This is a genomic window from Olivibacter sp. CPCC 100613 (assembly GCF_036959255.1).
In the GTDB taxonomy this organism is placed as follows: Bacteria; Bacteroidota; Bacteroidia; order Sphingobacteriales; family Sphingobacteriaceae; genus Olivibacter.
The window spans coordinates 1-43,509 of record NZ_JAWMTI010000015.1 but is presented as its reverse complement, the minus strand read 5'-3'; the positions used below and the strand labels follow the sequence as shown (position 1 = coordinate 43,509).

The window sequence follows — 43,509 nt, the reverse complement described above, 5'->3', positions numbered from 1 at the left end:
CCGTTTGGCACGCGGATGTTCCACCCGTATTAAATGCACCTGTTGCAGAAGACCTTGCATATGTCATATACACCTCGGGTTCAACCGGACGGCCCAAAGGTGTAATGATCGAACATAGAAATGTCGTAAGCTTGGTTAGAAATGTCAGCTATATAACATTAGACGCCGATACCGTGCTATTAGCAACATGTTCTCCGAGCTTTGACGTCAGCACTTTTGAGTATTGGGGAACACTACTAAATGGTGGGCGATTAGTTGTCTGCAGCAAGAAAGACATACTGGATCCTAACCTATTAAAGAAGCAGATAGATGATAACGAAGTCAATACATTGTGGTTAACAACGACCTTAGCAAACTCAGTTATTGACAACGGTATTTTTGTTTTTGAATTCATTTCCAATGTCATAATTGGAGGAGAGAAACTCTCTTTTGAACATACCAGAAGGCTATTCTCGCAATATCCCAGATTAAATATCATCAATGGATATGGTCCAACGGAAAATACAACTTTCTCTTCAACCTATAGAATAAAAGGCGATGAAGTGGGAGATAATATTCCAATAGGAACCCCTTTAGAGAATAGATCTGCATACGTGATGGATTCGAGGCAAAACTTATTACCGGTCGGAATTTTCGGCGAAATATATGTTGGTGGCGATGGTGTTGCCAGGGGATACCTGAATAAACCCGAATTAACTCTGGAACGTTTTCTTCAGGGACTTACAAGTTCAATGGGGAGGTTGTATCGAACTGGGGATTTCGGTCGTTGGTCAGCAGACGGAAACCTTGAGTTTTTAGGTCGTAATGATAACCAGGTTAAGGTAAGTGGATACAGGATTGAACTCGATGAGATAGAAAATACGGCAATGCAATCTGGAATGGTAAAACAGGCGGTTGTAATTTGCCAAAAGCAGGAAACTGGCCATTTTCTAGTAGGTTATTACGTGCCTAAATTAAAATTCGATAGTAATGTTTTTCACTCCAGAATGAACGCAGTTTTACCAAAATACATGCTTCCAGCTGTCTGGAAAGAAATTGACCGCATACCATTTACTGATAACGGAAAAATAGACAGTTCTGCACTTTTCCAAAGCTTCCAAATAGATTTCAGTGATAGACAAACATGTAAACTTCCGGTAAGCACTTTACAAAAGCAAATCCAAATATTATGGAGGCAGCTATTAGGAGTGAAAACTATAGGAATCGAGGATAACTTTTTTTCTTTGGGAGGGCATTCATTACTTCTTATCAAGCTGGGGGCGGAAATAAGAAAATTAGGATTCGAAATTGCATTTCAGGACTTATTTAAATACCAAACTATAGAAAGTTTGGCAGATTTCTTACAGAAAATAGAATCCAGTAGTGCCAAAAGCATATCGGTAGGGGAAAGTCTGACAGAAAAAAATATTTATGTTCTTAATAAGCATGTGGCAAAACAAAATGTGTTTTTGATTCCGGGGAGCCCGGGCTTCTGTCAGCAATATGAAGAGGTAGGTGGCCAAATGGAAATGGAATTTCGGTTATACGGAATTCAGTTTCCGGGATTGATATATGGCGAACCGCTTTACTCTTTGTCCGAAATAGCTAAATACTATATCAGTTTGATTAAAAAAATTCAGCCATTTGGTTCATATAATATCGTAGGACATAGTTTTGGAGCCTACATTGGCTTCGAATTGTTAAAACAACTAATAGCTAGTGGAGACCATGTGCGAACATTTACCATCATTGATGCTTCAAGCAATTTTAAAAATCTATTTGGTCATTCCTCCGAAAAGCAAAAAAAGCTAGCGATAATAAAATTTATTGAATCTCTTATTCTCGAAGATTTGCATCTTACAAAAAATCAATCTACTCACCTTTTAGCGGCAGTTAAGAGTAAAATTCTAACGCTTGACTCAAGATTAACTGCAGAATCCATTGTTGATATATTACGAAGTACACTTTCTGAGGGGGACAAGGCCAAGTATTTAAATGTATTGCAATCGTTGATGATTCAAGCGATGATACAATTTAAACCTCAAGGAAATTTCAATTGTAGGACGATGGTTATAAAAGCAGTTGATGGATCTTGGATTAAGGAAAATGAGGCACTGGGATGGGATCGTTTTTTTTCAAATGTATTAATTGATACTAATTCGGGAGATCACTTCTCGATTGTTAAAGCTCCCAACAGTACTGAGCTTTCAAAAAAAATCCTAAAATTTATTAAAACAGGTGATGAAAAATATGGCACATAATTTCTTGGAAAATAAAAAAAACTCTACACAGCCGTTTAGTAAGATTATTTTTGGAGCGTGGGGAATAAAAAAAGATGCGGATTTTTATAACGTTTCGGAGAAAGATTCGTTAAAGGCCTTAGCTAGAGCTGTTGACCTAGGTTTTACCTCGATCGATACAGCTCCAGGCTACGGGTTTGGTTATAGCGAGCGCGTAGTGGCTAAGGTTGTAGAATCTATCTCTCGGGATAGCATCCAGATAATTACCGAGTGTGGCATAGTTTGGGGGGGTGAGAAAAGAGGGGTTTACACCTCTTCAGCAAAGCTGGATAACGGTAAAACGATTTCAAGCTATCTGTATGCGAATAAGAACAGTATTATTAAAGAATGTGAAAATAGTCTAAAAAGGTTAAAAACTGATTACATAGATTTATACACGCTCATTGAACGTGATAGCACAACTCCAATAGAAGAAACTGCGGAGGCATTTCAATTACTAAAGCAAAGTGGCAAAATTAGGTTTGGCGGAATTGGAAATTTTGCTATTGACGATTACAAAAAGGCTTGCGATTATTTCGATTTTCAATTTGTAAAAGCTAGGTATAATATGCTTAATCGGCGTATTGACGAGCAATTGGTTCCCTTTTGCAAGAAGACCAATAAGAAAATTTTGGCGTACGATTGCCATCAGCGAGGTATTTTAACTGGTAGAAGTTACCCTGAATTTTATTTCCGAGTAGGTGAGTCGGATTTTTTTACTAGATATTATAAACCCGATAATAAAGAAAAAATACGTAAGTTTTTAAATAACCTCACTTATTTGGCAATTGAGAAGGGTATTACGTTAGCGAACTTAACTATTGCTTGGGTGCTAGCTCAAGATGCTGTTTCATCAGTCCTACTAGCGGCTTCTCACATCGATCAAATCGTCGATGATGGTAGGGCAGCGGAGGTCATATTGTCGATGGAGGATGTTGCTTACATAAACTCAAATATTGATTTCCTAATGGAAACCATAGATTAACTTAACTCAATGAGCTTTGGATACCCAAATCGAAAAAAATGAAACTGCTACTCAATTATTTAAAAGCTTATCAAGGCAGGTTTTTATTGATGTTGCTTTTAACCGCAATAAGTCAATCCTGTCTTATGTTGAACCCTTATATAATAGGAAATTGCCTAATCGATCCATTAATAGCAAAATCCGAATTTTTTAGGTCCCGTAATTTAGGCGGCGAATTCTCTATCGGTATTGCAAAAGGTATGGTAGCATTGGTGGGAGTGACTACAGCATTCTGGAGTATCAAGGCTTTCAAAGACTTTATTCTTAGTAAGATAGTGAAGGAAGTAGGGTCAAGAATTTATCTTGACGTGCAAGCATCTTCTTTTACCTTGCCCTACAATGAGTATGAAACCAGCAGTAGCGGACAGATACTTTTCATAATGCAAAGGGTAAAACAAGATGTTGAGACGTTTTTACTAAAGTCGATTAATATTGTTTTTGCTTCATTAGTAAACCTTTGTGTAGTGATCTTTATCACCTATAAATTTTCTCCAGTTATCCCAGTTATCTACGTAATTGCGGTTTTGCTTTTCTGTGTTTTTGTCAATTCTATTACCGGGAAACTCCTCAACATTCAAAACGACATACTAAAAGAAAGCTCTTCCTTATCGGGAAAGGCAACTGAATCGTTGAGAAATATAGAAATTATAAGGTCTTATAATTTGGTTGACAAGGTGTTAGGTAAATTAGGTTTTAAAGTGTTTAAAGTACTTGAAATTGAAAAGGGAAAAGCCAAGCAAATTCAAAAAATTAGCTGTATATATCTATTTGTTTTCCATACTATGCAACAATTGACCTTTTTAATGTTAGTTTATTTTGTTTTCATCGGTACGATGACCTTGGGGCAATTGGTTATGATGCAACTTTATTTTATTTGGATTTTTGGTACGTTAGAAGAGATGGGTGGTGTTGTAATGTCTTTTAGAGAAACGCAGGCTTCTCTTTTGAATGTTCAAAATTTCAAGGAGAAGATTGCTTCTATGAAAGTTAATGTTTCCCTAAACACCCTTGATGCTGGTCGTATTACGAGACTGAGTTTTGATGGCGTAACCTTTAAATATGAATTTTCACGGGATTGGGTACTTCAAGACCTAAGTTTTCAAATTCAAAAAGGTGAAACTGTAGCTATTGTAGGACGTTCCGGATCAGGGAAATCTACATTAACAAAACTTTTGATTGGCTTATATCAGCCAAACCGAGGTAAAATCTATTATAATGGTATTGATCAAAGCGAAGTTGATTATAGTGGTGTTCGAAATCAGTTAGGACTGGTCTCGCAAGATTCCAACTTGTTTTCAGGAACCATTCGTGAAAATTTGTTGTTTGCCAATACTTCAGCAACAGATGAAATGATAGTGGACGCTTTGACTAAGGCATCATGCCTTGAATTATTAGTTAGAAGTGATGAAGGACTAGATACGATTATTGGTGAAAATGGTATAAAACTTTCGGGTGGCGAAAAGCAGAGAATTGCAATAGCCCGCGCCCTACTTCGAAATGTATCTATTTTTATATTTGATGAAGCAACGTCGTCACTTGACTCTATTACCGAGCTTGAAATTTCGGAAAGTATAAAAGTATTGAGCGCATCTAATAATTACATGACGATTGTAATAGCTCACCGGTTATCCACCATTAAGTTTGCAGACAGAATTCTTGTATTGCATGACGGAAAGGTCGCTGAAGAAGGAAACCATTGCAGTTTACTGGCAAAAAAAGGTCTTTATTCTTCACTGTGGGACCTGCAAGTCAATGTTACATATTAAATATATATAAAGTATATCGATCCTCAGATCAAGTACAATTACAAATTTATTTTTCTTGAATACTAATATTTTGATAATTATTTATAAAGTTATATCTTCAAAAAAATATGACCAATTACGAGAATTCTAATATGAATGTACATTATCAAAAATTTCCAGAAAAAAGGTCCTTCCGAACTTTTTCAAGTGTAATAATTTTATTCTTTTTATCCTTGTTAGGGATTAACGTATACGGTCAAGGGTCGGCAACCATTGAAGGATTAATAGTTGACAATGTGGGCAAACCTATTCCATTTGCAAATATAGAAACGGTTAAAGCCCAGACGGCCGAAGTTTTGCAAAAAGGCTCCTCTGACAATAACGGGCAATTCAAATTATTGTTGTACGGGGCTGATTCGGTTTTTGTGAAGGTAAGTAAAATAGGGTATGTCACATATCAAAGTAGGGTTATTTCTCTATCCGCTGGACAACAATTTCGGCTCGATAACATTCGACTAAAGGAGGAAAATATCAATTTGCAGGAAGTTGAAGTAGTTGGGAAGACCCCGCAAGTTGTTCAAAAGGCGGACAGAACAGTGGTTAATCTAGATGGAAACGTCCTGACATCAGGTAGCAACATACTAGAAATAATGAGTCGTCTGCCGGGGGTTTTCGTAGATAAAGATGGAAATATCACGTTCAACAGCAAGACAAACATATTGATAACAATAAATGGAAGGCAAACCTATATGGAGCCAGGTGATCTGGCAACCTATCTTAAAGGGCAATCAGCCGAAAATCTAAAAAATGTTGAACTGTTTAGTAATCCACCGGCAAGCTATGATGCCGCCGGAACGGGAGGTGTTATTAATCTGAATTTAAAAAATGGTGGAGAAGATGGTCTAAACGGATCGGTTACGGCCGGTACAAGATATAACGGTGGATGGAGTTATACGAGCACCGCAAATTTAAATTACAAAACGGGTAAGTGGCAGACCCGTTTAGGGCTTAGCCGAAATGACTATTTCCACACAGAAGATATGGAAATNGGTGGATGGAGTTATACGAGCACCGCAAATTTAAATTACAAAACGGGTAAGTGGCAGACCCGTTTAGGGCTTAGCCGAAATGACTATTTCCACACAGAAGATATGGAAATTTATAAGGAATTTAAAGAAACGACTATATCACCAAGATCGTTATTTTCCCAGGACATCGATTGGGATGTAAGAACAAAAACCTTCCTACTCGATGCCACCATAGATTATGCTATAAAAGACAACCACAGAGTTGGTGTTTCCTACCAGCTATCGGATGAAAATAGGAAGGACTTTAGAAATGCCATAACGGATATTGAAGAAATTGGTGGGTCAACAACACGAGAACATGCTGTTATCGATGATGTATCTCCGGGAACAAGACACTCAGTTGATGTGTTTTATGTAGGTGATCTCGATACCCTAGGATCAAATATCAGCGCGGATTTCGTTTATATCCATTCAGATAAAGATTTTCGATCATTATTAACCGAGCCGCAGACAGCTGGTAGTGCCGTGTTGCCAGACGGATCTATGGAAACGTTAAACCCAGTACTGTATAAAGTATATGGAGGTCAGGTCGACTTTACCAAGGTAGCCAAAACAGGAAGAAGTTTTAAAGCCGGTTTCAAATACAGTACCGTTAAGTCGGATAATAACCTGATTATGAATGTTTGGCAGGATAATAGCTGGAATCTCGACACAGGTAACAGCAACTGGTTCCTATACGACGAAAACATTGCTGCAGCGTACGCAAGTTACCATACACCTTTAGGAAAAAAATTCACGCTGGACGCTGGTTTGCGGTTGGAACATACCGATATGCTGGGAAGGTCGAGAACCACCGGAGAAAGGAACGAAAGGGATTATCTAAATCTTTTTCCGAGCATCTCGCTTGAACAGGGCATTTCTGATAAATATAGAATAGCATATAACTACAACCGAAGGATCACCCGACCAAATTATAGGTTATTAAATCCGTATAGAAGGTACTTGAATGAATATAATGTTCAGATAGGAAACCCAATGATAAGACCAATGTACAGTGATAACTTTGAAATTAATAATATTATTCACGACAAATATCAGGTAGCGCTAACTTATTCGCGAACATCAGATGTGTTTGGTGTCGTCCTGGAACAAAACGACAGTTCAAGGGTAACAACCGTTCAGATGCGAAACCTTGACACACAAAAAAACATTGGTTTAAGGTTCAATGCACCAATAACATTTACCAAATGGTGGACGAGCGAAAACTCAGCGACGGTTAACCGGACTTCGTATAATTCAATCATTGAAGAAACAAGCATTGATCAACATCAGCTCTCCTACAGTATTCAAACGCAACATAACTTTAATCTGCCTGCAGATATTAAGTTTCAGGTAAGCGGAACGTTTTTCGGCCCTCAATTATTTGGGATCTATACCCTTGATCCTTTATACTGGATTGATACGGGCATACAAAAATCTTTTTTCAAGAATAAGTTGACCGCGAATGTCAATTTTAACGATATATTCAGGACACAAATCTATAGTAACCCCCTCCATTTCAGGAATATAAATTCGACTGAAAGCGGTTACTATGCAACCAGAATGGTAATGGTCAGTTTAAAATATTCCTTCAGTAAGGGAAAAGATTTCTCACTCAACAAACCAGATGTAGATCAGGAAGAAACAAACAGGATGGCTCAATAAGCAATAAGTAAGCGAAGCGCTTAATACAGTTAATAATGCGATATGAACAAAATCATTCAGAGTCTCTGGATAGGAGACGCATTGTCAAATAGCGAAATTTTATGTTTGAAGTCTTATCTTGCAAATGGACACGATTTCCATCTATACGTCTATGAGGATATTCCAAATATTCCTCCAGGAGTAATTTTACGTGATGCAAATGAATTAATAAGTAAAAATAGGATATTCAAAGATAGCCATAGGACATATGCTTCATTCGCTGACTGGTTTAGGATAAAACTGCTATTTTCTAAAGGAGGTTGGTGGGTTGATATGGATACGATCTGTCTCCAATACTTTCATTTTCCGGAAAGCTACTGTATTGCCTCTGAGAGGGACTATACTATGGAATTCAACACGGTCAATAATGGGTATATGAAATTTCCCCAGAACGATCCATTTTTGGAGGAACTATTAAAAATAATGGAAACAAAGATAGCGGAAGCGGAAACAATAATTTGGGGAGAACTGGGGGTTTACTTGTTTAGAAAATTACTGAAAGACAATAATAAACTATCTAAATATGCAGTTGAACCTGAGGTTTTCTGTCCCATTGACTTCTTCGATATTTCTTCTTTAATATGCGAAACAGATATTAAAATGGGAAGTGAGACTTTTGCGATACACCTTTGGAATGAAATATGGAGACGTGGCTGTTTATCCAAAAACGCAGTTTATCATCCAAAAAGTATCTATGAAAAACTGAAAGAACGTTATTTATAACAACTTTGTATTTTAAGTGCATTATTCTAACGCAAAAATGATAGATGTGTTGTCTTTCGATTTATCCGATTGCCGATATTACATGCGATCTTTTTATGATCAATGTAAAGCAAAATTGCCTGTTGACATAAAACAACGATACGATTCATTCATCAATCGAAACAGTGCTGATGCGTTTTTAGTTGGGAGATTGTTGTTGAACATGGGGCTTTTAATGAACAACAGTGATATTTTTCAAGCGATCATTCATTACGGTGGCTCAGGCAAACCATATTTGGAACATGGTCCATTTTTCAATATTTCCCACTCTGGTGATATGATCTTATGCGGCATGAGTAACACTTGTGAAATCGGTATTGATATTGAGCGCAAGGAGCAATTTGATTTCAACGATTTTAGGAGCTGCTTTACAGCTAAAGAGTGGGAATGTATAGAAAATTCCACGTCTCCGATGGATAAGTTCTTCTGGATTTGGACTAGAAAAGAAGCTGTAATAAAAGCAGACGGGAGAGGGTTGAACCTAAAGTTGAGTAAATACAATGTTATAGACCATAGAGTGTTTGTTGGAACATGTTTGTGTGAAATCAACGAATTATCGATTGATAACCGTTATTATGCCCACGTAGCTTCCGTGGTTAATAGACTTGGGAAGAAAAATTCTTGTAAAATAAATATGGTCCCCGTTTCGCTTGAAAACTTACTTAAAATGGTTTAAAAATCTATTTCGTAATAGAAATTGTTTTTATGGGAACTAACTAAATCATTATGAACCAATACCAGGCAGAAATTTCTTCGAGAATTAAAAAGATAAGAGTGAGTAAAGGATTTTCACAGGAATATATAAGTTATAATCTTGGTATTTCGCAGGCAACCTATAATAAAATTGAGAATAATAAAATTTCTTTGAAATTAAACACGTTTATCACATTGTGTAAGATTTTGGAAGTTTCCGCTTTTGAACTAATTCCAGAAAATATTAGAGTAGATTTTCTATATATAAAGGCCTCGCATGAGGAATTGAAAAATGAAGTAATATTCTTAAAGCAACTCGTTTCCGATTTAAGCAAACAGAATAAGATGTTAATAAAATCACGTGAAAGCCGGGGCGAAAAAATAAAACAATTGAAGGATGAAATCAGGCGCCTGCAATTAGAAGCACAATCTTAATTGCTATTAAAAATAAGTTTAAAAGTATTTCGTATTGTAAAACAGGAGGCGCCGAAAATTGAGATACGTACTCTATTTATTTTTAGTTATTACTTCCGTTGGCAAGGGTCTTGTGATATAACGATGCAATTATCTTGAAGAAAGCCTGAATCAATACATTACAATGAAGGATTCGGTATTAATATGAAGACTTAAAATAAGGGAAGACATTGATAAAAAGTTGTTTTACATTATAGAATGACCAGAAAGTATAAATTTTTTAAGCAACTTGATCGAATGGATTGCGGTCCAACCTGTTTGAAAATAGTTGCTGCCCAATATGGAAAGACGATCAGCCTTCAAACGTTGAGGGAATATACGCAAATTAACCGGGAAGGGGTCTCGCTGTATGGAGTTGCATCGGCTGCTGAAAAGATCGGATTCCGTACTAGAGGAGCGCAAATTTCACTGGATAATCTCAAAAAAATACAGATGCCATGCGTTCTACATTGGGATCAAAACCATTTTGTAGTTTTATTTGAGTTTACGGGTAAAAGTTTTGTGATTGGTGATCCCGCAAGAGGTGTTATTCGATACAATGAGAAGGAGTTCATAGAACATTGGTCTCAAGACAACGATTCTGGAGTAGCTCTGTTATTAGATCCACTACCCGAATTTTATGATTTGGATGAAGATCCAGAACAGAAGACAAATTTTAGAAGATATTTTTCCTATGTTTTCCGTTATAAAAAATTACTCTTTCAACTGTTACTGGGTTTTCTTATCGGAATGTTTCTTCAGGTTTTATTACCGTTTTTAACCCAGTCCGTTGTTGATGTGGGTATACCGTCTCAGGACCTAGGTCTTATAAACTTAATCCTCGTTGCTCAACTTGCGTTACTGGTTGGTAGAACGAGTGTAGATTTTATTCGGTCTTGGATATTATTACATATAAGCGCTCGATTGAACATATTCGTGTTAACTGATTTTTTAGCAAAGCTGATGCGCCTACCAATTAATTATTTCGATAGCAAAAAAACTGGCGATATATTGCAACGAATAGATGATCAGAAAAGGATAGAAACATTTTTAACAGGACAAACCTTAAGCGTTGGATTTTCAATTATCTCTTTGATATTTTTTTCTCTCGTTCTAGCTTTTTATAATATCCATGTGTTTCTCGCATTCATACTAGGGACATTTTTCTATGGAGCTTGGATTTTTTTGTTTTTGGATAGACGCAAGCAACTAGACCAAAAAAGATTTGACCTTTCGTCACGAACCCAATCTATTACTATTCAGCTAATCCAAGGTATGCAGGAAATTAAATTAAGTGGAATGGAAAGGAAAAAAAGATGGGATTGGGAGGAGTTGCAGGCAAAGCTGTTCCGTTTTAATATAAAGTCTTTGGCGCTTGGACAGTATCAACAGTCTGGGAGCGTTTTCTTCAATGAGGGAAAAAATCTACTTATAATTTTTATAGTTTCGAAGGCCGTTGTCGCTGGGGAAATGACTTTGGGAGCGATGATTGCGGTTCAATACATAATTGGGCAATTAAATAGTCCCGTTGAGCAATTTTTGGGATTTGTGCAGAGCTACCAAGATGCGAAACTGAGTTTATTTCGGTTGAACGAATTGTTCCAGATGGAAGATGAGGAAAATCCCAACGCCGCATATTTATTTACCATGCCCAGCTTTGATAGCATAAAACTTCAAAATGTCTCTTTCAGTTACCCTGGAAATGAACCTGCTCTCAAAAATATCAATCTGACTATACCAAAAGGTAAAACAACCGCAATAGTTGGAATGAGTGGTAGCGGGAAATCAACTTTGATTAAGTTGTTGCTGAATTTCTACAAACCGCAGAAAGGTACTATACGGGTTGGCGATACACCACTGACGAAAATTAGTCCGAAATTTTGGCGAATGAATTGCGGTGTAGTTACTCAGGAGAGTTTTATTTTCTCAGATTCTATTGCAGCAAACATCGCATTGACAGAAGAAGACATAAATCCAATGTTGTTGGAAAAATCGCTAAAGATAGCCTGTTTGAACGAATTTGTAAATGCTTTGCCTCTCGGACTTAATACTAAAATCGGTGCAGAGGGTAATGGAATTAGTCAAGGTCAACGGCAACGTTTATTAATCGCTAGGGCGATTTATAAACAACCAGAAATAATTATGCTGGATGAAGCAACTAATTCTCTCGATGCAAATAATGAAAAAATGATCGTTGAAAATCTGGAAGAGTTCTTTGAGGGCCGAACTGTGATCATAGTTGCACACAGATTAAGTACCGTTAAAAATGCCGATAATATTATTGTAATTGATAATGGAAAAGTTGTAGAGGAAGGTAATCATACGTATTTAACTAGCGTTAGAGGGAAATATTTTGAACTTGTCAAAAATCAGCTTGAATTGGGGAATTAAACGAAATACATTAACATGCCAGAAAACAATCAATTAAACACGGAGGCCTTCAGCAGCCATGTTCAGGAAATAATCACCGACGTTCCGAATTGGTTAGTAAGGTGGGGCATCAGTTTGTTCTTTGCAATTATATTGCTCTTTCTCATTTTTTCTGCTATAATAAGCATGCCAAGTGTTATTAATGGACATGTGGTTATAGATAATGAATCTCCCCCTGAAGAGATTATTGTTGGTTCAAGCGGTAAGTTAACAAAGCTTTTCGTTAATGAGAATTCAAGGGTGGACAGTGGAGCCATACTTGGCTACATCCAAAGTACAGCATATCATCAAGACGTACTAACACTTGCGGAAAATATAGAGTTTATCCGACAATTTGTTACTTCAAACAGATATGATAAATTGTCTACTATTGGATTTAATAACTTTCGACATTTAGGAGAGCTACAAGATAGTTTTCATGAATTTATGCAGGAATTTGTCGAATTCAATGCATATCTAACTGACGGATTATTTGAAAGAAAAAAACAATATGTAAATTTCGAAATTGTTAACATCATTTCTCAAAATAAATATTATAATAACCAATTGAACCTTCAAAAAAACAATTATCAGCTGTCACAAAAAGATTTTGATGCTTATAAGATACTTTATGAAAAAAAAGTTATTTCTGAACAGGAATATAGGGAAGCGGAGAGTAAGCTGATTAACAGCCGAATGCCTTTGCAAAATATCCAAGCATCGATTATAGCCAATAATACACTTTTGTCACAGAAGCAAAGCGAATTAATAGAAATTGAGAATCGAGTACGCGAACGGAAAGCCACTTTTCTCTCCATTGTAAATCGTTTTAAAAGCGAAATTGAAAAATGGAAACGAGAGTTTATATTAATCAGTAATACAAAAGGAAAAGTTGTGTTTAATAGAAGACTGTATATAGGTCAATGGATAGAAGCCAATACACCTATATTCGTCGTGGAATCTACTAATGACAGCAACTTTGTAGGACGGTTACAGATAGGGCAATACGCCTTTGGAAAAATAAAAGAAGGGCAGACCGTTTTATTAAAAGTTGATGCGTACCCTTATCAGGAATTTGGTATATTAAAAGGAAAAATTGTTTATTTACCGGACGTAGCCTATACGGATTCTTTGTATAATATCAAAGTTCAGCTTAACGAGAATGGTAAGACCACTTACAACAGGAACTTACAATTGCGAAGTGGCTTGTCCGCAAGAGCAGAAGTAATAACCGAAAAGCGTAGTTTGCTTAGCAAATTATTAGACAATTTTTATTCAATATTTAGAAATAGGGCGTAGGAGGAGTCCAACCGCGAATATTTTTCAATTTTGATTAGCTCTACGGCTGCCGCTCTAGCTTTTGAAGAAGCTTGATCTAGACAAGTTTGAAATAAATTGTTCCCGTAACACAATGTATCTAGAATATACATCTTCGTATTCTTTTTTCCTATCCTTTAATGATTGAATTTCCTCCTTCAGTAAAATGAAATGTGAGTAAGATGATTTGTACATTTCGAGTTTGGCTACCGTGCATTGCGAGAGTTCTACTTGTTTTTCGGGGCTAGTGCTATTTACGATTGTAGGTGTGATATTTGATATAAAAGGATAAATTAGAATTTTCCGATTCAAGCTTTCAAATATCTTTATATCGAAACTATCATTTTTTTTAAATGTCACATTCATGATTTTTTTGAATGCTGGTTTAAAAAATACCATCATTGAGCTACCGAAAAAGTGATCTATCCAGAATAAAGTGGAGCTTAGTGGAACGGCTTGCCCGAATTCGATGACATTTCCAATTAATAGGTCCACTCCTTTTTTTAGCGAATTTGACAATTGGGACAGCAGAGATTTGAGCGTAAAGAATTCGGAAATTGCCAAAGAACCTATAGAGAAAAGGACAAGGTCGTCTTCTTCAATCATGGCCTTTTCTATGGAAGATCTGAGTGCGAGCCATTTATTCATTTCAATATTGAATGAATGATCTACCTCTACAATTTGAATATCAAATTCAAAGTCCTTCTTTACTGTTTTAGTAATAGTTAGTTTATCGAGACTATCGATATTTAGAAAGTAAAATCGCATAGATGTGAGTTGTTTTATTCAAATAATTACTTTTGTTCATACTTTTTTGTGTGGTGACTCAAAAGTATAAATCTATGAGTATCCTGATTAATTTCTACTGCTCGTTGTTATTACGAACTCGTTTAAACTTTTTTCTTTTTAATAGGTAACTTCTTCAAGGCTAAGATAATTAAAGCCTGTCCAGCTTTGCTACAGTAGTACCAAACCTGTTGAGTAACGAGCGGAAACTGTCCATCCAGGAATTAGTACGCTCGATGGTATAGTTCAGTCATGAAGCTATTTATCAAAGTAGTCTTCTCTGGTCGCCCTCTCCGTTACGTTTGTTGAAACAGATATTGGCATTGATCTGCTCTAGGGCACAGGCCTATCGTAAATTCTTTGAGTCAAAACACCAGCATCGGCATTGAGGAATACCCCCCCACACTCAGCTCGGCATCTTTCAGCGTATTGGTGACGAATTCAAACTGCTCCTCAATGTTATACCGGTCGTTATGGTTGCCTGCCATAGGTTCACAACTTAGCACTTTATCGCAAAAAAGAGCTTTTGTAGGCAATTGATACCATTGAACACCCGTTTTAAACTTGTAAAGGATCACATTAATCAGCTCCACTTAGGCTACGGTCGGGGCAAATCCCCGATTCGTTTTTGGTATGTAAGGAACTGTTTCCATTTCTATTGTATCTTTGTGAAATACTGTGTACATAAAGGGTTTACTTTGATAATTGTATGTTTTGCAATACAAATATCTTCAACCCTTTTTGTTTTTTACAAAAATGTTTAAATCACTTCTATCTATAAAAGTGATTAACTCTATTTAAATTTGATAATTTGTGTTCACTTTTTAAGAATAATTTGTGTACGTCTGTATGGTTCTGCTCCAAAAAGTCAGTCGCATCTGAGTAACCAAAATAAGATTGATGTGAAATAAATGGAAAAGATGTGAAAATATTCGTAGATAGTTTGCTTATAACCAGATCTAATTTATCATCTTCATCATATCGATATTCAAGCAAGGTTGGGACAAATCGCTTGAAAATCAACATAAATTGTGTCCCATTAAACTTATTCAGCCAAAATAGCTCGGGGGTTACTTGTAGAGCGCAATCAAACCAGCTTATTCCACCAAGTAGGACATCTGCTCTTAGTTTATTGGCAGATTCAATTAAAGAAAACAAAAGGTTTGAATTATACCCTGTTGTAAATGTGTGGTCGTCCTCGCAGATTAGCAGGATATCATAAGACAACTCGTCGGCCATTTTTATTATGCTATAAAAACTTTCCAAAAGTCCAAGAGATCCGATAGTGTTGAGACGTGCTTTAAAAATTTGGAAGCAAAACTCGTTCTTATTACTAAACTCTTTTGTGACATGAATTCGCCGTTCAGTTCGCATTTCCAGATTTATGGCAAAGCAAGGGATTTTATTTCTAGTAATTGTCATTTTTGATTATGATTCAACGTTCCTCCAACTGTTGTTATAGGGGTCGTAATTACATTTACTCGGTTTTGAAGCAACTTCTCCATGTTCGGTGAATGCTCTACAATCTGTACAGATATAACGAAATTCACAATCTTTGCAAATATCGATTTCATCTTTGGTTAATCCCCATAGTTGTCTAAATTCTTCGTTTTCGACAACATCTTTGAGTTTGGTGTTAGTAATAGTTCCATGACTATTTTGCATTGAAGGACAGTTCTTAATTTTGCCATCTTCGTCTATTGCAATTTTTTTGTTTAAGCAATTGTTAAAATTTAGCGATTCTGTGAATAAAAGAACATTAACAGCAAAATTTTTTGGGGATATACATCCGCAGAAAGAATTATCGATTATTCTGACCGATGTGTACCTTAAAAAAGCGAAATTTTCTTCGATGTAATACTCGTGGTCGAAAGGAGCTGAATGGACCTGGATATAGCTTAATCTGCGATATTTTGTGACTAGATCGATAAAATACGTATCATTCATATAAGGGCTATGCTTCAGAATCAGATCTATGGACTGCAATCTGGAATCTTCTGCTAGAGAGAGAATATCATTCAGCTCATCTTCGGTCGGACTGTAAAAAAATCTAAGTTCGAGGCCTTTACAGTTTAACTGGTCAAGTTGATTCAGAATATCTGGATAGTCGTGCTGTGAGTCTGAGCCTGAGACCAAGATAGCGTTAGAAATCGTAGACGGATGGTGAAACAAAGTTTCTATATCAGAGAAGCTAACTGGATCTTCAGTTATAAACCCTAAATTGTTATCCAATACGAATGATGTATACTCGTTAAGTACTTGTAAACTATCATCTTCGACAACTTTCTCAATGTCTTTAAGTTTTGTATTAGTTAAAAGTTCTAAAAGATCTATCAGTGAATTTGGAACCAAATGATAGGTCATATTTTCCAGATCGCATATAATTCCTCGTCTATAACCCTTTACTGGTTTACATGATGGAAATAATTTAATATATACATCCGAATAATTGTCCATAATATTTAAAATTTTAGCTGACTTATCGGTTTATAAAATTTATTTAGATAATACTTGCTATCCTTATAATAACTTGAAAAACCGATTCTTTTGTATATTTCCTCGTTACTGTACACATTTTGAGATGCAAAATACCAAGTAGCAGGTATTTTTTTAAGATCCTTATCATCTGAAAGATTTCTCTTAAAAATATGATAGAGATTTTCGTCCATAGTTCGCTCGCATTTAGTTAGTATCAAATTCGATTAGCTTTTTAGCAATTTCTCTTTCTATCCCGTAGTTGCAAGGGATGGAGGTCATTCCAAATTGCCCAATTGGATTGACCTCTAGGAATATGTACTCATTGTCTTTAGAATAAATAAAGTCCAAGGACCCGCTAGTTAATCCCAATTGTTGCATAAGATGTTGGATTTTGGCGGATATCGTTTCTGGCATCTTGTAAGGTGATTTCCTGAGCGTAAAGTCCAAATCAAATTCGACCCTAAAGTCATATTTCGTTAGATCACTTTCTTGAGAAAAAATAGCCATAGAGTAAATTTTTCCAAAAAAATAGACAACTCTTATTTCAAATTTTTTCTCTATGCACTTCTGAAAGCATGAAGGAAAGAAAGAATCGGGTATTATGTTTAACGATTCAATCGTTATTGGTTTTGTATACATATTGTAAATCTTACCTTCCAGCTTAAAACCCGATACCTGGGCAATACTTTTTACAATGGCTTGTCCACTTGTCTTAAGAAATGCTCTAAGCTCTGATTTTTGGTTTGTAATACATGTTTCAGGAATCTTAAGGCCTAGGCCGCTGGCTATTTCCAGAACCTTTAGTTTGTTCACGGAAATATTGGTGTCTAAATCAATCCATTTACCCCTTCTATAATAATGGCAAAACAGGCTTCTTAGAGTTTTATATTCATTCATTACATACTGTCTGCTTTCCATATTCAAACCGATATCGGTAAAAACACTTGCATTTTGGGCTAAATATCCTCGGGATACCCATCTTCTGTTCCATATGACATTTACATCTTTCGGATCTGGAAGAGTATCCATGCAATTTGAATTTAGGGCCCATTGGTTTTCGTACAACTTATAGGAGATATTCTCAAATAATTCATTTCCGTTGATTCTACGATATGTAGCAGAAAAGCGATCCAGCCAATCAATTATTCGATTCGATGAGTCCTCATATTCGTTTTGACTAATGATTAATATCATAGGTGTTACAAATTGGTTAAATAAAAGCCTTTAAGCCAATCAGATGTTCAGGCTTAAAGGCTAAACTTTAAAAAGGAATAACTATGCGTCTTCGTCTGCCCAATCAGTGACTTCTCCTGCTGTAAGATATTCTTTTGTTGATGTTCCGCTCAGAGAATCACCACCTTTGAGACGTTGAAGGTCTTCCTTTTTGATTTCGACAAACAGCGGGTTGTCTTGCATAGATTCCAGTTTCAATTTTCTGAATTTACTGTTCATAATAATTAGTGGCTACCCATTTTTAATTAAGTTAAAAATTTCGTCCACATCAAAACTATTAAAAGCACACTGTAAGGCCAATTCCTTACTTTAAAAAGATATTCTCATTAGATATAAAGTTATTCATAATTTGAATATTCTAAGCGAATATTTTTGCATTTATAACTGTTAGATTCTTATATTTCTTGAAATTAACCGAATGTAATTTATTGATTATTAGTGCTTTGTTTTTTTTATGTTGTTAGGACTGTACTTCCCGCGAAAGAATCAAATTTCATATAAGCACTGCTTCTATGTGGAATCAAACTGGATAGATAATTGACATAAAACTTAGGAAGTTATATTTTTGAAGAGATGTATACAATTTATGCTATGAAATTTGGTAGATTAATTTTTTTTCTGTTTTTTTGTTTTTTACTACAACACAGTAATTTATCTTTTGCACAATCAGACACTTCTTTGACGAACAAACTAATCCGGATGGCTGCAAGTGATCAAAAGGCTATCATGCATCCGCCAACAGGATATGAGCTAGGTACGTCTAATTATGAAAGGTACACGGACAGTGTCTTTGAAAGCCATTACAATATTGTAAAAAAGATATTTACGAAATACGGCTTCCCTGGATATAGGCTGGTTGGTAAAGATGGAGCTAAAAGTTTTTGGCTAATTGTTCAACATTGTGACAAATGGCCGAAGTTTCAAGAAAAGGTCTTACGCAAAATGAGGCATGAGGTATTAAACAATAATGCTTCTGGAGAAAACTATGCTTTTTTAGTGGATCGAGTGAGAAAGAATAAAGGTGAAAAGCAAGTGTTTGGTACGCAGGTGTCTTTTGATATAACTAAAAGTCAGGCCCATGTTAAAGATTTAGAAGACCCCGAACACGTGAATCAGAGACGGACGTCCGTAGGCTTAGAAAGCTTAGAATCGTATCTGAATAGAATGAGTATAAATCATTACAACATGAATAAAAAAGTATATCAAAAAAAGGGTATTAAGGGGCCAACTCTATATCAAGTTAATTAATCGAGGTGTAGTCGTTAAGTGGTTCATTTAGATGGTAGTTAATTATCTTATTCTTGCGCATGATAACTTATCCCAGTTAGATAAGCTTGTTCATACTCTAAATTCTAGCTATTCAAGGTTTTATATTCATATAGATAGAAGAGTTCAATATAAAGAAATTAATCGGCGTGACTTTGTCTCTTTAAAAAATGTAGTCGTATTAAAAAATAGAGTAGCTATTCACTGGGGTGGATTCAATATGATTAAAGCGACACTAAGTTTGATGTGGAAAGCTTTAAACGGTAAGGATATTGGATATTATGTTTTACTTAGTGGACAGGACTTCCCTATTAAATCCAACGAGATAATTTACGATATCCTTTCAAAAAATTATGGAGCTGAATTTTTACAGTACTGGTCAATTCCGTATAAAAACTGGATTTATAACGGAGGAATTGGACGATTCAGATACTATTGGTTTATTGACAAGATAGGGTTCAAAGACAGTAGTACATTGTACCAACTACAGGTTAAATCTGGTTTTGAAAGGCGGTATTTTGAAGATTTTCCACCATTTGGTGGATCTCAATGGTGGTGTCTCACCCATGAAGCGGTTACTTATGTTGTGAAGTTTATTAATTATAATAAAATTATTTTAAATTACTTTGAACATACCTTAATACCAGACGAAATTTTTTTTCACACTATTTTGTTGAACTCGCCTTTTAAAGATAAGGTTTTTAATAATAATCTTAGGTACCTGCAATTAGAGGAGGATAAGGCGAGTCCTAATGTGCTTACTTCCTCAGACTATCAGATACTAAAGGAGTCGAATAGTTTGTGGGCAAGGAAGTTTGATGAACGAGCGGATCCCCACATTTTAAATCAAATTATCGTCAATCTTCTGTAGTTTAGTTAACAATGGATACAGCGACGGTAGAGAGATTTCCAATTGACCGTCGTTTCCAAACATGTAGTTCATACCATAAGGAAACAGCATATCTTTGTTGTTTCCTCTTTTTATACCCGTAAATAACTATTTAACAATTAGTTTAGTTGTCCCTCTACTAATACCAGTTCGACATTTTCCAACCGGTTAACCTATACCACAACAAATTTGGGTCTAAAAAAATCTATCAAGCCTACGTTGGGCAATTATTTGACTTGTTCGACTTTTCCTTACGGATCTCAACATCCTTCAGGACCATTTTTCTGTTATGGACCTTAGCAATGAGGTATAAAAAGCTCAGTATTATCACAACCTCTTCATCATCAACCTCTATTCCATTTTTGGCAAGCAAAGCTATCGCCTTACTACCGAAACCTTTCTGTCTATAAAATCCATCTAATTTTCCCATTATGCTATTTATAAACCAGTACTTTCGAAAGCGCAACATTACGGCCTAAAGATACCTCACTTTTATTCAAGTCTATACCCACTGGAGGGAAAAAGCTGACCAATTGCTTTTTATCGGCTGTATCGAGACTATCAAAGCCCCTAAATACATCTATCGAAGTCCGGAACTCAAGCCTCCTCTGTTCTTCGATTGTCTTTAGTTTTACGGCAACGTCACAAAGCTCCTTCCTTATAACCCCAGTAATCCTCCGAAATTCATTTTTCATTTCGCTATAGTCGTCATATTTCAATATGTTCTCCACAAACAGTTTCCTCGCTCTGGATAGTATTGTCTTCTGCTCGCCTAACTGGCGCCGAAGTGCTTGTCTTTCGTAAAGAAATCCCGTCTTCTGTGTATCCACATTCCAGTCTGCAAGAATGGCAACGAACAGATCACCTAACATTTCCGATAGTTGCAATTTCTGGAGCTGATCCCTATAGCTGTCATTTAGCTTATCCGCCCTGACCCTTGCCCTACACCCCTTCCGACAATGATAATAGGCATACTTTCGTGTATTGCCCTGCGAAAAACTACCAGTAAGCCTCTTACCGCATAGCGGACAGATCAGAAAACCAGTAAGAAAAAAAGTGGACCTGAAATCGGCCCTTATGGTACTGACTTTTCTTTTGGTATTAATGACATCCTGCACTTCGTAAAAAAGGGCTTCAGGTATCAGTGGCTCGTGTATTCCTTTTATCATAACAGTCTCCCCATTTCCTAGCTTCAGCGGTATCAGACCACAGTAAACTGGGTTACGGATAAGTTTGGAAAAATTCGACCGTGTACTTCTCAGGCCTTTGTTCACCGCCATTTCGCTTAAGTGCCCGATCTTATATATATTCTTCGCAAGCTGACGGAACACCCATCTTATAATCCCGCTTTCAGGTTGTTTGGGCACTATGATCTTACGACCATCCAATGATGCCATGTTCACATATCCCACAGGAGCCCTGTTGGGATACCTACCCATCTCCTTAGCCTTTCTGATTCCATTTAAGGTATTCATGGCACGCCTCGTGTTCTCCGCCTCTGGGACTGAGAGGTAGATGGCCAACATTACAGAGCTCTCGGGAACGGAAAGGTCTATCTGCTGATCGATGGCCATTGCCGACACATTGAGCTTTCTGAGAACGCCCAGCATTTCGTAGGCATACTGGATATTACGGCTGAACCTGTCCCACTTGATGAAAAGGATATTGTTTTCTTCCTTTCCCCTGCACTTTCTCAGTTCGGAAACTAGTTTCTTCCATTCCGGTCGGTTGAAGTCTTTTGCTGAGAAGTCCTCCCGGTAGATCCCTTTTACGTAGATGTTGTTCGATTCACAGTATTTGATCAATCGATCTTCCTGTTCGGGCAGAGAATAACCCCTTCTTTTTTGTTCATCTGTGCTTACACGCACATATAGATAAGCTGATTTCATAATGTTGGAACATTTGTTTTTAGACTTATAAACAAACCAGAATAGACTTTAGTGTATTTCGGCCAAAAGCAACCACCTATTGCGATCCAAACTGTACAAAGCTCATAGTTATTTTACTTTTTAGCCATTTTTTATATTTTTCGGATCAGATACTTCAACTGGATCGGCAAGAGACACTGCTGGCGTGTTTTTATTTTACTTTGTTTCTCTCAAGGGATAATGCGTAATATTTTTTTGAACAAGGAAAGGGTCGGATGGATATCCACCCTTTTTTTATGCGCTTATTTCTTCAATGTGATTTTGGGGATACCACTACTATCAATAATAGAGGTCGTTTTTATCTATATGTTAAAATGGGAATACCACCATTTCTAGAAGTATGATCAAATTATTTTTCCGGGCGATTTTAGGACTGTGCTACGCTTGATTGCGCCGGCCAGTTTGCCCGTCCTTTGGGCATCCTCTAGCTGACGTTAAGTTTATCTCAAGATTTGATGAAATCTGAAAATTTTATCCTTGTAGTAGCGGTTCTTTTAAGCCTGTCCTTTTCTGGGCAGTGCCTACTGGCCATGTTGGATAATATTTTTTACGATAATCGAAAATTTTATCTATTGATATATAGGGTGTAAATGAACGATTGTGCTAGAAAATGGCTTGTCGTTTACCGTTTGAAAGTGTGTTCGGACCTTAGTGAAACTTTCGGATGAAGTTGGGTATAACATAATATAAATACTGAAGGGTACCAGGAAAAATAATTGAAGAATAAAAGCTAAAAGAAGTTTCTACATAGTATTTATTAACAAGAGAATACAAATAAAGATGTCTAAGTTTTCAACCATAAGGATAAAAGAGCTGTTGGAGAAATCCGATGTAGCCAAGCTTCCAGACTATAAGGGCGCAGCCCTTGAGGAGCTGGGGTGCTATCTTTTTGGCAAAATGAAAGGCTTGGAACTCTATGCGAAAAATAAATTCAACACTAGTGGTTCTAGGGAACTTGATATCATTTTCACAAATGACAGGCGTACTTCTGAACTACATTTTCTCGACGGTTTTATTCCAATCGAGTGCAAAAACACGACTAAGAAGACCACGAGCGAGCAGGTCAACTGGTTTGTCAACAAGGTGAGCGACACTAGCGTTAGGTATGGAATACTGTTGACTCTTTCAGGCGTAACGGGCAAAGATGAAACGGAAGCTGCCAAATCTGAAATCATGCGAGCGGTCAGTAAATTTAGAATAGGGATCTTGGTACTCACTAGAGCTGAAATTTTGCAGCTGAGGTTGACCCGCGATCTGGCAAATCTGTTAGAGCAAAAATTTCTTGCACTTTGCCTGGAAGAAAAAGTGAAATTCAAGTTTGATTGATTACTCCCCTCCTTACAATTTAGCGTTAAGAAGAAATTAACGCCTGATGGGTGAAATTAACAAGGAAAGGTTTTCCCCATAATACTAGCTAGTTACTTTTTGACTGGTTGAAGAAAAAATCATAGCCTAAGGATCTGTCGAGGTTTGAAGGAAAAGTAATTCGGATGGTGGGGGATTTTGTCTGCGAAAAATTTGTCAGGACAAAACGCGGGGATCTGATGAAATTCGGTACGTTTATCGACGTGAGCGGTGCATTTTTCGATACTGCCCATTTCCCCCAGACATTAGCGCAATTTCCATTAAGAGGTGCCGGACTTTACCTGATCGAAGGTAAGGTTGTCGTGGAATTTGGCTGTCCGTCTATCGAAGTGATCCGCTGCGGTAAGATGCCCCTTAAGCCTGATCCGAGAAGTGAATAGGGTGATAAGCCAAATTGTTTGTTTTTGCGTATTATTGTAGTTTAAAATTTATGGTTTATGTTATTAAGGAGAGAAGAACTTCTTAGTTTATCTGATAAAATTTCGGATATACTGTAGCGGAGAATTTTAAATTTTCGGATGTAAAGGACATAACCCACGAGAAGCTAATATCATATTCCGATAAATTGGCTTTCCTTTTTGATGTTGATAGATCTATCTATGACGCATTCCACGAGGAAGATACATTAGACTATTTCAAATCACTTCTAGCATTTGACGTAGCGTATTAAACAAGGATAAAGAACGTCTGATAAAACAAATGGAAACTACCTAACACGCAATCTCGTTAACTTATTGATGTATCCTACGTATAAGTTTTCCAATTCTTCATATGTTACCACTTCAATACCTGGGTAATGGTCTCCCAACTTTTCGTTAAATATATCCTGGGCTTCCAGTTTTTCGTCCAATCTTCCGACGAGAAGTTGGAATGAATTGCGTTCTGGCAGATATCCCATTTTCAATGAGATTTCTTTGGTATTCTCTGCTTTAGTCGTATATCTTCTGTAATCGAAAATTTGATCAAGGTGATCATACATTTCTGAACTAAATCTCGGGCGCTTCTTATTCTTTTTTACCATCATTTGAACATTTTCCTTTTTTACTTCAAAGAAGGTAGTGTTCTGATGGGTCGGTAAGTCAGGGATAAGAATAAAATCACAATTCTGGCTGAAATTATCTTGTTTCTCTTTTAGACTGAGTTCATATTTATGGTTAGCATAGCTATCTCGGTACAAAAGGCTAGGATTTTGCAAAAATAATTGATGAATCACTGTCCGTTCATTCTGCTTCCTATCATATTTGATATTAGCGCGGAATGTTGTACCAAACGTTGTCAGGATACCTTCCAGCATTTCGTCAGAAATCTTAATCCAATCATAGTTAAAGGCTTTTGGACAACGTATGAATTGCATGGAAAGAATATTTGTCTTAGCAAATGAATCCAGATAGTTTTTTCCAAACCGCTGGATATACCTCCGTTTTTCGCCATCATTCTTGAAAAAGCCTTCAACCGAGAGATCGAGTTCAAGATTATCCAAGTCTTCTATAAAAGACTTTCGCCATTTTTTTATCTGATCTTCAACTACTCCGACAAGATACCTGTGAGAATACAAACCATTTGATTTGACAATAGCGCTGAAGCCAAGGTTTTGTAGATCAGATTTTTCTTCGGCCTTGGAATGTAAGATTACTGGAATACTATTGACCCTGAAATTTTGCTTCGAGTATGATTCAATAGAATGATTTAGAAAGCGTACGATATGGTGAGCATTTGCTAACTCTGAGTGACCCTCAATATTATTTGTAATTATGGCGTCTATATGAGCCCCATCTCGGATTAATTGATTTTCTATGAAGATCTTGGCATCCTCTACAGAATTGACAGAAAGGAGATTGTTGTTTTCATAGGCTTCGTTGAGAAAAATTTTCTTGACGCGCTCTTCATTCTCTTTCGTATCGACTATCAGCAATTTCATATCTTTCACATTTGATTACAAAGATACCAAATATGCTGCTTAGATTCAGATGGTGGGCAACGACCTCAAAAACAAGTTAAGGGCATGAGAAAGATATACAGGTATTGTTAAAAACACCGTTCACGGGACGGAGTGTTAGATTAAGAGTGACAGCATGAAGAGGAATATATGAAAACACATTACTAATCATATCCTCCCATTTATTCCTATCATTTAGATTGTCAGACAGGTAACAGCTAGCTGGCCTGCCTCTTTAGGGAAACCAGTTATAATTTTACTTGACATCGTTTCGTTTTTTTTTAACTTATCTTTACCTTTCCATTTATATGAGTGGATGTACAACCCCACCACCAACAAGCTTCTATTACTGCTTATAGAACAAAAGGTCATTTGAATATAAATATGCAAAGACAGCAGCCAAGCTGAAAGCTACAAATGAAGGCATGTTAGCAGATGTATTGAGTTATTCTGACCATCCTGTTTATAAATATTCTACGTTTTATTTGTAGGCTAACCGCGCTCTATCATCTCATATTTATCCTCTAGAATACTTGACTTGAAAATATTAACTTTACGTACACTTAAATTATCATGAGCCAAATATCTTTATTATTGGGGGCCGGTTTTTCTGTCAACAAAGGTTATCCGACTGCTAATAGGTTGAATGAAAATATTATCAACCTAAAGACGACAGACTTTACAGTTGCTCCGCAAGGCTCGGTTTGTTGGCTGGAAAACGGCCAGGAAGATATTTTCGCTTACTCCGCAAACAGTACTTTTAAGCTTTTTACACTTGAATTGATTGCTTTTTATGCATCGACACATAACTTCAACTATGAAGAGTTTTTTGATTATTACACCAATATCGACAGACCTGAAAATAGGGACGAGGCATTTGAACAGTTTTGTGATGCTTTCCGTGAAAAACAACACATTAAGGATGATAACCTTAACCTCATAAGCAGACACAATAGTATTTTTAATCAAATAATTTCTGGTTTACTTATTGATCGCGAAGGCAATCATTTTTACGAACGCATTCATCACATAGGATACTACGACGGCTATAATGGTTTCCTGGGCTGCATTCAAAGTTGGGGAAAGGAGAATGTACTTCACATCCATACGCTTAATCATGATCTTTTTCTTGAAGCATTGAATCATACTGACGCAATAAATGGCGAATTATCAGATGGCTTTACTGAATTGGGCTCGCCGTACTATGGCGAATTGGAAAGTGGAGACAAAATAAGGCTGTCATACTTCTCCGGCATTTATGATACTAATTACAGGCTTTATAAGTTGCATGGTAGTCTGGATCAGTATCCATTCCACTCCATGAATGATGGCCAAATAGGTGCCTACATAAAAACCAAACCTGGCATTGGGGTCACTGACTTTTACAAAGAAGAACAGAACGATGAAGGGAAACTTGAATATGTCAATGACTTCATAAATTATTTTCCTGATTTTTTATCGGGAACAACTTCGAAGATACTCCGCTACAGAGACCCCATTTACTATGAAGAGATTTTCAAGGCTTTTGAGGCCAATTTGCAGGCATCACAAATTTTAGTTCTGATAGGTTATGGTTGCGGCGACAGTGAGGTCAATAATATTATCTTAAATAATTTTAAAGGCCTGATATACTTGGTTGATCCATTTCCCTCAGCAAAGACTTATGAGTTCTGCGATAAAACTGGTGCTAAACTCATTGAGAAAACACCCGAAAACATAGGATTACCAGATTTTGGATAACATTCTTAATTCATCATATATGAAAAACAAAGCTTTGACCGAGTCTGGCGCGAAAATTCTGTTTAGCCTGATCCCTTATGGTGGACAGCTCTTAAGCGAAATTTTCTTTGATTATCGGAGTAGGGTTAAACAAGACAGGCTAAATAATTTTATCGAATCCTGGGAGCAATACCTGAAAAATTCTTGCGGCAGCGGAATTCCTCTTGAAATTCAACAGTCGGAAGACTTTGGGGATTTATTCGAATCTATAGTTAAGCGGGTTATACAGACAAATTCTACAGAAAAGGTAACACGATTTAGAAATGTGGTTGGTAATTATATTGCTGAGCCGATAAAGCTAGATTATCGCGATAGTTTCCTTGATATGATCGAGCGGCTCAATGAGCCTCAAATCAAAATTCTAAAATGTCATGCCCAAATCACAGAAAATATCCGATCGTTACTTAAACGGAGAGAAGGAATGCAAGAGGAAATGTTCAGGCTTAATGACAAGCTTGCGCACGAAGCCGAATTACTTAATGATAGAAAACCAAACAAATATCACGAGCATACCCGCAATATATTAAACATTGATGGCCATCTCAAAGAAGTAGATAAAGCTATAAAAAAAGACGGTGATATTCGAAAAGCCGATTACTACGGTTTAGAAAGCGGCGATTACCTATTTCTAGTTCAGGATCTTTATTCAAAAGGCCTGTTGGTAGATCTGGGAGTGGGAACGTTTGACACAAAGCCTTTTGACACAATGGGGGTCACGGCCTTTGGGTTGAAATTTCTTAAATTTATCAATGAAGAAAAGGAAAATGCCATTGAATCCTAATATCTTAAGGAAAATATTGGATATTTGACCCAACTTTATTTATTATGAGCGACACTCCAACCTATTTACCTCAATCAAGAGATTATTTCAGAAAATTCAAGTCTTCCCATATGGAGGAATATAAGCATATAGAGAAAGAATTCGGCAGTCCTTCTAGGTCTGGTTACTCCCGTTACAAATACGACCTTCAGGTAGCGGAATACCTGATTTCTATTATCAACAACCTTGACGAAACCTTTGGAAATGTTAGTATTCCGGAGGATTTCTCCTCGCCCGAGGCACTGATTACTAGTTGGCAGGATATGTACAACTATATGCTTGGCAAAGAAGAGCTTTTAAACAAGACTTTTGCTGTTCTTCTGGAGGCCAAAGAGCAATCTGAACCTTTTGGCATCATCAACGATGTCCACAAAGAGGTATCTGGCTGTTTGAAACATATCCTCAATATGCCCGAAGTCAAAAATTACGGCCTACACACCCCGGAGACTGTTAATGTAACACAAGGTGAGAATTTTGATGTCGTAGTCGTTACCGCACTCTATGATACGGAATTTGTCGCCTTTAAAAAGCAGTCCCTTTAGTCACTGATACTTTATCTTCCTGATAACCATGCATGTCCAAGCGTATATATTCATTTGTAAGTTCGTTGTACCATTTTGGTGCGTTTTTATCGGATTCAGTAATCTCAGGAATGTTTATGCCGTGCTTTCCGTATGCCTTTGCTATCATTTGATAGGGTTCTTTCGAGTCAAAAATCCTATTCCTGTTGATTTCAATACCCTGTTGTAGCGTTTCCCTCAGCTGTTTATAATCATCGTTGTCATTTAGTCTCGTAAACATATTAAGGAAAGCATTGAAAAGCCCCTCTGGGCTATAGTTATTCTCTAGATCTGGTAGAAACTGCCGCATCTGAGCGCCCGTCTGGGGATTCTTGAATGCATCCTTAAACACATCGTCAATGGGAAGGCTTTTCAATGTATTTATAGCAGGACGGATCGGCGAGGCTATTTTAGGATCGAACTCATCAAGCGTTTCAGGTTCGAATACCTTACGTATTTCACTAAATTCTGTTCGCTCATCGTAAACCTCAAACGCATTTCCTTGTTCGATTACCACCTCTTTTCCTGTGTTGTAAACGCAATACCCATCCGTTAATTTTTCGATAAAATCCAGATCGGACTCAATGTTCATACGGTTGGATTCACTTTGATCGCTTGCTGCTATATCGCCGATATGGGAAGTAGAAAATACCTTGAAGAATTTTTCTCCATCGGCGACTATCTCAAAAAATTCCGCGTGCTGGCCAGCTTTCATCTGGCTCATTACATTCCAATCTATATACAGTCTTATCATATGATCACCGAACCTGACTAACTTTCATATGTATACGGATATGCATCATGTAATATAGCAAAAAAGACCCAAATTGATGTAATGTGGAAAAAATGGGCATAGAACATTGAGGGTTGTTTCGTAAATTTATTGTTTAAGAAAAAAATATGTTGAGACCTTTTGGATTAGATTTCGGACTTCGCCCGACAATGGCTCTGCTTTTCGACACCGCATTTGTCGAAAATTACCGAAAGGCGGAGTGTGGCGGTCTGGCCTATTTTAACTTAATGGATAGTGAGGGAAATGAGGAGCCTTTTGAGTTTGGTTTTATGATGAAGAACGAAAAATATGCGGACCTTTTTCTGGATTCACTTATCGCCTGGCAGGAAAAATCGGGTGGAGACAGTAATGCAATTGATATGGAATTCCTGGAACAGAAAAATGGGGAGTACCTGCTATCATTCGGCCCGGACCTTAGGTTGACCATAGATCGGATGCTGCCTGCACACCTAAAAGAATATGTTAATCCTATGGCTATACAGCCTTTCCAATCCAAGGCCGGAATGCGCATCAGTCCATCTTTCCGTTTATTTAGGGATAAGTATGTAAAGGGAAGGAAAGTGGCGGTTAGATACTATATCGTTGATGAAAATTACAGGGTAAGAAAAAAAAGCGAACGATATTTCGTGAAAACAGAATTCAAGTTTTCTAAGGAAGGCGAGCTTACTGGAGATTCGCTATATAATCCTTTAATCAATCGTGCAATAAAAAAGGAAAAGCCCCCTAAAAAATTGATGACGGACGATGATGTAAAAAGTGAACGGATGAAAAAGCTATCGTATTTCTTTCCTTTAGCTCATATGCGTTTTTTTGAAGAAAATTGGCTGGCAGAGATTACAAAATCCGTTAATACAAGATATAGTAGCGAGCAGATCTTTCAGGCCGTCTGCAACATCCTGCTTCTTGAAAGGCTTAAAAAAAGCAATGCATCCAACATCAGCACCAGTTCGGCCGGTTATGATCTTTGCCTTTTGGAACATTTGATAGGGACGCACGAGTCCTTTGATAGCTATTTTCCAGATATTACATTTTTCACCAAACAGTCTTTAGAAAAACAGATCAGACTGGATGAAAAATATTTTAAAACCCATTCAGATAAATAATATGGAAATTTTAACCTCTCTTTTGAAGTTTTGGGACAGCGAACATGCGGGGATCATAAGTAAGATCATAGCAAGTGCTTCTTACGACACCCTAAAAAAACACGTAGATTTTAAGCCGCTTTTTAGCAAAATAGGAAAAATGTTCAGCAGCCCTGAAAAGGCAGAGACCTTTGTTAAGGAAGTATGCGAGAGGAAGGGCACGGGCTCATTGGGGCATGACATCAATAAGTTATATACAGAGATTAGCGGCGAACAAACGCCCTCAGACCTTTTTCCAATCCTTAGCGACTGGGCAAAAGAAAATCTACAGAACATCAAGAACATCAATGAGTTCTCAGCCAGCCAGACTTCAGGGTTTGTTATCGGTAGCCAAACGGCGGGAAGGGACATCAATATGATACAGGGCAACTTTTACGCAAATCCGCAGAAGGATGAAGATTGAAAAGCAGCAAGCGTCTGGCTCTATCTATAATATCAATGGGGACTTTATAAACCAAGGTTCTTTCACTGCAGAAAACGTTTATCTCAACAATGATGGTGTGCTGCAGGAGTTCGTACGGCCGAATCAGGAAACGTTGCGCATACAGTTCGGAATAAATTATCTCGATGATCTAGCCAATGAGCAATCTGGTAAGAGGTTAATTGAAAGGGATTACATTACGCAGGTATGTCAAGTTTTGGACGATTATAAGGAGATAGCCATAGTTGGTAATCCTGGGGTTGGAAAAACCTGTATACTGTATCATCTTTCTCTTAAAATGAAAGATGTTATCTACATAAACTTAAAGAATAAGTCTCTCCAGACGGTATTGTTGCATTTCATAAACAAATACAATATCATCGCTGGAACGGAGTTGATCGATAAAATCGACACGGAAAATGGGTTGGAGCTGTTACAGGGGTTACTTATGGGAAGTTCGTTTACATTCCTTATTGATGAATGCGAGAATGCTAGTGGAATAATCGAACGCCTGCTTCCGGTTAAAAAGCATCAAAATATATTTGTTTATGCTTCGCAGTCGAGAGTAGACTTTGATGCCGAGAGTATAGAGGTAGTTTCAGTGGGTAATTTTAACGAGAACGAGGCTAAAAAATTTTTAGGGGAATATGATATCAGCCTTGACGTACTTGACCTGAATAATCTACTTGACGCCTCTCAGGGAAATGCACTTTACCTCTATTATTTTAGCCAATATAGTGTGTCGCCTTTTCCAAAAGGAATAGAACAGTACCATCGTGCAATTTGGAAACAACTACAGGTAGCTCAGAAAGAATGTATAATCTATGCATCAATTGCCCACTTCCCTGTAACTATAATAGACATTTCACAACTGCTTTTCAATGGAGAGCTACAGCTCAGCATTGGCCTTATCGATAACCTGAGGTTAATCAATAGGCTAAATGAAGGAAAAATCGAGGTTTTCCATCCTGCTTTCAAAAGATTTGTCGTCGACCAGGCCAAAGCCGATGGAGCATTGGATGTCTATAGGTCTAGGCTCGGTAACTATTTTAAGAATACAAAAGACTTCAAGCAGGCTGCCTATCTCTTGATTGATTCGGAACCAGAGGCCATTGAGGATTTCGGATTTGAAGTACTACCGGAAATCTACAATAGTGGTGAGTTTGAATTTTCCAACAGGATTGCATATACACTTTTAAAAAAGGAACGAGATCAGCTTACCGAGGGTTACTTAAAATTTTGCATCTATCAGAACCAAAGATTTCTACAGCTGGATAAAGACGCTGAAGAAATAATCGAGGATGCAATTCGGCTTTTTGCAGCATCAGGCAACCGCAGGCTACATTTGGTTGCTCAAATGAATAAGGCCATGGATCTTATAGAGTCGGGTAAAATAACCCAGGGAAGGGAACTTGTCGATTCTATCCTAGAGCAGGATGATGGGGCTGATCCTGAACAAACAGGCCCCCTGCTGGTTTCACTGTCTAAAATCTATATTGACCTTCATCAGTATAGACAGGCAGCGGACGCTTGTAAAAGAGCATATGATCTTTTTGCCGGCCAGAAAAATCTCTACGGCATGGTATCTAGTATGGCCAATCTTGCCTCTAGCTTAAATCATTTTGACGGCTATAGAGACCTTTCCAGAAAATATGCCCATAAGCTGCTCGATCTAGAGCTATCGGACTATTATTTCGGGCTGGAATTGATTGCACTGAATGCATTGACATCCATTTACCGTCAGATGAACAGGTACGAGGAGGCAAAAAAATATGGCGCTTTGGCCGTACAGCAATGCCAGAAATTTAAGTTGTTCAAAAAGGCAATATTGAACCTGATTAATTATGGAAATATATTCCGAGATACCGGAGAGATTGAAGAAGCACTAAAAATCTACCAAGAGGCTCTTTTTCATGCAGTAGAGATGAATATTCACAGAGAACAGTGCCGTATCCATTGGATAATGAGTGATATCTTCGTTGAAAAAAACGATTTGGATGAAGGTTTGCGCCTTATCGATCGATCCATTGAATCCGCCAAGTTGGTAAACTACAGTTACGGCATTGCCCACGGGCTTAAAGAGCGTGCCACGATTTTAGAATTAAAAGGCGAGCATATAGCTGCCGGAATCAATTTCGAAGAAGCTTTTGACCTCTTCGTAGAGATTGGCGGAATGGTCAAAGAAACCAACAGATGTCTGACATCAGCGATCCTTTTGTACATGAAAACCGGTGAAAAAAAAAGACTCGAACGTTTGGTAAGAATTTCAGTTGCTTCGTTCGGAGGCGAAAGTTTTATTGACTTACTGGGTATCGCAGATTATGAGGAGAACACTGTTGACATCCATGACTATTTTAGCAGGCTGAATGAGAAATATATAAAAACCATAGCGCCAGGTAACCAGACCCCTGAATATCTGGATTACCTTAGATATTGTAAGGATAATCTGGCGCAGTCCAAAACACCATTTAAAAAGGTACTCTTGGAATTGTGCGCAAGACATGGTGGCAATCCAAATAAGCTTTCACTCCTTGCGATACTTATCGAGCAGTCGGGAAATCTGCTCGGACTGATAGAGCTGGATGAGATAATCACAGAAATTCAAAAGAGCATAAGAACCTTGCGAATTCGCAAGACGGTTGGTGATATTGTGTTTCTTTCCATCGATCCGGGAGGGTTTAATCTGGAGGTCAATGTCCATCAGGAGGATCCATTGGGTATTAAGCTCTGCCTGTCTTTCTTAATCTTTAGAAATGCAATACCCGAAATATTTGTGGTCGAAGGGATGGATATCAAACATAATTACTTTAAAATATATTTTCACGAATATGAAGTTTTATATGAAGTAATGGCAACTCAAGGGGAACTGAGCATCGAATTTGGTGATGATCAGCAATCGCACATCATTAGGTGGCGCCAACCGGAATTTCCGACTGCAGCGGTAATAAATAAGGATTATGAGCAGAAGGCGGACCTGCTGAAGTTTCCTGAAAATAAGTGTTTTATGTTTCTGCTAAGATCTCTTGGATGCGAGATAAGTTCCTATTTCTATGACATGGAAATTGCTAACGTCTACAAGATTACGAGAAGCATTACCGCACGAATTGCCCTTATGTATGGATATACAAATGTGGAGGACGAGGCTGAGAAAAAATTTGACTATAATCTTGATCTTTCAAAGATCGAAGAACTGATATCAGCATGAAAGAAGAATTGCAGAAAATTTTTGATATGGCGGTTCGCGCCTATCTACCTCCCCTGGACGAGTCGAATCGTTTACCGGTAATTGGCATAGCCTTCGCAAATGCAAATTATCCCAAGGAAGTTGAAAGAATCCTACGGGAGACTTCAGGGAAGTTTAAGATCCATATCTCATTAGGCGAGACCTTATTGAATTTGAAGGTGGGCAAGGCTTTGGGTGACGAGCAACTGTTTGATGTCGCCCTAAATTTTGAAGATCGTGAATATCAGTTATTCAAATCTCAAATAGATCACAAAAACCAAGGAGCTTTCGTAGTTGGGACTATACATGATGGACAGTTCATGATCGTTTCGGAAAACCCATCATCTTTTACCCCCTATCAGGTAGAAACATTTGAATTTCTGTGACAGAATCTAATCAGTAGGAGTCGATGATTTTTAATTCTGTCCATAATTATAGTGCAAACATGGCAAAAATATAACCACACCTAAAATCTTATGGTAAATCTCGGAATAGACAAGCGCTCGGAAGTGCTCCAATATGCGCTAATAATAGAAAACTTCACTTCCCTATTTCTTGGATCGTTATTGGGAATTAAGGATTTAAAGAATAGCCGTGTACTCGGAAATAAGAGCAATCCGATAAGTTTCAATCAAAAAGTGACATTATTGATTGAGATCGAAGCATTGGATTCTGCCGAGAAGACCAAGTTTCTGACATTCATGGAGGTTAGAAATCAGTTTATGCACAATATGGAAGCACATACCTACGAAGCCTGTTTTTCATACTTGGAAGGAAAAGATAAATACCTTTTGAAGTCTTATCCCCAGAAAGATGGAGTACCAAAGGAGGAGCAGCTTAAACTGGCGTTTAGGGAGCTATCGGAGGACGTGGTTAAATCAGTGATGGGGCTCTATGAGAAAGTAAAAGAGAAAATTGGTGAAAGGGTTAAAAGCGATGTACATAAGGAATTTATGGAAAATACCACCGATGCGATCAAAGAGATTGAGGATCTATTTAACGGTGTCTATGAGAAAGCGGCAAAAGGTCAAAAGCAAACCATTAAAATAGATGAGCTTAAAGAAATTGGAACAATGATACGCAAGATATTTTATAGAATAGTTATTAGCAAGATGAAAAGAAAATAGGTGTTGAGAACTTTGATTTAAGAAACAGAATAAACACAACCGCTTTCTCAGATAGCATTGTTGTTTCTGTCAAAGTTGACGGGAATGTGAATGAAATGACTTCCACATTGATTGTGAATTTATCATACGTAGGTGCTATGCTATTAGAGAAAGGTGTTCTGATCCGAGGAGATATAACCTTAGGAAATATCATACAAAAGGAAAATGGTATCGTATTCGGACAGGGACTGATACACGCCTATATACTTGAAACAAAGAATGCGAAATATCCTAGGTTGGTTCTATCCAACAAACTTATTAAAAGCTTAAATTACCCAATCGAAACTAAGAAAGATCGCTATCCTTATCATCCATATATTGAAAGATTCGATGATGGCTGCGTTGGCTTTCATCAGATGATCCATTATCAGGTTCTACAATCTTGGACAGAGATGACAAGCGCAAGATTATAACATACGTTGGATAAAGTGCGCAAGGTAATAATCCGTGGTTTAGATTCGAGTTTTGAGCATCCAGATGTTTTTGAAAAATTTAACTGGCTGAAAGAGCAATACAATAATCTGATCATATTTGAAGACAGTTCCTCCGATTCAAAGAATGAGGAAGATGTAAAAGTCAAAATCAGAAGTCTCAATGAAAATATAGCGGGACAAAATGTACATTATTCATATACGGATAATTTTTACGAAACAAAAAGCAATCAATAGTCTTACCGGAGCGTTTTAAAAAAATATTTGGGAAAAGCTCCACCGAATGATATAGAAGACTTTTCCAGACTATTTGTGGTGTAAATTTGTGGCTTTTATAGTAAAGTTTTTTCTTACGCTAATAGGTTGCGCACTTAGCTTTTTACTTTGTGTGAATTTGTATATTTACTGTTATTAAACGAATGAAATTCCATTTTTTAACAATTATTTATGGAGGAAATTGTGCAGAGCCAGATAAACGAATATAAAGCAGCTATAGAAAAGGCTTGGGACGACTATTACGAAGGACGTTACCAAGAAATCATATCCGTTTGCGAAGATTTGATATGTCGCTATCCTGAAAAATCATCGTGCCATTATTTGTTAGGGCATGTTTATAGTATGCAGGAATTGAATAAAAAGTCAACAGATGAGTTTTTAATCGCTTTGCAAAAGGATGTTGATGGAGTGAATAAAGGATATATCTGTTATTGGCTTGGTGAAATGTTCGGCAAATACTCCTGGCTGGATGAGGCTGACGAAAACCATATTTACGATAAGAAGAAATCCACTTATTATTTTGAGTTAGCAAGGACAGCCGAACAATTTCCGCCTCAACTATTATTACATTACAGGCACAGTGTAAAAGGACAAATGAAAATTGACCTTTGCGAAGATGGAATCCGTCGATTTCCAGACTTTACTGATTTTTACGTTTTACTCGCACAGCATTACGCTTATCATGGGCAGTCTAATATGCAATTGGCAACTTACAATCGAGCAATTGAAAATAAGTGTAGCTCGGCTTCCCTGTTTTATAATATGGGGCAATTTTATTATAAAAGAGAAGAGTACGAAATTTCACGGGATTATTTTAGCAAAGCACTAGAAGCCAATCAGTATTATAAAGGTTATAACTTTGCTATTAATTATTGGATCGGAAGGATTGCGGAAAGGAAGAAAGAGTTTGATCTTGCGGAAGCCATATATAGAGAACTATATATGGCCGAGCAGGGATATTCCAACAGCTTGCTTGGTTTTTTAGGGATGTTGAATATTTATGTGTTAAACAACAATCCAGATCAATTTATCGACCTTATCTTAAACTGGGATGCTAGTCGCGATCTTATCGACGACGAAAGTTGGTTTTCAGGCCCGGTGACTTTTAGTGAATACGTGACCGACAGTATTGACTGTGACAATGTTAAAGAACTTTATCAAAATCTCAATAAATTCAAGCTTGATCGTAGCAATGCTGATGCCCTACTTAAAGGAAAAATCCTTTTGATTAGAGCTCTTTTGGCTGGAATACAAACCAAGCCAAAAGAGCGTTACACTGCCTTAAAAAAGGCTTTGCAGCTTTTAAATGTTTACCATTATGATTTTGTTCTTGACGTATTTGCTGATGCATTAGTTTCTCTCAATGACAATAGAGGTAAAAGCATTTCCAATTTAACGGTCTGGTATAATATGCTAATCTCCGATCTTGAAGAATTCAGTAATCTGTCATTGGCGTTGTCGTCTAACCTCTCGTATATCTTTAGTGAATTATTCGAGGCAGAATACTTTGACAAAGTGGTTTCCGTTGCAAGATTTTTTACACTTGATCAGGTGAGAGAGGCCGATGCGCTTTTCGAACTTGCTTATTCCTACAATGAAATGAAGGATAAAGCTCAGGCCAGGGTAGTTTATGAGCTCTGCCTTAAACATAAAGGTGATACTACTGCCGTGTTGAACAATCTCGGTAATCTTTATGATGACGCTGGAGATCTTGTTGGTGCTTTGGAACTCTATAGCAGAGGTCTTACGATCTCTCCGGATGATAAACAGCTAAATAATAATCATAAAAGGGTGTCACAGAAATATACCCTGATGCTGGAACAGGCAGCTAAGGAAAAGCAACTACGAAGCGAGCAGCAGACTTCTATAAATTATTTGAAAAAGGAGAATGATTATGTGTTGGAAAAACTGAGCTTATTCATCGAACGTGTCAAAAAGGACGAGAGTTTTGAAAGCTGGAAAGCATCTGTGCCCAAATACAAATTTCAGAAATATATGGGAGTTGATAAACAGAGAGCCGATTCCCTGCTTAGCCAATGGTTAGCTAAAGGATATTTAATTGATACTAGACAGAGGGATGATTTCCATGTTACAATTTATGCAATTAATCCGTTAATCGAGGATGAGATTAAGAGACTTGAAAGGCTAAAGATCCCGGTAAATTGGATTAATGGATTTTTAAATATCAATGTCGATGTATTGGATAGCAAGGGCTATTTTACCATGATGACGCGGGCTCAAAAGACGGTAAAAAAATACAGACCGATGTTCGAACGCGACATAAATGAATTGTATAACAACTACTTGATGGGGCATTTGAAGGCAACTATTGTGCTTTCCGGTTCTCTCGTCGAGCTTGCACTTACCTATTATTGTGAAAGAAGAAAGGCAACCGTTATCCAGTTTCAAGATCAGTCAGGGAAAACAAAAAGTAAAAACCTTTATGATTGTGTCTTAAGTGACTTGATAGCTTATGTTGAGCAGAATCAATTTTTCGGCTCAGATTTTATTCATTTGTCAAATCTGTCCCGCATTTACCGAAATTTTGTGCATCCCGGAAGAGAAATGAAAGACGTACTAGATAGTGCTAAAGCAGACTTGTGTTTTATCAGTACGTTAGAGATACTAAAAAAGATTATTTAAGCATTTGCATGATTGCTCAATTTCAACGAGTGTTGATAGAATAGAGACAATTTGTACTATGGACCTCGGCCCAAATATCAACACAAGATGACTATTGAAGAAAAATTAGACCAAATTATTAATCATTTAAAAGATATAGATGAGAAATTTTCTTTTCTTCCAATCAATACAATAAATCCTAACAGAAAGCGGGAAGACACACTATTAAAGCCAACTTCCACTCAGTTGAAAAACCAACGGGTAGTGGAGTTAGCCAACAGAATGGATAGAAAAAGTTTCTTAAAGTATATAAGAAATAATATCGTTAAAATAATTGAGCAACAAAATGCTGATACGAATTGGGAACTCATATTTGTGCCGCAGTCTTTGGAATGGTTTCCAAAATTTCGCCTCTCCAATGCTTTGTTTTATCAAGACTTGAAGAAGCGTACAAAACTGTTTGCAGCTATTGTAGGAAAAGAGGGCAAGGCTCTTATCCTTAAATTGAGGAAACAGAGAGGAATCTGATATATAGAAAAACCCACAATGTTTGATATAGGATATTGTAGAGTTTTTAGAGGCATTCTTGGTTATTGAAGTTAATCTCCTACTGACATTTCAATTTCATACTATACTTTATAACTTCTTCCTGCAACTAGAACTGGGTGTTATTGAGTTTTGTTTTTATCTAAGCGAAAATCATTAAAAATAGCTCTACCAGCGCTTGATTGGTATAGCGAGTCTGGGTTTTTGATGATCTCTGCCATAATTTTATCCATTTGTACTTCGCTTGGACCAGGCAGGGACTCAATAATTCTTACACGCTTTAATAAACTTTGCATAACGTATGCATCTTGAATTTTTTGAGGATAATTGATTGACCCTCCTTCTCTTTCAATGATAAGCTCTGTGTTAAGATTGGGATGAACATCCTTTACCGTAGCCCAGATGATAAATCTTAAAAATTTGCAATACACATAGATACATTGGCCAGAATTATCTGCTAGGATTGTAAAGTCAATCGTCCTGGTAAAATAGTAATCAACGCCTGTAACTTCTGTGTCGTGTGCTGCGATGCCGTCAGCTAAAAATAGGTTAACATCTTTAAATTCCTTAGGATATCCCTTTCCAGATAGATAAGATTTCCATTCTTGCTCTACTTTCAAGAGTATTTTTAAATTGGGGTCTTTATTAATTTCGGGTAATTCCAATTGATGTAAGAGCCCTCGCCAAAGTACAGATAGCAAGAAGAAATATAAGTTCTCGTCATAAACAAACGAAGATTGGCCGTTGTCTAAAAATGGCTTGAAGATATTTTCAGCAAACCATTTTTCTTTTTTACTGAAATCAAGTTCTGCCCTTTGAGATAGGTAATTTCTTTTAATACCGTCTTGGCGTCGTTGATTAGGTGTATCAAAGGCTCTGATAAATCTTGATCCTGTAGATTTAAAATAGTCGATTATAAATTTTGGTATAATATGACTCTCCCTAAGCTCTGACTCTTCATCATATAACTTACATTTTCCTTTCATGTGCGTTCTATTTTAGTGTAAATTTATGGATTAGATTTAAAGGTATTGATAAAACTTCTTAACAGCAGCTTTATTCTAAACTCGGTTGGAATTAATGTATAGATGCTTTTTCCTTTGAGTAATAAAATGACATATAATTTTGCCAATAGAAAAGCCTACTTCTGATGATGGAAACAGGCTGTCTAATAAAAATTTTATACCTGTTACTATTAAAGGAGTTTTTTTGAGTTTAATATAGCTTCATAATCCTCTAGAAAGTTCGACATTTCGCAACTTTCCTCTACAGAGGCTGATACGAAAGTGTCGGTCTTTTTTTGTTGAGTAGTCTTTAGTATTGTATAGGTATTGCGCAGGATTCTTATCCGCCAGCTGGCGGATAAGAATCCTGCGCCCCACTACTTTTAAAGGAAAGTCGAACCACAGACTTTCCTTTTTTGTTAAGGTACTTTATGGTAGATACTCTATTGTCCTTCCAATATACGAATCAAATCGTCATTGATATAAAAAACTTCTCGTCCTTCTTTTGACGGTGTGAGTATTCGCGCCGCGACAAGTTCATTGACATATTTTGTCAAAGTTGTTCTGGAGGATATCTGTAGTATGTCGCCGATCAACTTTGGTTTGATATAGGGTTGACTAAACAGCAGCTCATTTACTTCTTTATTATACCATTTGATATTTGACTTACCGTATTCCAATGTAGTTTCCATCTGATCCAGTATACTGTTGATGAGTTGATTGGTTAAAAGTGCTGTTTTTTCAACTGCATCCAGCATATAGAGTACCCATGGTTTCCAACTTCCACGCTGAGTAACGGCACCTAAATTATAATAATAATCATCTTTGTGTACGATGATATATTTGGAAAGATACAAGACCGGTTGATCCAAGAGACCTTGGTCGACCAAGTAGAGCAGGTTTAATATCCGACCTGTACGACCATTTCCGTCAGGAAAAGGGTGTATGGCTTCAAATTGATAGTGGGCTATACACATTTTGAGTAATGGGTCAGTGTCGGACAGCTTATCATCATTCAGATAATCCAATAGGTTTCCCATTAATCGTTCTACAAGACCGACTTCTCTTGGAGGAGTGTATATAATCTCCCCTGATCTAAATTCGCTTTGTCCACGTTGAATGACCGTCAATGTATGTGCTGGCCGTATGCTGCCAGATGTATTTTTGATCTGTCGGAAAATAGCAATTATACTTTCAAGGTCGATATCGTTTTTTTCCTTTACACGTTGATATCCCTCCCAAAGTGCTTCCCTATACCTCAAAACCTCTTTTGTGGCAGGATTGGCATTTTTTTCCTGAACGGTATCCGACACAGCTTTATAAAGCTCGTCTTCTGTTGTAAAGATATTTTCTATAGCAGATGATGCTTTGGCTTCCTGAAGAGCAATCGTATTGACCAGCATATAGGGATTGGGCAGACGCTGTACATTACTATTTACCCCTGCCAATGCTCTGGATGCTGTGACCAGTTTTTTCAGAATATCTACATCATCACCAATGTTCTGCGGAGGCAGGGGCGGAAGATCATTGAAAGGTTTTGTTCTATCGTATGCCATATATGTTCAAATTTAACCTGATACTGGACATATATACAAAGTAATGAAATAAAATGGACATATTTTTAAGATATGTCCATTTTTTTGTTTAAAAATGGACATATTTAGATTAAGTGTTCATTTGGATGTATTTTCTTGCTTCTGTTATAGCTTTAAAGTCTTCAATGAGGTTCGACAATTTGCCGCTTCCCACTACTGACCCCGCTTTACGATATGTAAGGTGGGTTTTTGTTTTTTTTGGGTTTTCTAAAACGTTCTTATTGTTTTTAAACACAGGATTAGGGTTCGAGTCCATTAAGGTCGCTGGAAAATTTGTGTTCGTTGTCCAATTTTTGTTTTTTCAGGCATTATTACAGAAAATACCGTTATGGAAACACAAAAAAAAACTCATTCGCTCCTATCGAGGGTACGACTTATAGCCTATTGGATTTTCACCGGATTGATGGCACTCGAATATGTTGCCGCTGCAACCTGGTGTTTTGGTTGGCTCAATAAGGGCTCCTATAGTCAGCTCATGAAACAAATAGGTTTCCCGGTCTATTTCCCTTATATTCTGGGAACAGCGTTTCTTCTGGCAACCCCGGTTATCTTACTTCCACGTTTACGGCTTTTAAAAGAATGGGCGTACTTCGGGGTCGCCATGATATACATCGGCGGGATTACGTGCCATCTTTATGTAGGCAGTGAGGTGAAAAGCATTTTTCCAGCCTTTATATTCCTGTCCTTTACAATTGCCTCCTGGGCGCTCCGTCCTCTTTCCCGCAGGTTTCAAAGGTATGCCGTTTAACGCAGATGGATTGATTTGATCTGAATGTTTATTCAATCATCGATTTTTTTTGTGCCCAGAACATGTTGCTAGTACTTTTCAATCCTTACTTCCCGAATTTTGGATCAATAGCTGTGCCGGGCCTCCGCTTTGTCATATTCATAAGTTAAAGCTTTTGATTTTTTTACGGATATATTCCTTTTCTGTTTCGGTTTTGGCAAGTAGGACAGCCCGCTGAAAACTTGCCCGGGCCTTTAACAGATCGGTATTTTTATAAAGTTCTCCAAGCAGGATAAAGTAAAAATGATTGTTTTCCACCCTGAGGGTTTCTGCTTCGGCTAGCGCAATTTTCCAGCCATGAACTTTATACAGTGCAAAGATGCGGTTAAGGGCGGCAGACGGAGAATAACTGACCAGCTGCAATTGATCGTACAATTGCAAAATCGCTTCCCATTTTTCCGGGGTACCATCCCGCTGGCAATGCCGGTAGGCTATCTGTGCTTCGATATGGTACGAACTCAATTCATTGCCCCGCATGGCACCATCCAAAAAGTGTATGCCCTGATTGATCAGTTCGGTATCCCAAAGCTTTTCATCCTGCTCATGATAAGGCACGAAATAATCATCAACCGTTTGACGCGCGTCGAAACGCGATGCGTGAAAACACATCAGTGCCATCAGTGCGTTTGTTTTTGGAAGATTCGTTTTTCCATTTTCGGTAAGCAACAGGCCCAGTCTTAATCCTTCCAGGCAGAGGTCTTTCCGTAATATTTCCTGATGTGTACGCGAGTAATAACCCTCGCTGAAAAGTAAGTAAATAACATGCAGCACGCTGTCAAGGCGGGTCGGGATTTCCTTTTCGGACGGCAACGCTAGGGTTACCTTTTCCGCCCTCAGCTTTTCCTTTGCACGGTAAAGTCTTTTATTGATGGTTTCTTTGCCGGTAAAAAAGGCCTCACCTATTTCATCAATATGGAGTTGCTACCTTTAAAGCGAGACAGATTTAGATAGTAATTTTAAATTTGTAGAAATGCATAGAAAATTTGATGATTCGTTTAAGACCATGGCGGTCGATTTGAGCGTTGTTAAGG

General features: G+C 37.4%; 39 protein-coding genes. 26 read left to right on the top strand and 13 right to left on the bottom strand.

Annotated features, from left to right (window positions below; translation table 11 throughout):
• From RYH73_RS25810 to RYH73_RS25770, 9 genes are all read left to right on the top strand, one after another.
• A partial coding sequence (locus tag RYH73_RS25810) for an AMP-binding protein (RefSeq protein ID WP_335316321.1) occupies positions 1 to 2,240 on the top strand: 2,240 nt, incomplete at its 5' end.
• Positions 2,230 to 3,243, top strand: a complete 1,014-nt coding sequence (locus RYH73_RS25805) for an aldo/keto reductase (protein WP_335316320.1) — start codon at positions 2,230 to 2,232, stop codon at positions 3,241 to 3,243. The genes RYH73_RS25810 and RYH73_RS25805, both read left to right, overlap by 11 nt.
• A 38-nt stretch (positions 3,244 to 3,281) precedes the next feature.
• A complete protein-coding gene (locus tag RYH73_RS25800) occupies positions 3,282 to 5,048 on the top strand; it encodes an ABC transporter ATP-binding protein (RefSeq protein WP_335316319.1) in 1,767 nt (588 codons plus the stop codon).
• Positions 5,049 to 5,155: 107 nt separating this feature from the next.
• Positions 5,156 to 7,759 (top strand): outer membrane beta-barrel family protein, encoded by a 2,604-nt coding sequence (locus tag RYH73_RS25795; RefSeq protein ID WP_335316318.1) that lies wholly within the window; start codon positions 5,156 to 5,158, stop codon positions 7,757 to 7,759.
• Between the two features lie 42 nt (positions 7,760 to 7,801).
• Positions 7,802 to 8,521 (top strand): glycosyltransferase, encoded by a 720-nt coding sequence (locus tag RYH73_RS25790; protein ID WP_335316317.1) that lies wholly within the window; start codon positions 7,802 to 7,804, stop codon positions 8,519 to 8,521.
• 82 nt (positions 8,522 to 8,603) lie between these two features.
• Positions 8,604 to 9,236 carry a 4'-phosphopantetheinyl transferase family protein gene (locus RYH73_RS25785; protein ID WP_335316316.1) on the top strand — a complete coding sequence of 211 codons (633 nt, stop codon included), beginning with the start codon at positions 8,604 to 8,606 and terminating at the stop codon, positions 9,234 to 9,236.
• A gap of 50 nt (positions 9,237 to 9,286) precedes the next feature.
• A complete protein-coding gene (locus RYH73_RS25780) occupies positions 9,287 to 9,688 on the top strand; it encodes a helix-turn-helix domain-containing protein (protein WP_335316315.1) in 402 nt (133 codons plus the stop codon).
• Positions 9,689 to 9,925: 237 nt separating this feature from the next.
• A complete protein-coding gene (locus tag RYH73_RS25775) occupies positions 9,926 to 12,097 on the top strand; it encodes a peptidase domain-containing ABC transporter (protein ID WP_335316314.1) in 2,172 nt (723 codons plus the stop codon).
• Between the two features lie 15 nt (positions 12,098 to 12,112).
• Positions 12,113 to 13,414: an HlyD family secretion protein gene (locus RYH73_RS25770; protein WP_335316313.1), complete on the top strand. Its 1,302-nt coding sequence runs from the start codon at positions 12,113 to 12,115 to the stop codon at positions 13,412 to 13,414.
• A 54-nt stretch (positions 13,415 to 13,468) separates the two neighbouring features.
• Here the strand turns inward: RYH73_RS25770 and RYH73_RS25765 are convergent, their stop codons facing one another.
• The 6 genes from RYH73_RS25765 to RYH73_RS25740 all read right to left on the bottom strand — a co-directional run bounded on the left by RYH73_RS25765 (position 13,469) and on the right by RYH73_RS25740 (position 18,112).
• Positions 13,469 to 14,200, bottom strand: a complete 732-nt coding sequence (locus RYH73_RS25765) for a hypothetical protein (protein ID WP_335316312.1) — start codon at positions 14,198 to 14,200, stop codon at positions 13,469 to 13,471.
• A gap of 383 nt (positions 14,201 to 14,583) precedes the next feature.
• Positions 14,584 to 14,811 carry a hypothetical protein gene (locus tag RYH73_RS25760; protein ID WP_335316311.1) on the bottom strand — a complete coding sequence of 76 codons (228 nt, stop codon included), beginning with the start codon at positions 14,809 to 14,811 and terminating at the stop codon, positions 14,584 to 14,586.
• 178 nt (positions 14,812 to 14,989) lie between these two features.
• Positions 14,990 to 15,640 carry a hypothetical protein gene (locus RYH73_RS25755; RefSeq protein ID WP_335316310.1) on the bottom strand — a complete coding sequence of 217 codons (651 nt, stop codon included), beginning with the start codon at positions 15,638 to 15,640 and terminating at the stop codon, positions 14,990 to 14,992.
• A 6-nt stretch (positions 15,641 to 15,646) separates the two neighbouring features.
• Positions 15,647 to 16,675: a grasp-with-spasm system SPASM domain peptide maturase gene (gene gwsS, locus RYH73_RS25750; RefSeq protein ID WP_335316309.1), complete on the bottom strand. Its 1,029-nt coding sequence runs from the start codon at positions 16,673 to 16,675 to the stop codon at positions 15,647 to 15,649.
• 225 nt (positions 16,676 to 16,900) lie between these two features.
• On the bottom strand, positions 16,901 to 17,890 hold the full coding sequence (gene gwsG, locus RYH73_RS25745; protein WP_335316308.1) for a grasp-with-spasm system ATP-grasp peptide maturase: 990 nt from the start codon (positions 17,888 to 17,890) through the stop codon (positions 16,901 to 16,903).
• A gap of 81 nt (positions 17,891 to 17,971) precedes the next feature.
• Complete coding sequence (locus RYH73_RS25740; RefSeq protein WP_335316307.1) at positions 17,972 to 18,112, bottom strand: hypothetical protein; 141 nt, start codon at positions 18,110 to 18,112, stop codon at positions 17,972 to 17,974.
• Positions 18,113 to 18,628: 516 nt separating this feature from the next.
• On the opposite strand from RYH73_RS25740, the gene RYH73_RS25735 reads away from it, so the two are divergent.
• Together RYH73_RS25735 and RYH73_RS25730 are read left to right on the top strand one after the other, a co-directional pair.
• A complete protein-coding gene (locus RYH73_RS25735; RefSeq protein ID WP_335316306.1) occupies positions 18,629 to 19,177 on the top strand; it encodes a DUF6624 domain-containing protein in 549 nt (182 codons plus the stop codon).
• Between the two features lie 31 nt (positions 19,178 to 19,208).
• The gene (locus RYH73_RS25730) at positions 19,209 to 20,066 is read left to right on the top strand and encodes a beta-1,6-N-acetylglucosaminyltransferase (protein ID WP_335316305.1); all 858 of its coding nucleotides are present in this window, start codon (positions 19,209 to 19,211) and stop codon (positions 20,064 to 20,066) included.
• Positions 20,067 to 20,298: 232 nt separating this feature from the next.
• Here the strand turns inward: RYH73_RS25730 and RYH73_RS25725 are convergent, their stop codons facing one another.
• Positions 20,299 to 20,514: a hypothetical protein gene (locus tag RYH73_RS25725; protein WP_335316304.1), complete on the bottom strand. Its 216-nt coding sequence runs from the start codon at positions 20,512 to 20,514 to the stop codon at positions 20,299 to 20,301.
• Positions 20,515 to 20,518: 4 nt separating this feature from the next.
• Positions 20,519 to 21,973, bottom strand: coding sequence for a recombinase family protein (locus RYH73_RS25720; protein WP_335316303.1), 1,455 nt, complete (start codon positions 21,971 to 21,973; stop codon positions 20,519 to 20,521).
• Positions 21,974 to 22,792: 819 nt separating this feature from the next.
• Between RYH73_RS25720 and RYH73_RS25715 the strand changes: the two genes are divergently transcribed.
• Both RYH73_RS25715 and RYH73_RS25710 read left to right on the top strand, forming a co-directional pair.
• A complete protein-coding gene (locus RYH73_RS25715; protein ID WP_335316302.1) occupies positions 22,793 to 23,338 on the top strand; it encodes a restriction endonuclease in 546 nt (181 codons plus the stop codon).
• Between the two features lie 242 nt (positions 23,339 to 23,580).
• Positions 23,581 to 23,757 (top strand): hypothetical protein, encoded by a 177-nt coding sequence (locus RYH73_RS25710; protein ID WP_335316301.1) that lies wholly within the window; start codon positions 23,581 to 23,583, stop codon positions 23,755 to 23,757.
• A 326-nt stretch (positions 23,758 to 24,083) separates the two neighbouring features.
• Here RYH73_RS25710 and RYH73_RS25705 read toward each other — a convergent pair whose 3' ends face one another.
• Positions 24,084 to 25,295, bottom strand: a complete 1,212-nt coding sequence (locus RYH73_RS25705) for a Shedu anti-phage system protein SduA domain-containing protein (RefSeq protein WP_335316300.1) — start codon at positions 25,293 to 25,295, stop codon at positions 24,084 to 24,086.
• Between the two features lie 591 nt (positions 25,296 to 25,886).
• Between RYH73_RS25705 and RYH73_RS25700 the strand changes: the two genes are divergently transcribed.
• The 3 genes from RYH73_RS25700 to RYH73_RS25690 are packed head-to-tail and all read left to right on the top strand — an operon-like array spanning position 25,887 to position 28,454.
• Positions 25,887 to 27,053 (top strand): hypothetical protein, encoded by a 1,167-nt coding sequence (locus RYH73_RS25700; protein ID WP_335316299.1) that lies wholly within the window; start codon positions 25,887 to 25,889, stop codon positions 27,051 to 27,053.
• Positions 27,054 to 27,072: 19 nt separating this feature from the next.
• A complete protein-coding gene (locus RYH73_RS25695; RefSeq protein ID WP_335316298.1) occupies positions 27,073 to 27,873 on the top strand; it encodes a hypothetical protein in 801 nt (266 codons plus the stop codon).
• Positions 27,874 to 27,917: 44 nt separating this feature from the next.
• A complete protein-coding gene (locus RYH73_RS25690; protein ID WP_335316297.1) occupies positions 27,918 to 28,454 on the top strand; it encodes a hypothetical protein in 537 nt (178 codons plus the stop codon).
• On the opposite strand, the gene RYH73_RS25685 is transcribed toward RYH73_RS25690, so the two are convergent.
• Positions 28,435 to 29,196: a hypothetical protein gene (locus tag RYH73_RS25685; protein ID WP_335316295.1), complete on the bottom strand. Its 762-nt coding sequence runs from the start codon at positions 29,194 to 29,196 to the stop codon at positions 28,435 to 28,437. The genes RYH73_RS25690 and RYH73_RS25685 overlap by 20 nt on opposite strands.
• 176 nt (positions 29,197 to 29,372) lie before the next feature.
• On the opposite strand from RYH73_RS25685, the gene RYH73_RS25680 reads away from it, so the two are divergent.
• The 9 genes from RYH73_RS25680 (at position 29,373) to RYH73_RS25640 (ending at position 39,074) form a co-directional block, all read left to right on the top strand.
• The gene (locus RYH73_RS25680; protein ID WP_335316294.1) at positions 29,373 to 30,368 is read left to right on the top strand and encodes a hypothetical protein; all 996 of its coding nucleotides are present in this window, start codon (positions 29,373 to 29,375) and stop codon (positions 30,366 to 30,368) included.
• The gene (locus tag RYH73_RS25675) at positions 30,334 to 30,810 is read left to right on the top strand and encodes a hypothetical protein (protein ID WP_335316293.1); all 477 of its coding nucleotides are present in this window, start codon (positions 30,334 to 30,336) and stop codon (positions 30,808 to 30,810) included. The genes RYH73_RS25680 and RYH73_RS25675 overlap by 35 nt, the downstream gene beginning before the upstream one ends.
• Positions 30,800 to 34,033, top strand: coding sequence for a tetratricopeptide repeat protein (locus RYH73_RS25670; protein WP_335316292.1), 3,234 nt, complete (start codon positions 30,800 to 30,802; stop codon positions 34,031 to 34,033). Before RYH73_RS25675 ends, RYH73_RS25670 begins: the two co-directional genes overlap by 11 nt.
• Entirely contained in the window at positions 34,030 to 34,437 is a 408-nt protein-coding gene (locus RYH73_RS25665; RefSeq protein ID WP_335316291.1) for a hypothetical protein, read from the top strand. The genes RYH73_RS25670 and RYH73_RS25665 overlap by 4 nt, the downstream gene beginning before the upstream one ends.
• Positions 34,438 to 34,527: 90 nt before the next feature.
• Positions 34,528 to 35,178: a hypothetical protein gene (locus RYH73_RS25660; RefSeq protein ID WP_335316290.1), complete on the top strand. Its 651-nt coding sequence runs from the start codon at positions 34,528 to 34,530 to the stop codon at positions 35,176 to 35,178.
• A gap of 137 nt (positions 35,179 to 35,315) precedes the next feature.
• Positions 35,316 to 35,630 carry a hypothetical protein gene (locus RYH73_RS25655; RefSeq protein WP_335316289.1) on the top strand — a complete coding sequence of 105 codons (315 nt, stop codon included), beginning with the start codon at positions 35,316 to 35,318 and terminating at the stop codon, positions 35,628 to 35,630.
• A 15-nt stretch (positions 35,631 to 35,645) separates the two neighbouring features.
• Positions 35,646 to 35,885 (top strand): hypothetical protein, encoded by a 240-nt coding sequence (locus RYH73_RS25650; protein ID WP_335316288.1) that lies wholly within the window; start codon positions 35,646 to 35,648, stop codon positions 35,883 to 35,885.
• A 210-nt stretch (positions 35,886 to 36,095) separates the two neighbouring features.
• On the top strand, positions 36,096 to 38,567 hold the full coding sequence (locus tag RYH73_RS25645) for a tetratricopeptide repeat protein (RefSeq protein WP_335316287.1): 2,472 nt from the start codon (positions 36,096 to 36,098) through the stop codon (positions 38,565 to 38,567).
• An 87-nt stretch (positions 38,568 to 38,654) separates the two neighbouring features.
• Complete coding sequence (locus RYH73_RS25640; RefSeq protein WP_335316286.1) at positions 38,655 to 39,074, top strand: hypothetical protein; 420 nt, start codon at positions 38,655 to 38,657, stop codon at positions 39,072 to 39,074.
• A 140-nt stretch (positions 39,075 to 39,214) separates the two neighbouring features.
• Here the strand turns inward: RYH73_RS25640 and RYH73_RS25635 are convergent, their stop codons facing one another.
• Positions 39,215 to 40,078, bottom strand: coding sequence for a hypothetical protein (locus tag RYH73_RS25635; RefSeq protein WP_335316285.1), 864 nt, complete (start codon positions 40,076 to 40,078; stop codon positions 39,215 to 39,217).
• A gap of 461 nt (positions 40,079 to 40,539) precedes the next feature.
• Positions 40,540 to 41,652 carry a Fic family protein gene (locus RYH73_RS25630; RefSeq protein ID WP_335316284.1) on the bottom strand — a complete coding sequence of 371 codons (1,113 nt, stop codon included), beginning with the start codon at positions 41,650 to 41,652 and terminating at the stop codon, positions 40,540 to 40,542.
• Between the two features lie 367 nt (positions 41,653 to 42,019).
• Here RYH73_RS25630 and RYH73_RS25625 point away from each other — a divergent pair, with 367 nt between their 5' ends.
• A complete protein-coding gene (locus RYH73_RS25625) occupies positions 42,020 to 42,439 on the top strand; it encodes a DoxX family protein (RefSeq protein ID WP_335316283.1) in 420 nt (139 codons plus the stop codon).
• Between the two features lie 138 nt (positions 42,440 to 42,577).
• On the opposite strand, the gene RYH73_RS25620 is transcribed toward RYH73_RS25625, so the two are convergent.
• Complete coding sequence (locus tag RYH73_RS25620) at positions 42,578 to 43,288, bottom strand: DUF6596 domain-containing protein (protein WP_335316282.1); 711 nt, start codon at positions 43,286 to 43,288, stop codon at positions 42,578 to 42,580.
• Positions 43,289 to 43,509 lie beyond the last annotated feature (221 nt).

Excerpts from the sequence above, each read along its gene's own strand:
- RYH73_RS25805 (WP_335316320.1), top strand. The coding sequence starts at position 2,230 with ATGGCACATAATTTCTTGGAAAATAAAAAAAACTCTACACAGCCGTTT.
- RYH73_RS25800 (WP_335316319.1), top strand. The coding sequence starts at position 3,282 with ATGAAACTGCTACTCAATTATTTAAAAGCTTATCAAGGCAGGTTTTTA.
- RYH73_RS25790 (WP_335316317.1), top strand. The coding sequence starts at position 7,802 with ATGAACAAAATCATTCAGAGTCTCTGGATAGGAGACGCATTGTCAAAT.
- RYH73_RS25785 (WP_335316316.1), top strand. The coding sequence starts at position 8,604 with ATGCGATCTTTTTATGATCAATGTAAAGCAAAATTGCCTGTTGACATA.
- RYH73_RS25780 (WP_335316315.1), top strand. The coding sequence starts at position 9,287 with ATGAACCAATACCAGGCAGAAATTTCTTCGAGAATTAAAAAGATAAGA.
- RYH73_RS25775 (WP_335316314.1), top strand. The coding sequence starts at position 9,926 with ATGACCAGAAAGTATAAATTTTTTAAGCAACTTGATCGAATGGATTGC.
- RYH73_RS25770 (WP_335316313.1), top strand. The coding sequence starts at position 12,113 with ATGCCAGAAAACAATCAATTAAACACGGAGGCCTTCAGCAGCCATGTT.
- RYH73_RS25765 (WP_335316312.1), bottom strand. The coding sequence starts at position 14,200 with ATGCGATTTTACTTTCTAAATATCGATAGTCTCGATAAACTAACTATT.
- RYH73_RS25755 (WP_335316310.1), bottom strand. The coding sequence starts at position 15,640 with ATGACAATTACTAGAAATAAAATCCCTTGCTTTGCCATAAATCTGGAA.
- gwsS (WP_335316309.1), bottom strand. The coding sequence starts at position 16,675 with ATGGACAATTATTCGGATGTATATATTAAATTATTTCCATCATGTAAA.
- gwsG (WP_335316308.1), bottom strand. The coding sequence starts at position 17,890 with ATGATATTAATCATTAGTCAAAACGAATATGAGGACTCATCGAATCGA.
- RYH73_RS25740 (WP_335316307.1), bottom strand. The coding sequence starts at position 18,112 with ATGCAAGACAACCCGCTGTTTGTCGAAATCAAAAAGGAAGACCTTCAA.
- RYH73_RS25735 (WP_335316306.1), top strand. The coding sequence starts at position 18,629 with ATGGCTGCAAGTGATCAAAAGGCTATCATGCATCCGCCAACAGGATAT.
- RYH73_RS25730 (WP_335316305.1), top strand. The coding sequence starts at position 19,209 with ATGGTAGTTAATTATCTTATTCTTGCGCATGATAACTTATCCCAGTTA.
- RYH73_RS25725 (WP_335316304.1), bottom strand. The coding sequence starts at position 20,514 with ATGGGAAAATTAGATGGATTTTATAGACAGAAAGGTTTCGGTAGTAAG.
- RYH73_RS25720 (WP_335316303.1), bottom strand. The coding sequence starts at position 21,973 with ATGAAATCAGCTTATCTATATGTGCGTGTAAGCACAGATGAACAAAAA.
- RYH73_RS25715 (WP_335316302.1), top strand. The coding sequence starts at position 22,793 with ATGTCTAAGTTTTCAACCATAAGGATAAAAGAGCTGTTGGAGAAATCC.
- RYH73_RS25705 (WP_335316300.1), bottom strand. The coding sequence starts at position 25,295 with ATGAAATTGCTGATAGTCGATACGAAAGAGAATGAAGAGCGCGTCAAG.
- RYH73_RS25700 (WP_335316299.1), top strand. The coding sequence starts at position 25,887 with ATGAGCCAAATATCTTTATTATTGGGGGCCGGTTTTTCTGTCAACAAA.
- RYH73_RS25695 (WP_335316298.1), top strand. The coding sequence starts at position 27,073 with ATGAAAAACAAAGCTTTGACCGAGTCTGGCGCGAAAATTCTGTTTAGC.
- RYH73_RS25690 (WP_335316297.1), top strand. The coding sequence starts at position 27,918 with ATGAGCGACACTCCAACCTATTTACCTCAATCAAGAGATTATTTCAGA.
- RYH73_RS25685 (WP_335316295.1), bottom strand. The coding sequence starts at position 29,196 with ATGAGCCAGATGAAAGCTGGCCAGCACGCGGAATTTTTTGAGATAGTC.
- RYH73_RS25680 (WP_335316294.1), top strand. The coding sequence starts at position 29,373 with ATGTTGAGACCTTTTGGATTAGATTTCGGACTTCGCCCGACAATGGCT.
- RYH73_RS25675 (WP_335316293.1), top strand. The coding sequence starts at position 30,334 with ATGAAAAATATTTTAAAACCCATTCAGATAAATAATATGGAAATTTTA.
- RYH73_RS25670 (WP_335316292.1), top strand. The coding sequence starts at position 30,800 with ATGAAGATTGAAAAGCAGCAAGCGTCTGGCTCTATCTATAATATCAAT.
- RYH73_RS25665 (WP_335316291.1), top strand. The coding sequence starts at position 34,030 with ATGAAAGAAGAATTGCAGAAAATTTTTGATATGGCGGTTCGCGCCTAT.
- RYH73_RS25660 (WP_335316290.1), top strand. The coding sequence starts at position 34,528 with ATGGTAAATCTCGGAATAGACAAGCGCTCGGAAGTGCTCCAATATGCG.
- RYH73_RS25655 (WP_335316289.1), top strand. The coding sequence starts at position 35,316 with ATGCTATTAGAGAAAGGTGTTCTGATCCGAGGAGATATAACCTTAGGA.
- RYH73_RS25645 (WP_335316287.1), top strand. The coding sequence starts at position 36,096 with ATGGAGGAAATTGTGCAGAGCCAGATAAACGAATATAAAGCAGCTATA.
- RYH73_RS25640 (WP_335316286.1), top strand. The coding sequence starts at position 38,655 with ATGACTATTGAAGAAAAATTAGACCAAATTATTAATCATTTAAAAGAT.
- RYH73_RS25635 (WP_335316285.1), bottom strand. The coding sequence starts at position 40,078 with ATGAAAGGAAAATGTAAGTTATATGATGAAGAGTCAGAGCTTAGGGAG.
- RYH73_RS25630 (WP_335316284.1), bottom strand. The coding sequence starts at position 41,652 with ATGGCATACGATAGAACAAAACCTTTCAATGATCTTCCGCCCCTGCCT.
- RYH73_RS25625 (WP_335316283.1), top strand. The coding sequence starts at position 42,020 with ATGGAAACACAAAAAAAAACTCATTCGCTCCTATCGAGGGTACGACTT.